This window comes from Streptomyces sp. NPDC047917 (genome assembly GCF_043204345.1).
Taxonomy (GTDB): domain Bacteria; phylum Actinomycetota; class Actinomycetes; order Streptomycetales; family Streptomycetaceae; genus Streptomyces; species Streptomyces sanglieri.
Window position 1 is genome coordinate 1 of record NZ_JBIDCA010000015.1, and the last position, 56,534, is coordinate 56,534.

General features: G+C 71.2%; 53 protein-coding genes (1 of these 53 running past the window's edge). 28 read left to right on the top strand and 25 right to left on the bottom strand.

Going from position 1 to position 56,534, the window contains the following annotated elements:
- On the top strand, positions 1–108 hold a 108-nt coding region (locus ACGF8B_RS32605), incomplete at its 5' end, for a biotin/lipoyl-containing protein (protein ID WP_392745929.1).
- A gap of 144 nt (positions 109–252) precedes the next feature.
- Entirely contained in the window at positions 253–852 is a 600-nt protein-coding gene (locus tag ACGF8B_RS32610; protein ID WP_392745693.1) for a TetR/AcrR family transcriptional regulator, read from the top strand.
- Between the two features lie 169 nt (positions 853–1,021).
- On the opposite strand, the gene ACGF8B_RS32615 is transcribed toward ACGF8B_RS32610, so the two are convergent.
- Both ACGF8B_RS32615 and ACGF8B_RS32620 read right to left on the bottom strand, forming a co-directional pair.
- Complete coding sequence (locus ACGF8B_RS32615; protein WP_392745931.1) at positions 1,022–1,957, bottom strand: DeoR/GlpR family DNA-binding transcription regulator; 936 nt, start codon at positions 1,955–1,957, stop codon at positions 1,022–1,024.
- Positions 1,958–2,180: 223 nt separating this feature from the next.
- Positions 2,181–3,620, bottom strand: coding sequence for an NAD(P)H-quinone dehydrogenase (locus ACGF8B_RS32620; RefSeq protein ID WP_392745695.1), 1,440 nt, complete (start codon positions 3,618–3,620; stop codon positions 2,181–2,183).
- Between the two features lie 249 nt (positions 3,621–3,869).
- Between ACGF8B_RS32620 and ACGF8B_RS32625 the strand changes: the two genes are divergently transcribed.
- The 3 genes from ACGF8B_RS32625 (at position 3,870) to ACGF8B_RS32635 (ending at position 6,947) form a co-directional block, all read left to right on the top strand.
- The gene (locus ACGF8B_RS32625) at positions 3,870–4,307 is read left to right on the top strand and encodes a gamma-glutamylcyclotransferase (protein ID WP_072486709.1); all 438 of its coding nucleotides are present in this window, start codon (positions 3,870–3,872) and stop codon (positions 4,305–4,307) included.
- Positions 4,308–4,409: 102 nt separating this feature from the next.
- Positions 4,410–5,234 (top strand): purine-nucleoside phosphorylase, encoded by an 825-nt coding sequence (locus tag ACGF8B_RS32630; protein ID WP_342286210.1) that lies wholly within the window; start codon positions 4,410–4,412, stop codon positions 5,232–5,234.
- A 72-nt stretch (positions 5,235–5,306) separates the two neighbouring features.
- On the top strand, positions 5,307–6,947 hold the full coding sequence (locus ACGF8B_RS32635; RefSeq protein WP_392745697.1) for a phospho-sugar mutase: 1,641 nt from the start codon (positions 5,307–5,309) through the stop codon (positions 6,945–6,947).
- A 535-nt stretch (positions 6,948–7,482) separates the two neighbouring features.
- Here ACGF8B_RS32635 and ACGF8B_RS32640 read toward each other — a convergent pair.
- Positions 7,483–8,133: a PH domain-containing protein gene (locus tag ACGF8B_RS32640; RefSeq protein ID WP_392745699.1), complete on the bottom strand. Its 651-nt coding sequence runs from the start codon at positions 8,131–8,133 to the stop codon at positions 7,483–7,485.
- Between the two features lie 124 nt (positions 8,134–8,257).
- Here ACGF8B_RS32640 and deoC point away from each other — a divergent pair, with 124 nt between their 5' ends.
- Genes deoC through ACGF8B_RS32655 form a run of 3 tightly spaced genes read left to right on the top strand, consistent with a single transcriptional unit; the run spans position 8,258 to position 11,560 of the window.
- The gene (gene deoC / locus ACGF8B_RS32645; RefSeq protein WP_392745932.1) at positions 8,258–9,220 is read left to right on the top strand and encodes a deoxyribose-phosphate aldolase; all 963 of its coding nucleotides are present in this window, start codon (positions 8,258–8,260) and stop codon (positions 9,218–9,220) included.
- Positions 9,221–9,225: 5 nt separating this feature from the next.
- Positions 9,226–10,665 carry an aldehyde dehydrogenase family protein gene (locus ACGF8B_RS32650; RefSeq protein WP_392745700.1) on the top strand — a complete coding sequence of 480 codons (1,440 nt, stop codon included), beginning with the start codon at positions 9,226–9,228 and terminating at the stop codon, positions 10,663–10,665.
- Complete coding sequence (locus ACGF8B_RS32655) at positions 10,655–11,560, top strand: aldehyde dehydrogenase family protein (protein ID WP_392745702.1); 906 nt, start codon at positions 10,655–10,657, stop codon at positions 11,558–11,560. Before ACGF8B_RS32650 ends, ACGF8B_RS32655 begins: the two co-directional genes overlap by 11 nt.
- A 68-nt stretch (positions 11,561–11,628) precedes the next feature.
- Here the strand turns inward: ACGF8B_RS32655 and ACGF8B_RS32660 are convergent, their stop codons facing one another.
- Positions 11,629–12,048: a hypothetical protein gene (locus ACGF8B_RS32660; protein ID WP_392745703.1), complete on the bottom strand. Its 420-nt coding sequence runs from the start codon at positions 12,046–12,048 to the stop codon at positions 11,629–11,631.
- Between the two features lie 63 nt (positions 12,049–12,111).
- Here ACGF8B_RS32660 and ACGF8B_RS32665 point away from each other — a divergent pair, with 63 nt between their 5' ends.
- A complete protein-coding gene (locus ACGF8B_RS32665) occupies positions 12,112–12,819 on the top strand; it encodes a uridine kinase (protein ID WP_392745705.1) in 708 nt (235 codons plus the stop codon).
- Between the two features lie 132 nt (positions 12,820–12,951).
- Here ACGF8B_RS32665 and ACGF8B_RS32670 read toward each other — a convergent pair whose 3' ends face one another.
- A complete protein-coding gene (locus ACGF8B_RS32670; RefSeq protein WP_392745706.1) occupies positions 12,952–13,752 on the bottom strand; it encodes a SigE family RNA polymerase sigma factor in 801 nt (266 codons plus the stop codon).
- 192 nt (positions 13,753–13,944) lie between these two features.
- On the opposite strand from ACGF8B_RS32670, the gene afsQ1 reads away from it, so the two are divergent.
- The 5 genes from afsQ1 (at position 13,945) to ACGF8B_RS32695 (ending at position 17,766) form a co-directional block, all read left to right on the top strand.
- A complete protein-coding gene (gene afsQ1, locus ACGF8B_RS32675; protein WP_388583446.1) occupies positions 13,945–14,622 on the top strand; it encodes a two-component system response regulator AfsQ1 in 678 nt (225 codons plus the stop codon).
- A complete protein-coding gene (locus ACGF8B_RS32680) occupies positions 14,619–16,157 on the top strand; it encodes a HAMP domain-containing sensor histidine kinase (RefSeq protein WP_342286498.1) in 1,539 nt (512 codons plus the stop codon). Before afsQ1 ends, ACGF8B_RS32680 begins: the two co-directional genes overlap by 4 nt.
- Positions 16,157–16,774 (top strand): GerMN domain-containing protein, encoded by a 618-nt coding sequence (locus ACGF8B_RS32685; protein ID WP_392745708.1) that lies wholly within the window; start codon positions 16,157–16,159, stop codon positions 16,772–16,774. Before ACGF8B_RS32680 ends, ACGF8B_RS32685 begins: the two co-directional genes overlap by 1 nt.
- A 139-nt stretch (positions 16,775–16,913) precedes the next feature.
- Positions 16,914–17,462: a VanZ family protein gene (locus tag ACGF8B_RS32690; protein WP_392745710.1), complete on the top strand. Its 549-nt coding sequence runs from the start codon at positions 16,914–16,916 to the stop codon at positions 17,460–17,462.
- 94 nt (positions 17,463–17,556) lie between these two features.
- Positions 17,557–17,766: a PspC domain-containing protein gene (locus ACGF8B_RS32695; protein ID WP_392745711.1), complete on the top strand. Its 210-nt coding sequence runs from the start codon at positions 17,557–17,559 to the stop codon at positions 17,764–17,766.
- A gap of 71 nt (positions 17,767–17,837) precedes the next feature.
- Here the strand turns inward: ACGF8B_RS32695 and ACGF8B_RS32700 are convergent, their stop codons facing one another.
- Both ACGF8B_RS32700 and ACGF8B_RS32705 read right to left on the bottom strand, forming a co-directional pair.
- On the bottom strand, positions 17,838–18,155 hold the full coding sequence (locus ACGF8B_RS32700; protein WP_259928207.1) for a hypothetical protein: 318 nt from the start codon (positions 18,153–18,155) through the stop codon (positions 17,838–17,840).
- A 134-nt stretch (positions 18,156–18,289) separates the two neighbouring features.
- Positions 18,290–19,441 (bottom strand): adenosine deaminase, encoded by a 1,152-nt coding sequence (locus ACGF8B_RS32705; RefSeq protein ID WP_392745713.1) that lies wholly within the window; start codon positions 19,439–19,441, stop codon positions 18,290–18,292.
- 103 nt (positions 19,442–19,544) lie between these two features.
- On the opposite strand from ACGF8B_RS32705, the gene ACGF8B_RS32710 reads away from it, so the two are divergent.
- The 4 genes from ACGF8B_RS32710 (at position 19,545) to ACGF8B_RS32725 (ending at position 23,469) form a co-directional block, all read left to right on the top strand.
- Entirely contained in the window at positions 19,545–20,351 is an 807-nt protein-coding gene (locus tag ACGF8B_RS32710) for an alpha/beta hydrolase (RefSeq protein WP_392745715.1), read from the top strand.
- A 950-nt stretch (positions 20,352–21,301) separates the two neighbouring features.
- A complete protein-coding gene (locus ACGF8B_RS32715; RefSeq protein WP_392745716.1) occupies positions 21,302–21,940 on the top strand; it encodes an HAD family hydrolase in 639 nt (212 codons plus the stop codon).
- Between the two features lie 44 nt (positions 21,941–21,984).
- Positions 21,985–23,169: a helix-turn-helix domain-containing protein gene (locus ACGF8B_RS32720; RefSeq protein ID WP_392745717.1), complete on the top strand. Its 1,185-nt coding sequence runs from the start codon at positions 21,985–21,987 to the stop codon at positions 23,167–23,169.
- An 84-nt stretch (positions 23,170–23,253) separates the two neighbouring features.
- A complete protein-coding gene (locus ACGF8B_RS32725) occupies positions 23,254–23,469 on the top strand; it encodes a hypothetical protein (protein ID WP_392745719.1) in 216 nt (71 codons plus the stop codon).
- 338 nt (positions 23,470–23,807) lie between these two features.
- On the opposite strand, the gene ACGF8B_RS32730 is transcribed toward ACGF8B_RS32725, so the two are convergent.
- The gene (locus ACGF8B_RS32730) at positions 23,808–24,761 is read right to left on the bottom strand and encodes a LysR family transcriptional regulator (RefSeq protein WP_392745721.1); all 954 of its coding nucleotides are present in this window, start codon (positions 24,759–24,761) and stop codon (positions 23,808–23,810) included.
- A 62-nt stretch (positions 24,762–24,823) separates the two neighbouring features.
- Between ACGF8B_RS32730 and ACGF8B_RS32735 the strand changes: the two genes are divergently transcribed.
- The 4 genes from ACGF8B_RS32735 (at position 24,824) to ACGF8B_RS32750 (ending at position 28,259) form a co-directional block, all read left to right on the top strand.
- Positions 24,824–26,167: an MFS transporter gene (locus ACGF8B_RS32735; protein ID WP_392745722.1), complete on the top strand. Its 1,344-nt coding sequence runs from the start codon at positions 24,824–24,826 to the stop codon at positions 26,165–26,167.
- 85 nt (positions 26,168–26,252) lie between these two features.
- Positions 26,253–26,969, top strand: coding sequence for a L,D-transpeptidase family protein (locus ACGF8B_RS32740; RefSeq protein ID WP_266913041.1), 717 nt, complete (start codon positions 26,253–26,255; stop codon positions 26,967–26,969).
- 106 nt (positions 26,970–27,075) lie between these two features.
- Positions 27,076–28,083, top strand: a complete 1,008-nt coding sequence (locus tag ACGF8B_RS32745; protein WP_392745724.1) for a sigma-70 family RNA polymerase sigma factor — start codon at positions 27,076–27,078, stop codon at positions 28,081–28,083.
- Complete coding sequence (locus ACGF8B_RS32750) at positions 28,080–28,259, top strand: hypothetical protein (protein ID WP_392745725.1); 180 nt, start codon at positions 28,080–28,082, stop codon at positions 28,257–28,259. Before ACGF8B_RS32745 ends, ACGF8B_RS32750 begins: the two co-directional genes overlap by 4 nt.
- Before the next feature lie 33 nt (positions 28,260–28,292).
- Here the strand turns inward: ACGF8B_RS32750 and ACGF8B_RS32755 are convergent, their stop codons facing one another.
- Positions 28,293–28,715: an STAS domain-containing protein gene (locus ACGF8B_RS32755; protein ID WP_392745727.1), complete on the bottom strand. Its 423-nt coding sequence runs from the start codon at positions 28,713–28,715 to the stop codon at positions 28,293–28,295.
- Positions 28,716–29,015: 300 nt separating this feature from the next.
- On the opposite strand from ACGF8B_RS32755, the gene ACGF8B_RS32760 reads away from it, so the two are divergent.
- Positions 29,016–32,303, top strand: coding sequence for a S8 family serine peptidase (locus ACGF8B_RS32760; RefSeq protein ID WP_392745933.1), 3,288 nt, complete (start codon positions 29,016–29,018; stop codon positions 32,301–32,303).
- Between the two features lie 89 nt (positions 32,304–32,392).
- Here ACGF8B_RS32760 and ACGF8B_RS32765 read toward each other — a convergent pair whose 3' ends face one another.
- From ACGF8B_RS32765 to ACGF8B_RS32800, 8 genes are all read right to left on the bottom strand, one after another.
- A complete protein-coding gene (locus ACGF8B_RS32765) occupies positions 32,393–32,983 on the bottom strand; it encodes a Uma2 family endonuclease (RefSeq protein ID WP_392745729.1) in 591 nt (196 codons plus the stop codon).
- Between the two features lie 111 nt (positions 32,984–33,094).
- Positions 33,095–34,372, bottom strand: coding sequence for a thymidine phosphorylase (locus tag ACGF8B_RS32770; RefSeq protein ID WP_392745730.1), 1,278 nt, complete (start codon positions 34,370–34,372; stop codon positions 33,095–33,097).
- 112 nt (positions 34,373–34,484) lie between these two features.
- The gene (locus ACGF8B_RS32775; RefSeq protein ID WP_392745731.1) at positions 34,485–34,883 is read right to left on the bottom strand and encodes a cytidine deaminase; all 399 of its coding nucleotides are present in this window, start codon (positions 34,881–34,883) and stop codon (positions 34,485–34,487) included.
- On the bottom strand, positions 34,880–36,169 hold the full coding sequence (locus ACGF8B_RS32780; protein WP_392745733.1) for an ABC transporter permease: 1,290 nt from the start codon (positions 36,167–36,169) through the stop codon (positions 34,880–34,882). Before ACGF8B_RS32780 ends, ACGF8B_RS32775 begins: the two co-directional genes overlap by 4 nt.
- Entirely contained in the window at positions 36,166–37,284 is a 1,119-nt protein-coding gene (locus tag ACGF8B_RS32785; protein ID WP_392745734.1) for an ABC transporter permease, read from the bottom strand. The genes ACGF8B_RS32780 and ACGF8B_RS32785 overlap by 4 nt, the downstream gene beginning before the upstream one ends.
- The gene (locus tag ACGF8B_RS32790) at positions 37,281–38,873 is read right to left on the bottom strand and encodes an ABC transporter ATP-binding protein (RefSeq protein WP_392745735.1); all 1,593 of its coding nucleotides are present in this window, start codon (positions 38,871–38,873) and stop codon (positions 37,281–37,283) included. Before ACGF8B_RS32790 ends, ACGF8B_RS32785 begins: the two co-directional genes overlap by 4 nt.
- 248 nt (positions 38,874–39,121) lie before the next feature.
- The gene (locus ACGF8B_RS32795) at positions 39,122–40,162 is read right to left on the bottom strand and encodes a BMP family protein (protein ID WP_384761340.1); all 1,041 of its coding nucleotides are present in this window, start codon (positions 40,160–40,162) and stop codon (positions 39,122–39,124) included.
- A gap of 138 nt (positions 40,163–40,300) precedes the next feature.
- A complete protein-coding gene (locus ACGF8B_RS32800; RefSeq protein ID WP_392745935.1) occupies positions 40,301–41,530 on the bottom strand; it encodes an amidohydrolase in 1,230 nt (409 codons plus the stop codon).
- Between the two features lie 535 nt (positions 41,531–42,065).
- On the opposite strand from ACGF8B_RS32800, the gene ACGF8B_RS32805 reads away from it, so the two are divergent.
- Entirely contained in the window at positions 42,066–43,040 is a 975-nt protein-coding gene (locus ACGF8B_RS32805; protein ID WP_392745736.1) for an ArsR/SmtB family transcription factor, read from the top strand.
- Between the two features lie 160 nt (positions 43,041–43,200).
- Positions 43,201–43,578, top strand: a complete 378-nt coding sequence (locus ACGF8B_RS32810; protein ID WP_392745737.1) for a peptidase inhibitor family I36 protein — start codon at positions 43,201–43,203, stop codon at positions 43,576–43,578.
- 122 nt (positions 43,579–43,700) lie between these two features.
- Here the strand turns inward: ACGF8B_RS32810 and ACGF8B_RS32815 are convergent, their stop codons facing one another.
- The gene (locus tag ACGF8B_RS32815; RefSeq protein ID WP_392745738.1) at positions 43,701–44,342 is read right to left on the bottom strand and encodes a hypothetical protein; all 642 of its coding nucleotides are present in this window, start codon (positions 44,340–44,342) and stop codon (positions 43,701–43,703) included.
- Positions 44,343–44,789: 447 nt separating this feature from the next.
- Between ACGF8B_RS32815 and ACGF8B_RS32820 the strand changes: the two genes are divergently transcribed.
- A complete protein-coding gene (locus ACGF8B_RS32820; RefSeq protein WP_392745739.1) occupies positions 44,790–45,020 on the top strand; it encodes a type II toxin-antitoxin system Phd/YefM family antitoxin in 231 nt (76 codons plus the stop codon).
- Between the two features lie 547 nt (positions 45,021–45,567).
- On the opposite strand, the gene ACGF8B_RS32825 is transcribed toward ACGF8B_RS32820, so the two are convergent.
- The 5 genes from ACGF8B_RS32825 to ACGF8B_RS32845 form a co-directional block, all read right to left on the bottom strand.
- The gene (locus ACGF8B_RS32825; protein ID WP_392745740.1) at positions 45,568–46,248 is read right to left on the bottom strand and encodes a LamG domain-containing protein; all 681 of its coding nucleotides are present in this window, start codon (positions 46,246–46,248) and stop codon (positions 45,568–45,570) included.
- A 488-nt stretch (positions 46,249–46,736) separates the two neighbouring features.
- Entirely contained in the window at positions 46,737–47,792 is a 1,056-nt protein-coding gene (locus tag ACGF8B_RS32830) for a hypothetical protein (RefSeq protein WP_392745741.1), read from the bottom strand.
- Between the two features lie 11 nt (positions 47,793–47,803).
- Entirely contained in the window at positions 47,804–48,739 is a 936-nt protein-coding gene (locus tag ACGF8B_RS32835; RefSeq protein WP_392745742.1) for an N-acetylneuraminate synthase family protein, read from the bottom strand.
- A gap of 52 nt (positions 48,740–48,791) precedes the next feature.
- Entirely contained in the window at positions 48,792–50,024 is a 1,233-nt protein-coding gene (locus tag ACGF8B_RS32840; RefSeq protein ID WP_392745743.1) for a cytidylyltransferase domain-containing protein, read from the bottom strand.
- A gap of 20 nt (positions 50,025–50,044) precedes the next feature.
- Positions 50,045–51,394, bottom strand: coding sequence for a DUF6716 putative glycosyltransferase (locus ACGF8B_RS32845; RefSeq protein ID WP_342285549.1), 1,350 nt, complete (start codon positions 51,392–51,394; stop codon positions 50,045–50,047).
- A gap of 209 nt (positions 51,395–51,603) precedes the next feature.
- Between ACGF8B_RS32845 and ACGF8B_RS32850 the strand changes: the two genes are divergently transcribed.
- Positions 51,604–52,593, top strand: a complete 990-nt coding sequence (locus ACGF8B_RS32850; protein WP_392745744.1) for a glycosyltransferase family 2 protein — start codon at positions 51,604–51,606, stop codon at positions 52,591–52,593.
- Positions 52,590–53,975 carry a polysialyltransferase family glycosyltransferase gene (locus ACGF8B_RS32855; protein WP_392745745.1) on the top strand — a complete coding sequence of 462 codons (1,386 nt, stop codon included), beginning with the start codon at positions 52,590–52,592 and terminating at the stop codon, positions 53,973–53,975. The genes ACGF8B_RS32850 and ACGF8B_RS32855 overlap by 4 nt, the downstream gene beginning before the upstream one ends.
- A 142-nt stretch (positions 53,976–54,117) precedes the next feature.
- On the opposite strand, the gene ACGF8B_RS32860 is transcribed toward ACGF8B_RS32855, so the two are convergent.
- Together ACGF8B_RS32860 and ACGF8B_RS32865 are read right to left on the bottom strand one after the other, a co-directional pair.
- Positions 54,118–56,475: a glycosyltransferase gene (locus ACGF8B_RS32860; RefSeq protein ID WP_392745746.1), complete on the bottom strand. Its 2,358-nt coding sequence runs from the start codon at positions 56,473–56,475 to the stop codon at positions 54,118–54,120.
- Positions 56,472–56,534 carry the 3' end of a hypothetical protein gene (locus ACGF8B_RS32865; protein WP_392745747.1) on the bottom strand. 1,455 nt of this gene lie beyond the right edge of the window, so 63 of the gene's 1,518 nt are visible here — the last part of the coding sequence; the start codon falls outside the window, past its right edge; its stop codon occupies positions 56,472–56,474. The genes ACGF8B_RS32860 and ACGF8B_RS32865 overlap by 4 nt, the downstream gene beginning before the upstream one ends.

The following is a 56,534-nucleotide window of genomic DNA, read 5'->3' on the forward strand; positions in this document are numbered from 1 at the left end:
ATGGAACAACCCCTCAACGCGCACCGCTCCGGCACCGTCAAGGGCCTCGCCGCCGAGGTCGGCAGCTCGGTCTCCTCCGGCGCCGTCATCTGCGAGATCAAGGACTGATCGACGCGGTATCCGGGCCTCGGGGGCCCCGCGGAGCCTCACGGCTTCCCGCGGGGCCCCTTCGCCGTACGCGGCGGTCCCGGCGCACCCGGGTGGCGTGCGATGGCATCCTGGACCCCGAGGCGGAAGAAGGGAGGCTGCGCGATGGCGACCAGTACGGCACAGACGCCGCCCCGGCCCATGCGTGCCGACGCGCGCCGGAATTACGACCGGTTGCTGGGCGAGGCCCGGACCGCCTTCGCGGAGCACGGCACCGATGCGTCCCTGGAGGACATCGCGCGGTGCGCGGGCGTGGGGATCGGCACGCTGTACCGGCACTTCCCGAACCGGCACGCGCTGATGAACGCGGTCTTCCAGGAGGCCCTGACGTCTCTGATCACCCGTTCCCGGGAGCTCGCACAGGCGCGGCAGCCGTGTGCGGGGCTGGTGGAGTGGCTGGGTGCGATCATCGCCCACGCGGGTGAGTACCGGGGGCTGGCCCAGGCACTCATGTCGACGTCACGGGACGAGACTTCGGCCCTCTCGCAGTGCAATGTGCCGTTGCGCGAGGCGGGGGCGGTGCTGCTGGTGCGGGCGCAGGAGAGCGGGGCGGTGCGGCCGGACGTGTCGATCGGCGACCTGCTGCAGCTGACGAACGCGATCGCGCTGGCAGCCGAACAGTCGCCGGACGACCCGGAGTTGGCGGGGCGGCTGCTGATGCTGACCTTGCAGGGACTCAAGGGGGCGCGTGCGGAGGAGGGTTGAGCGGGGAGCGGGACGGTGCGCGTTCGCCTGCCGCGCGGGGCTGTTCCCCCGCCCGCCCCTCACCGCAACCGGGGCTCCGCCCCTCACCGCAGCCGGGACTCCGCCCGGACCCCGCGCCCGAAACACCGGCAGGCCGGAATTCCGTCCCGCCGACGTGAGGACCCGCTTCCTACCGGCGCCGCAGGTCCGCCACCCGCGCCCGGTCCCCCTGCTCCGCCACCACCGCCGCGCTCCGCAGCTGCTGCGGGCCCGGTCCCCCGGGCCCGCTCCCGGGCGTACGGCGCTGGCCGGGCAGCGGCATGTCACGGCGGCCCTGCTGCCGGCCGTGCGGCAGGCTCTCGGTCGTCGTGGTGCCGCTTCCCGAGCCGGCCACCGCGATCTGTACCCCCTGGTCCGCGAGGGCCTGCAGTTCGGTGGCGGCGCGGTCGTCGTGGCCTGGAGGCTCGTCCGTCACCAGTCGGGTGATGAGGTCGGTCGGTACCGTCTGGAACATGGTGTCGGAGCCGAGCTTGGTGTGGTCGGCCAGGACCACCACCTCGGCGGCCGCCTGCACCAGCGCCCGGTCCACGCTCGCGGAGAGCATGTTGGACGTGGACAGGCCGCGCTCCGCGGTGAGCCCGCTCCCGGAGAGGAACGCGCGAGAGACCCGCAGCCCCTGAAGGGACTGCTCGGCGCCGCTGCCCACCAGGGCGTAGTTGGAACCGCGCAGGGTGCCGCCGGTCATCACCACCTCCACCCGGTTGGCATGGGCCAACGCCTGGGCGACCAGCAGGGAGTTGGTGACGACGGTCAGGCCGGGGACCCGCGCGAGCCGGCGGGCCAGCTCCTGCGTGGTCGTACCGGCACCGACGACGATGGCCTCGCCCTCCTCCACGAGACCGGCGGCCAGGTCGGCGATGGCCGTCTTCTCCGCGGTGGCGAGATGGGATTTCTGCGGAATGCCGGAGTCCCGTGTGAAACCGCCCGGCAGTACCGCACCGCCGTGCCGGCGGTCGAGGAGTCCTTCTGCCTCCAGTGCCCGCACGTCCCGCCGTACGGTCACTTCGGAGGTCTGGACGACGCGGGCGAGCTCACGGAGCGATACCGCCCCGTTGGCACGCACCATTTCGAGGATCAACTGACGACGTTCTGCAGCGAACACGAAACTGACAGTAACGTGACCGCCCGAGTGTTTTCAGCGGTTTGCGCCGAATAACGGAAGTTGTACATACAAGGGGCCGCCAAGTGGTATAGGCGGCCCCGTTGTTGTTCCGTACTGATCGAGTGGCCGTCGCCGGACCGCCCGAGTTGCCGGGAGTTGCCGGGGATTTGCCGGGTTCCCGGGGCGGTTACGCCTCGCCCGCGCGCTTACGGGTGTGCAACTGCCGGGCCACTTCGGCGATCGAACCCGACAGGGACGGATACACCGTGAAGGCGTTTGCGATCTGTTCCACCGTCAAATTGTTGTCGACCGCGATCGAGATGGGGTGAATGAGTTCGCTCGCGCGCGGCGCGACGACACAGCCGCCGACCACGATGCCGGTGCCGGGACGGCAGAAAATCTTGACGAAGCCGTCGCGGATGCCCTGCATCTTGGCGCGCGGGTTGCGCAGCAGCGGCAGCTTGACCACCCGGGCGTCGATCTTGCCCGCGTCGACGTCGGCCTGGGTGTAGCCGACGGTGGCGATCTCGGGGTCGGTGAAGACGTTCGACGAGACCGTCTTCAGGTCCAGCGGGGCCACCGCGTCGCCGAGGAAGTGGTACATCGCGATCCGGCCCTGCATGGCGGCGACCGAGGCGAGGGCGAAGATCCCGGTGACGTCACCGGCCGCGTACACGCCGGGCGCGCTGGTGCGCGAGACCTTGTCGGTCCAGATGTGGCCGGACTCCTTGAGCCGGACGCCGGCCTCCTCCAGGCCCATGCCCGCGCTGTTCGGGATCGCGCCGACCGCCATGAGGCAGTGCGAACCGGAGATGACCCGGCCGTCGGCGAGGGTGACCTCGACCCGGTCGCCGACGCGCTTGGCGGCCGCGGCGCGGGAGCGGGCCATGACGTTCATGCCCCGGCGCCGGAAGACGTCCTCCAGCACGGCGGCCGCGTCCGGGTCCTCGCCCGGCAGCACCCGGTCACGGGACGAGACGAGGGTGACCCGCGAGCCGAGCGCCTGGTAGGCGCCCGCGAACTCGGCGCCCGTCACGCCGGAGCCGACCACGATGAGCTCCTCGGGGAGCTCGTCGAGGTCGTAGACCTGGGTCCAGTTCAGGATCCGCTCGCCGTCGGGCAGCGCGTCCGGGATCTCCCGGGGGTGGCCACCGGTGGCGATCAGCACGGCGTCGGCGACGAGCGTCTCCTCGGTGCCGTCGGCTGCGGTCACGACGACCTTGCGGGAGCCGTCGGCGGCCTGGAGGCCGTCCAGCCGGCCGCGGCCGCGCATCACGCGGGCGCCGGCCCGGGTGACGGAGGCGGTGATGTCGTGGGACTGGGCGAGCGCCAGGCGCTTCACCCGTCGGTTGACCTTGCCGAGGTCGACGCCGACGACGCGGGCGGCCTGCTCCACGTGCGGGGTGTCGTCCGCGACGATGATGCCCAGCTCCTGGTACGAGGAGTCGAAGGTGGTCATCACCTCCGCCGTCGCGATCAGGGTCTTCGAGGGCACACAGTCGGTGAGCACGGACGCGCCGCCGAGGCCGTCGCAGTCGACGACGGTCACCTCCGCACCGAGCTGGGCGCCCACCAACGCCGCCTCGTAGCCGCCGGGTCCGCCGCCGATGATCACGATCCGGGTCACGAAAAGTCCGCCTCGCGTATGTCATCCCGCGGCCGTCTGCTGCCCCGGCCGGGGGTCCGGGGGAACGCCCCGGGGGAATGCAGTACGTACTTCATTGTCCCGCACGCGCCAAGGTGCTTCGCCCCGGGGCCCTCCATACGTGCGCCGGGGCGTGCGCGCCGGGGCCCGGGAGCGGGAAGCGGAACCTCGCGAGTGGTCTTCCGCACCGGAATCGACGTTCCCCCCGTCACCTCCCGTACCCTCGAACCCATGTCGCTCTACGCCGCGTACGCCGGCAACCTCGACGCGCGGCTGATGACGCGCCGCGCACCGCATTCCCCGCTGCGCGGCACCGGCTGGCTCAACGGCTGGCGGCTGACCTTCGGCGGGGAGCAGATGGGCTGGGAAGGCGCGCTGGCCACGGTGGTGGAGGCGCCCCGTTCCCAGGTCTTCGTGGCGCTGTACGACCTGGCGCCGATGGACGAGGACTCGATGGACCGGTGGGAGGGTGTCGGCCTCGACATCTACCGGCGGATGCGGGTGCGGGTGCACACCCTGGACGGCGAGGAGCCGGCCTGGATGTACGTGCTGAACGGCTACGAGGGCGGGCTGCCGTCCGCCCGCTACCTGGGCGAGATCGCCGACGCCGCGGAGTCCGCGGGTGCGCCGCACGACTATGTGATGGAACTTCGCAAGCGTCCCTGCTGACCGGCCCGACCAGCGCTTTTGTGTGAAAGTACGAGCAATCGCGTACAGACTCTGCGCATAGGCATCTACGCGCGTAGGGAATCACCGGCTACCCTCATCCGCGTGAACGCATCAGTTATTCCGGACAACATCCAGGGCGACCCGTACACGGCCGCCGCCGACGCCGCCGCCCGCCTGCGCGAGCTGACCGGTGCCGAGACCCACGACGTCGCGCTCGTGATGGGTTCCGGCTGGGCGCCCGCGGGCGATGCGCTCGGCGCTCCGGAGGCCGAGTTCCCGGTGACCGAGCTGCCCGGCTTCCCGGCGCCCGCGGTACAGGGGCACGGCGGGACGATCCGCTCGTACCGGATCGGTGAGAAGCGGGTCCTGGTCTTCCTGGGCCGCACCCACTTCTACGAGGGCCGGGGCGTCGCCGCCGTCGCGCACGGGGTCCGTACCGCCGTCGCGGCCGGCTGCCGGACCGTCGTCCTGACCAACGGCTGCGGCGGTCTGCGCGAGGGCATGCGCCCCGGTCAGCCGGTGCTGATCAGCGACCACATCAACCTGACGGCGGCGTCCCCGATCATCGGCGCCAACTTCGTCGACCTGACCGACCTGTACTCGCCGCGGCTGCGCGCGCTGTGCAAGGAGGTCGACGAGACCCTCGAAGAGGGCGTGTACGTGCAGTTCCCCGGCCCGCACTACGAGACGCCGGCCGAGATCAACATGGTCCGCGTGATGGGCGGCGACCTGGTCGGCATGTCCACCGTGCTGGAGGCCATCGCCGCCCGCGAGGCGGGCGCCGAGGTGCTGGGCATCTCGCTGGTCACCAACCTCGCGGCCGGGCTGAGCGGGGAGCCGCTCAACCACGAAGAGGTGCTCCAGGCGGGCCGGGACTCCGCCACGCGCATGGGCGCGCTGCTGGCCCGGGTCCTCGAACGCATCTGACCGGTCGCGGCCGTTCCCCGGGGCCGCACCCCACCCACGAAGACACCCCGGACAGCCGGAAAGGCGGACACCGTGCAGCAGGACCTCATCGCGCAGGCCAGGGCATGGCTCGCGGAGGACCCCGATCCCGAGACCCGCGACGAGCTCGCCGGGCTCATCGAGGCCGCGGATCTCGACGAGCTCGCCGCACGGTTCGCCGGCACGCTGCAGTTCGGCACCGCCGGGCTCCGCGGTGAGCTGGGCGCCGGGCCGATGCGGATGAACCGCTCCGTCGTCATCCGCGCCGCGGCCGGCCTCGCCGCCTACCTCAAGGCCCAGGGGCAGGGCGGCGGGCTCGTCGTCATCGGGTACGACGCCCGGTACAGGTCCGCCGACTTCGCCCGCGACACCGCGGCCGTGATGACCGGAGCGGGCCTGCGGGCGGCGGTGCTCCCCCGCCCGCTCCCCACCCCCGTGCTGGCGTACGCCATAAGGCACCTGGGCGCCGTCGCGGGCGTCGAGGTGACCGCCAGCCACAACCCGCCGCGCGACAACGGCTACAAGGTCTACCTCGGCGACGGCTCGCAGATCGTGCCCCCGGCGGACGGCGAGATCGCCGACGCGATCGCCGGCGTCGGCCCGCTCGACGGCGTGGCCCGCCCCGACGACGGCTGGGAGACCCTCGGCGAAGAGGTCCTCGCGGCCTATCTGGCCCGTACGGACACCGTGCTCGCCGCCGGGTCGCCGCGTACCGCCCGGGTCGTGTACACGGCGATGCACGGGGTCGGTACGTCGGTGCTGACCGCCGCGTTCGACCGGGCCGGGTTCCCCGCGCCGGTGCTCGTCGCGGAGCAGGCCGAGCCGGACCCGGCGTTCCCCACCGTCGCGTTCCCCAATCCGGAGGAGCCCGGCGCGATGGACCTCGCCTTCGCGACCGCGCGCCGCACGGACCCCGACATCGTCATCGCCAACGACCCGGACGCCGACCGCTGTGCCGTCGCCGTCCCGGACCCGGCCGCCGAGGGCGGCTGGCGGATGCTGCGCGGCGACGAGGTCGGGGCGCTGCTCGCCGCCCATCTGGTGGACCGGGGCGTGAGCGGGATCTTCGCCGAGTCGATCGTGTCGTCCTCGCTGCTCGGCCGGATCGCCGCGAAGGCGGGGCTCGGTCACGAGGAGACCCTGACCGGCTTCAAGTGGATCGCCCGGGTGGACGGGCTGCGGTACGGGTACGAGGAGGCGCTCGGCTACTGCGTCGACCCCGACGGCGTACGCGACAAGGACGGCATCACGGCCGCGCTGCTCGTCGCCGAGCTGGCCTCGGTGCTCAAGGAGCGGGGGCGTACGCTGCTCGATCTCCTCGACGACCTCGCGCTCGCGCACGGGCTGCACGCCACCGATCAGCTGTCGGTGCGGGTGAAGGACCTGTCGGTCATCTCCGACGCCATGGCGCGGCTGCGCGAGCGGCCTCCGGCCGTGCTCGCGGGCCTCGACGTGACCTCGGCCGAGGACCTGGCGCGGGGAACGGACCTGCTGCCGCCCACCGACGGGCTCCGCTACCACCTGCGGGGCGCCCGGGTGATCGTCCGCCCGAGCGGCACCGAGCCGAAGCTCAAGTGCTACCTGGAGGTCGTGGTGCCGGTCGCCTCGGCCGACGGGCTGCCGGCGGCCCGCGCCGAGGGCGCCCGGCTGCTCGACGGGATCAAGCGCGATCTGGCGGCCGCCGCCGGGATCTGACCCCGGTCCGGCGGCCGAGGGGGCCGGCCACGGCGGCATCCGCCCGAGCAGCATGGCCTGTTGTCCGGACGGCTCGCGCCGCCGGCCGCAAGGGCGGACGGCGCGTCGGGCCGCACCGGCCCCCGGACTCGAACAACGACGCCACGCCCCGGCGGGTCGGCGCGGCCGCCCGCGTCCGGGACTCCTGCGGGCGATGGGTCGGTCCTGGCCGGTTGCCCGCGCGCGGCCGGCCCGCGTCCGGGACTCCTTCGGCCGACGGGTCGGTCCTGGCCGGCCCACCCACGCGCGGCCGCCCGCGTCCAGGACTCCTGCGGGCGGCCCGAGGACCACGGCCGCGGCGGCCACGAACAGCCACGGACGGCTACGGACGGCTACGGGCGCCGGACCTTCGGCGGGACGTCCACGACGGGCGTCGGGACGTCCACGACGAGCGCGGCGCGACCGCCGCCGGGGGCCGCGCCGGCGTCGAGCAGGCCCCGGACACGGGTGAAGCCCGCACCGGCGAACGCGGTGAGGGCTTCACCCGTGTACGGCCTCAGCCGGTCGCGAGCAGCACCACCAGCAGCAGCGCGCCCACCACCGTCGGCGCGATCACCTCGAACGCCCAGCGCACCGACACCGACGACTCCGCGGACTCCCCGGCGGCCGCGCCGCCCGTCTTCGCCCGCTCCGCCAGTTCGCGCAGGTCCGCCATGGTCTGGTCGGCCGTCGCCATCCGGGCCTTGGTGTCACGGACGTCGGCGTGCACGGACGTGCGGTCGTACGGGTCGTCCAGCGACCGCCGGGACTGCTGCCGGGCCGCCTTCTTCCGCTGCCGCAGCGACACCGGCACCGCCCAGAGCTGGTACTTGTCGCCGCCCTCGGTGAACAGCTCGCACGAATACCCGGCCCGCAGGTCCGAGACCTCGGTCCATGGCAGGCTGATCGTCCGGAACGGGTTGCGGATCCTGATGCGGTGGTCGTTGGCGAGCACGACCGGCCGCAGCGTGAACGCGACGACCATCGGCACCGCCGTGAGCATCCCGGCGAGCGCCAGCCAGGGCACCCGGCCCTCGCCCCGGAACGCTGCGTCCCCGCCGATCCAGCAGATGAGCAGGAGCAGCAGGACGCCCCCGACCATCCCGGCGGGCGAGCGGAAGGTCCGGTCGGCGTAGACCGGCTCGGCGGGTGGTGTGGGGCTCGTCATGGGCCCGATTCTGCCTGACGCCCCGGCGGGGTGCCGGGGCGGCCGCCCCGGTACCGCCTCCCGCGCGGAGAGGTGGTCCCCCTGTACAGGTCGCTACGCGCGTAGATATGCTCCCCTGGTGACCATGCCCACCACTGCTCCCGCATTCTCCGACGCGACCGCGTCCGACAGTGCGCTGCGCCGCTTCCTGTACGGGCTGCCCGGCGTCGACGCCGTCGGCCTCGAAGCGCGCGCCGCGTCCCTCGGAACCCGTTCGATCAAGACGACGGCCAAGGCGTACGCCATCGACCTGGCCATCTCGATGATCGACCTGACGACGCTGGAAGGCGCGGACACCCCGGGCAAGGTCCGGGCCCTCGCCGCCAAGGCCGTCAATCCCGACCCGACCGACCGCACGACCCCGCGCACCGCGGCGGTCTGCGTCTACCCCGACATGGCGGCGACCGCCGTCGCCGCGCTGGCCGGCTCCGGCGTGAAGGTGGCCTCCGTGGCGACGGCCTTCCCGGCCGGCCGCGCCGCGCTCGACGTGAAGCTCGCGGACGTCCGCGACGCCGTGGCCGCCGGGGCCGACGAGATCGACATGGTGATCGACCGGGGCGCCTTCCTCTCCGGCCGCTACCTGAAGGTGTACGAGGAGATCCTCGCCGTGAAGGCCGAGTGCGCGCGGGCCGACGGTCCCGACGCCCGGCTGAAGGTGATCTTCGAGACCGGCGAGCTGTCCACGTACGACAACATCCGCCGCGCCTCCTGGCTCGGCATGCTGGCGGGCGCCGACTTCATCAAGACCTCGACCGGCAAGGTCGGGACGAACGCCACGCCCGCCAACACGCTGCTGATGCTGGAGGCCGTACGCGACTTCCGCGCGCAGACCGGCGTACAGATCGGCGTGAAGCCGGCCGGCGGCATCCGCACCTCCAAGGACGCGATCAAGTTCCTGGTGCTGGTGAACGAGACGGCGGGCGAGGACTGGCTGGACAACCACTGGTTCCGGTTCGGCGCCTCCAGCCTGCTGAACGACCTGCTGATGCAGCGCCAGAAGCTCAGCACCGGCCGTTACTCCGGCCCCGATTACGTGACGGTGGACTGATCCCCATGGCATCTGCATTCGAGTACGCCCCCGCCCCCGAGTCGCGCGCGGTCGTCGACATCGCGCCCTCGTACGGGCTGTTCATCGACGGCGAGTTCACCGAGGCGGCCGACGGCAAGGTCTTCAAGACGGTCTCGCCGAGCACCGAGGAGGTGCTCTCCGAGGTCGCGCAGGCCGGTGCGGCCGACGTCGACCGGGCCGTGAAGGCGGCCCGCAAGGCGTTCGAGAAGTGGTCGGCGCTGCCCGGCTCCGAGCGCGCCAAGTACCTCTTCCGGATCGCCCGGATCATCCAGGAGCGCAGCCGCGAGCTCGCCGTCCTGGAGACCCTGGACAACGGCAAGCCGATCAGGGAGACGAGGGACGCCGATCTCCCCCTCGTCGCCGCGCACTTCTTCTACTACGCGGGCTGGGCCGACAAGCTGGACCACGCGGGCTACGGCCCGAACCCGGCCCCCCTCGGCGTCGCGGGCCAGGTCATCCCCTGGAACTTCCCGCTCCTGATGCTGGCCTGGAAGATCGCCCCGGCGCTCGCCACCGGCAACACGGTGGTCCTCAAGCCCGCCGAGACGACGCCGCTCTCCGCGCTGTTCTTCGCGGACATCTGCCGCCAGGCGGGCCTGCCCAGGGGTGTCGTGAACATCCTTCCCGGGTACGGGGACGCGGGCGCCGCCCTCGTCGAGCACGAGGACGTGAACAAGGTCGCGTTCACCGGCTCGACCGCGGTCGGCAAGGCCATCGCCCGCCAGGTCGCCGGCACCGGCAAGAAGGTCACCCTCGAACTGGGCGGCAAGGGCGCCAACATCGTCTTCGACGACGCCCCGATCGACCAGGCCGTCGAGGGCATCGTCACCGGCATCTTCTTCAACCAGGGCCAGGTCTGCTGCGCGGGCTCGCGCCTCCTGGTCCAGGAGTCGGTCCAGGACGAGCTGCTGGACGCGCTGAAGCGCCGGCTGACCACGCTCCGGCTGGGCGACCCGCTGGACAAGAACACCGACATCGGCGCGATCAACTCCGCGGAGCAGCTCGCCCGGATCACCGCGCTCACCGAGACGGGCGAGGCGGAGGGCGCCGAGCGCTGGAGCGCCCCCTGCGAACTCCCCTCCGCCGGATACTGGTTCGCGCCGACGCTGTTCACCAACGTCACCCAGGCACACACCATCGCCCGCGACGAGATCTTCGGCCCGGTGCTGTCGGTGCTGTCCTTCCGCACGCCCGACGAGGCGGTCGCCAAGGCCAACAACAGCCAGTACGGCCTCTCGGCCGGCATCTGGACGGAGAAGGGCTCCCGCATCCTCGCGGTGGCGAACAAGCTCCGGGCGGGCGTCGTCTGGGCCAACACGTTCAACAAGTTCGACCCGACCTCGCCCTTCGGCGGCTACAAGGAGTCGGGCTTCGGCCGCGAAGGCGGCCGTCACGGCCTGGAGGCGTACCTCGATGTCCGATAACCGTCTGAGCGTCTTCAAGACCTACAAGCTGTACGTCGGGGGCAAGTTCCCCCGCTCCGAGAGCGGCCGGGTGTACGAGGTGACGGACTCGAAGGGCAAGTGGCTGGCGAACGCCCCCCAGTCCTCCCGCAAGGACGCGCGCGACGCGGTCGTGGCCGCCCGCAAGGCGTTCGGCGGCTGGTCGGGCGCCACGGCGTACAACCGCGGCCAGGTCCTCTACCGCGTCGCGGAGATGCTGGAGGGCCGCAAGGACCAGTTCGTACGGGAGGTGGCGGACGCGGAGGGCCTGTCGAAGTCCAAGGCGGCGGCCGTCGTGGACGCGGCGATCGACCGCTGGGTCTGGTACGCGGGCTGGACCGACAAGATCGGCCAGGTCGTGGGCGGGGCGAACCCGGTCGCGGGCCCGTTCTTCAACCTGTCCACCCCCGAACCGACCGGTGTCGTCACGGTCCTGGCCCCGCAGGAGTCGTCGTTCCTGGGCCTGGTCTCGGTGATCGCCCCGGTGATCGCGACCGGCAACACGGCCGTCGTCGTCGCCTCGGCGGGCTCCCCGCTCCCGGCCCTGTCCCTGGGCGAGGTGCTGGCCACCTCCGACCTGCCGGGCGGCGTGGTGAACATCCTGTCCGGCAGGACGGCGGAGATCGCGACGCCGCTCGCCTCCCACCAGGACGTCAACGCCATCGACCTCACGGGCGCCGACGCCGCACTGGCGAAGGAACTGGAGATCGCGGCGGCCGACAACCTGAAGCGCGTCCTGCGTCCACAGCCTGTGGACGCGGACGGCGCCGCTGACTGGACGGCCGATCCGGGCACCCGCCGCCTGACGGCCTTCCTGGAGACCAAGACGGTCTGGCACCCGACGGGCGCCCTCGGCGTCTCGGGCTCCTCGTACTGACCCGCTCCCCGCACACGGGAACGGCCTGTCCCTCCGGCACCCCGGAGGGACAGGCCGTTCCCGGCTGCTCAGCCGCCGTGCAGCGTCTGCGCCAGCGGCCCGACCACCGGCAGGTCCTTCAGTGCGCCACCGCTGGTCAGCGGGTCGGTGACGGCGGCCGTGGAGAGCGGCTTGAAGTCGGCGATCTGCGTGCCCACCGCGTTGTTCAGCGGGTCCGTGCCCGTGCCGGCCAGCGGGTCGAGCCGCAGATGCGTCACCGGGGCGATGCCGCCCCTGAGCGAGTGACCCAGCGACCCGGTCACCGCACCGCCGGCGGCGTCACCGGCCTCACCGAGTGCGGTGTCGGCACCTACGACCGGCACGTGGGGCAGCGGCGCGGCCTGGGCCGCCGCACCCCCCGCACCGAGCGCGGCACCCACCGCGGTGACGGTCAGACCTGCTCGCAGCAGTGCGCGGCGCCGGGACTTGGAAAGTGCATGACGTGCCATGGAATTCCCACCTGATCGAGACGATCGAGTAATCATCTGAGTGCGTAGAGTAGTTGAGGTGTGATGCTCGATACCAACAGGGGCACCGGGGGATCCCCTGTGCGGGTCAATGCCTCACACTCGTGTCCTGTGAATTCCCAACCGATCCCGACCCGCGTCGTACTGCTCGCGGGCCCTTCCGGCTCCGGCAAGTCCTCCCTGGCCGCCCGCACCGACCTGCCGGTGCTGCGCCTGGACGACTTCTACAAGGAGGGCGACGACCCCACGCTGCCGCTCGTTCCCGGCAGTACGGACATCGACTGGGACTCCGCACAGTCCTGGGACGCCGACGCCGCGGTCACCGCGATCATGGAGCTGTGCCGCACCGGGCGCACCCACGTCCCGGTCTACGACATCTCCACCAGTTCCCGGGTCGACCGGGAGGCCCTGCACATCGAGCGCACACCGCTGTTCGTGGCCGAGGGGATCTTCGCGGCGGACATAGTCGAGCGCTGCCAGGAACTCGGCGTCCTGGCCGACGCGCTCTGCCTGCGCGGCCGCCCGACCACGACGTTCCGCCGCCGCCTGCTCCGGGACCTGCGCGAGGGCCGCAAGTCGGTGCCGTTCCTGCTGCGGCGCGGCTGGCGGCTGATGCGCGCGGAACGCCGGATCGTGGCCCGCCAGACGGCCCTGGGCGCCCACCCCTGCGGCAAGGAGGAGGCCCTGGGCCGCCTGGCCGCCGCGGCGGCGGGACGCTGCCGGCGGGCTGCCGCCGCACGCGGTTCGGCGTAGCGGCCCTCCCCGTACGCACGCGAACGGGGCCGGACAGGACCCCCCGGCCCGTCCGACCCCGCAGCACTTCCCCCGTACTCCGCCGCCTCCCCCGAAGCAGCGGCCCCGTTCTCCCCCGTGTTCCCCCTCGCCTCAGGCCACCAGCTCGCCGAAGGACTCCTCCTCGTCACGGCCGAAGCTGAGGACCTCGTCCTCGCGCAGCCGGCGGAGCGACCGCCAGATGCTGGACTTCACCGTGCCGACACTGATGTCGAGGATCGCCGCGATCTCCGGGTCGGTGCGGCCCTCGTAGTAACGCAGGACCAGCATCGTGCGCTGGAGTTCCGGCAGCCGCGCCAGCGCCTGCCAGAGCACGGCGCGCAGCTCCGTGCCGCGCATCGCGTCCGTGTCGCCCGCCGTCTCCGGCAGCTCCTCGGTCGGGTACTCGTTGAGCTTGCGCCTGCGCCAGGCGCTGATGTGCAGGTTCGTCATGGTGCGGCGCAGATAGCCGCCGACCGCCGCCTTGTCGCTGATCCGGTCCCATGCCCGGTACGTCGAGAAGAGGGCGCTCTGCAGCAGGTCCTCGGCCTCGAACCGGTCGCCGGTCAGGTGGTAGGCGGTTGCGTACAGGGAGGCGCGGCGCTCCCGGACGTAGGCCGTGAACGCCGCTTCGGCGTCCTCGGTCTTCGCCGGGGCCTTCCGCTCCCCTGTGACCTCCCCGTACGCGCTGCCCCCGTTGTTTCCCCCGTTGCCCCCCACAGGCACGTCAACGACCGTCATGTACGACGGGTGCTGACGACCGGCGCCACGAACGCACCCCCGACCTCCCCCGAGGTCTCGGCTGCGCTCGGCCAGGGAAGTACTCCCTCCGACGCCGGACTTCTCGGTACTCCGGCCGACGTCGTGGAGACGCGTGACAACTGCGCTTGCGGTGGTGCTGTGAGTTGCGTTCATCTCGCGCCCCCCATCGGTGGAGTCCGTCCGTTCCTTGTGCCAATGAGCTTGCCGGGGCAGTTTCATGACGCTGTCCGCCGACTGTCACAGGCCTGTCACAGGGCCTGCCGGGCGTGCTCCTGAGGCGCGCGGGATGTATGAGTCGACCCCAACTGTCGAACTGGGGCACCACCATGGGTCAGAATGACCAGCGTGCCTTTCCTGTTGCTGATCGAGGACGACGACGCCATCCGCACGGCCCTCGAACTCTCGCTGTCACGCCAGGGCCACCGTGTGGCCACCGCGGCGACGGGAGAGGACGGCCTGAAACTGCTGCGTGAGCAGCGGCCGGACCTGGTCGTGCTGGATGTGATGCTGCCCGGGATCGACGGCTTCGAGGTGTGCCGGCGCATCCGGCGCACCGACCAGCTGCCGATCATTCTGCTGACCGCGCGAAGCGACGACATCGACGTCGTGGTCGGGCTTGAGTCCGGCGCCGACGACTACGTGGTGAAACCCGTGCAGGGCCGGGTGCTCGACGCCCGTATCCGCGCGGTGCTGCGCCGGGGCGAGCGCGAGTCCACCGACTCCGCCTCGTTCGGGAGCGTGGTGATCGACCGTTCCGCCATGACCGTCACCAAGAACGGGGAGGATCTGCAGCTCACGCCGACCGAGCTGCGCCTCCTGCTGGAGCTGAGCCGCCGGCCGGGCCAGGCCCTGTCGCGCCAGCAGCTGCTCCGGCTGGTCTGGGAGCACGACTACCTCGGTGACTCCCGGCTGGTGGACGCGTGTGTGCAGCGGCTGCGGGCCAAGGTGGAGGACGTGCCGTCGTCGCCGACGCTGATCCGTACCGTCCGGGGTGTGGGCTACCGACTGGACTCGCCTCAGTGAGCGATGCCGTCAAACGGAGCCTGCTCGCCGGACTCCGCTGGACCAGTCTGCGGCTGCGGCTCGTCGTGGTGTTCGCGCTGGTGGCGCTGACCGCGGCGGTGTCCGCGTCGGGGATCGCGTACTGGCTGAACCGCGAGGCCGTGCTGACCCGTACCCAGGACTCCGCGCTCGGGGACTTCCGCCAGGAGATGCAGAGCCGGGCGGCCTCGCTGCCGCTCCACCCCACCAGGGACGATCTGCAGAACGCCGCGGTGCAGATGGCGAGCAGTTCGCCGGGCTACAGCGTGCTGCTGGTCGACGAGCGCGACACCGGCAAGCCGATCGTCGGCAACTCGGACCTGGACACCTTCACCCTCGACAACGTGCCGCTGTCGCTGCAGAAGGCGGTCAACAAGAGGCAGCCGGTGGAGGCGGGCAACAAGTACGAGTACCACCTGTTCTGGCAGCGGACCAGCATCCGCGGCACGCCGTACCTGGTGGGCGGTACGAAGATCATCGGCGGCGGCCCGACCGGCTACATGCTGAAGTCGCTCGACCAGGAACGGCAGGACCTCAACTCCCTGGCCTGGTCCCTGGGCATCGCCACCGGGCTCGCGCTGATCGGTTCGGCGCTGCTCGCGCAGGCCGCCGCGACGACCGTGCTGCGGCCCGTGCAGCGGCTCGGCGACGCCGCCCGCAAGCTGGGCGAGGGCAAGCTCGACACCCGGCTCGTGGTGTCCGGCACGGACGAACTGGCCGATCTCTCCCGTACGTTCAACCGGACGGCGAGTTCGCTGGAGAAGCGGGTCGCGGACATGAGCGCGCGGGACGAGGCGAGCCGGCGGTTCGTCGCCGACATGTCGCACGAACTGCGCACCCCGCTCACCGCGCTGACCGCCGTCACCGAGGTACTGGAGGACGAGGCGGACAGCCTCGACCCGATGATCGCGCCCGCGGTGCGTCTGGTGGTGAGCGAGACCCGGCGCCTCAACGACCTGGTGGAGAACCTGATGGAGGTCACCCGCTTCGACGCGGGGACGGCCCGGCTCGTCCTCGACACCGTGGACGTCGCCGACCAGGTCACCGCCTGCATCGACGTCCGCGCCTGGCTGGACGCGGTGGATCTGGACGCCGAGCGCGGCATGATGGTCCGCCTGGACCCGCGCCGGCTCGATGTGATCCTGGCGAATCTGATCGGCAACGCGCTCAAGCACGGCGGTTCGCCGGTACGGGTCACGGTGCGGACCGAGGGCGACCAGCTGGTCATCGAGGTCCGGGACCACGGCCCCGGTATCCCCGAGGACGTGCTGCCCCATGTCTTCGACCGGTTCTACAAGGCCAGCGCCTCACGCCCGCGTTCCGAGGGCAGCGGTCTCGGTCTTTCGATCGCCATGGAGAACGCGCACATCCACGGCGGTGACATCACGGCCGCGAACTCGCCGGACGGCGACGGCGCGGTGTTCGTGCTGCGGCTGCCGCGCGACGCCGAGCAGCTCACCCGTTCCGGCGGTGGGCACGATGCCGGGGACCGGGACGAGGAGGGCGACGCGACGTGATGGGCAGCGACAACCGCCGGGCGCGCCGTACGGCCGTGGCACTGGCCGGGGCCGTGGTCACGGCCGTGCTGGCCGCGGGCTGCGGGATCAGGTCCACCACGGTGCCGGTGGACGCCGGTGCCGCCCCGTCCCAGGTGCCGTGCACGATGTCGGCGGAGAACGTCACGACACAGGCCGCCCGGGGCATCCCCGTACAGATCTATCTGGTCTGCTCCTCGCAGCTGGTCACGGTGGACCGCACGGTGCAGATCGACGAGAACGGCACCGACCGGGTCCGGGTCGCGCAGGCGCTCCTGAACGAGCTGCTGCTGAAGCCGCCCGCCGCGGAGCGGCAGGCCGGGTACTCCACGACCGTGCCGAAGACCCTGCGGGTCGGCGGGGCCCGCAGCGGCGACCGGGCGGGCACGCTGCGGCTCAGCGAGCAGCCGGAGGACCTGCGGTCCGAGGCGCTGGCGCAGATCGTCTGCACGTACGCGGAGAGCGACTCGCTCGCCCCGGAGGGCACGGTGGTACTGGGCGGGCCCGGGAACTACCCGCCGCACGGGTACCTGTGCACCTCGGAGATGAAGGCGCGACCCAAGGCGGTACCGACGCCGGCGGTCGGTGCGGGGATCTGAACTGCCCGGTGAGCGGCTCGGCGGCGGACAGTGCGGAGGCTGGTGACACCGAACGCCCCGGTGAGCGGCCGGCGGCGCCGGAGAAGTCGGATTTCGGGGCGGCGGAACCGATCCTGCCGTTCGTCGCGTCTTGGGTGGCGTGCGTCAAGGTTCGGACGGTACAGCCGTCATCCGCTTCCGCGCGGCCGGGGTCTCTCTGCTCCTCGCGCATCTGCTGCTTGTCGGGTGGCTGACCCTGCGCCCGCTCGATGTGCCGTGGATGGGCGCCTCGAATCTCCGTCCCTTCGCCGGTATAAGAGCGGATCTGTCCCTCGGCCCGGTCGAGGCGGCCCGCCGGATCGGTGAGGGGCTGCTGCTGCTCGCCCCGCTGGGCGTGCTGCTGCCGATGGCCGGGGGCCGGCTCTCCGTCTCCCCGTGGGCCTCGCTGGCCCGGACCGTCGCGGCGGGTGCGCTGATCTCGACGAGCATCGAACTGGCCCAGACCGGCGTGCCCGGTCAGGTCGTCGATGTCGATTCGCTGCTGCTCAACACGACCGGTGTGGCCATCGCCCATCTGCTCGTGGTGCCGATGTGCCGGGCGCGGCTGCGCCGCCGGAAGCAGGAGCGGGTCGGGGTCGCCCCCCACCCGAGGGACGAGGCGGTCCAGGGTTCGACCCCGACGATTCCCAGGGTCGGGATCGCACCGTAGAGCGACGCTTTGCCCCCCTTCGCCGGGCCACCATGGAGACATCGGGAGCACGACGGAGCTGCTCCCTCAGCAACGGTTCGCGAAGGAGCCCACCATGGCCGCACTTGCCCGCCCCCGTGACGGACGCATGATCGGCGGAGTGTGCGCAGCGCTGGCACGGCGCTTCGGCACCTCCGCGGGGACCATGCGCGTCATCTTCCTGGTCTCCTGCCTGCTGCCGGGGCCGCAGTGCCTGCTCTACCTGGCGCTGTGGCTGCTGTTCCCGTCCGAGAACGAGAAGACGTCGTCGGCCACCGCCTGGTGACCCCGGTACGCACACGCCTGTGGGGCGGACACCCGGTCCGGGTGTCCGCCCCACAGGCGTGTGTACGGGAATCAGCCGCCGAGCGGGAGACCGTTGGTCGACAGGCCGCTGGTCTTCAGGCCGCCCGCGGGCATGCCGCCGAGCAGGCCCTTGACCGGGGTGGTGGCCTGGCCGACGAGCTTCTGCTGGTCGGTGCCGAGCAGCTTGGTGGCCGTCTCCTGTACCGGCAGGCTCTGGGTCGCCGTTCCCAGTGCCGCGCTCGCGACCGGCAGAGCGGTGGTCGCGGCGTCGGTCGGCAGCACCGCGGCGGAGGCGGTGCCCGCGGCGGCGGCGGCGAAGGCGGCACCGAGAGCGGCGACGCCGAGAGTCCTGACAGCAGACTGCTTCATGTGAAATTCATCCTTGGGGAGAGGGACGTGGGGGCTCCGAAAAGTAGCCAGCCCGACCCCCTTCCCGCAAACACGCCGACACACAGAAAACGGCCGGGAATTCGGCGTCCCGGCCGTTTTCCGCGAAGCCGGGATCAGCCCACGGAAGTGGAAGAAACGCTGGTCGCAGCGGTCTGCTCGAAGAGCCACTCCGACTTCAGCTCGGCGTACCCGGGCTTGATCACATCGTTGATCATCGCCAGACGCTCATCAAAAGGAATGAATGCCGACTTCATCGCATTGACGGTGAACCACTGCATGTCGTCGAGCGTGTATCCGAATGTCTCGGTCAGCTTCTCGAATTCGCGGCTCATGCTCGTACCGCTCATCAGCCGGTTGTCCGTGTTCACGGTGGCCCGGAAATGCAGCTTCCGCAGCAGCCCGATGGGGTGCTCGGCGTACGAGGCGGCGGCGCCGGTCTGGAGGTTGGAGGTCGGGCACAGCTCCAGCGGGATGCGCTTGTCCCGTACGTAGGAGGCGAGGCGGCCGAGCTTCACGCCGTCGTCGGTGACCTCGATGTCGTCGATGATGCGGACCCCGTGCCCGAGCCGGTCGGCACCGCACCACTGGAGCGCCTGCCAGATCGACGGCAGGCCGAAGGCCTCGCCCGCGTGGATGGTGAAGTGGTTGTTCTCGCGCTTGAGGTACTCGAAGGCGTCGAGGTGCCGGGTGGGCGGGAAGCCCGCCTCCGCGCCCGCGATGTCGAAGCCGGCCACGCCCTGGTCACGGTAGCGGTTGGCGAGTTCGGCGATCTCCAGGGAGCGGGCCGCGTGCCGCATCGCGGTGAGGAGGGCGCCCACGCGGATGCGGTTCCCGTCCCGGCGGGCCCGCGACTCGCCCTCGCGGAAGCCCTCGTTGACCGCCTCGACGACCTCTTCGAGGGTCAGTCCGGCTTCCAGGTGCTGCTCGGGGGCGTACCGCACCTCGGCGTAGACGACACCGTCCGCGGCCAGGTCCTCGGCGCATTCGGCGGCCACCCGGACCAGCGCCTCGCGGGTCTGCATGACGGCGCAGGTGTGGGCGAACGTCTCCAGGTAGCGCTCCAGCGAACCGGAGTCGGCCGCCTCGCGGAACCAGATGCCGAGCTTGTCGGGCTCGGTCTCGGGAAGTCCCTCGTATCCGCTCTCGCGGGCGAGGTCGACGATCGTTCCCGGGCGCAGGCCGCCGTCGAGATGGTCGTGGAGAAGCACCTTGGGGGCACGCCGGATCTGATCCTGGCCGGGCACATGAAGGGTCGGGCTCATCATTTGCGCACTCTAGCGCCTACGCGCGTAGATTGTCGCTTGCCGATGCGTAACAGTGACCGCGAATACGGGTGGAGTACACCTGTCCTTCTGACACTGTTCTGTCATGGCACAGCGCGCACTCCCCCTGCCCGCCGCAAGGCTGGGACGGGCCGTCAGGACGGCCGGAGCTCCAACCGCGGTCAGCGGCGTCGTACTGCTGCTCCCGGACGGCGAGCCCGACTCGCACCGTCGCCCGTCCCCCCTCTCGTACGCATTCCAGCTGCCACTGGCCCGCGCCCTGGCCCGCGCCGGCCAGGAGGACGGGCTCGCCGCGCATGTGGTGCGCTACCGCTGCCGGGGCTGGAACGCCACCGACGCCCACCCGGCGGCAGACGCCGAATGGGCGGTGGAGGAGGTCGTACGGCGATACGGCGACGTCCCCGTCTGCCTGGCCGGTCACGGCATGGGCGGCCGCGCCGCACTCCGGGCCGGCGGCCACGCCGCGGTCGACTCCGTACTGGCGATGGCCCCCTGGCTGCCCGAGACCGGGGCTTCCGGGGCGTCCGGCGCGGATGGGCCCGACGGAGCGGATGGGGCCGACGGACCGGAGCCGGTGAAGCACCTGCTAGGCCGTCAGGTGCTGCTCGTCCACGGCACCAACGACGCCCGCGCCGACCCGGAGCTGTCCTTCCGGCTGGCCGAGCGGGCCAAGAAGACCAACCGCGACACCTGCCGCTTCGAGGTCCACTCGGACGGCCACGCACTGCGCCAGCACCGGGCCGAGGTGACGGCCCTGGCCGCGGACTTCGTGTGCGGTTCGCTGTTCGGCCGGGCGTACGCCCGCCCGGTCGCCGACGCACTGGCGGCCCCGCCGCCGCTGGGGCTGCGGATGCCGCTGGCGGCGGGGTTCGGGAAGTCGCTGCGGGGGTGACCGGGCGGTTGAGGGCGGCGGGCCGCTTGGGGGCGGGGCAGCGGGGAGCTATGAAAGTTTTGCCGGGTATGCCGGATTCAATGAAAGTGAAGAAAAACAGCACCTTCTCCCGATAAAGTCGCAGGTCACGAACTGTGGTCCCCGCGCGTGCGGGGGTGGTCCACACGGCCGAACCGACTACCCCCGCCTCTCCGCGTGGTCCCCGCGCGTGCGGGGGTGGTCCCAGGCCGCCGGCCATCAGCCACAGGTCGACCATGTGGTCCCCGCGCGTGCGGGGGTGGTCCCTTCGGTGCGGGAGCCGCAGTAACAGCGGCCGGGTGGTCCCCGCGCGTGCGGGGGTGGCCCCCGGCAGCGAAGTAGCAGAACCCCGGCCGTCGCGTGGTCCCCGCGCGTGCGGGGGTGGTCCCCCCGGGGCGGGACCATCTTGCCGAGGCCAGGGGTGGTCCCCGCGCGTGCGGGGATGGTCCCTCGGCAACGCTCTTGAAGATCTCGGGCCGCTCGTGGTCCCCGCGCGTGCGGGGATGGTCCCGCACTGCCTGAACTCGCCGCGACCCTGATTCGGTGGTCCCCGCGCGTGCGGGGGTGGTCCCGACGAGGCCGTCGAACAGCCGGTGGAAGGTGTGTGGTCCCCGCGCGTGCGGGGGTGGTCCCACCGCGTGGCCGTGTGCCCAGCGCCGGCGTCGGTGGTCCCCGCGCGTGCGGGGATGGACCCGCGGTCGTTCTCTACTCCGCCCGACGCGGGAAGTGGTCCCCGCGCGTGCGGGGATGGTCCCCATGTTGAGACAGGCTGTGTCTGTGGCGTCATGTGGTCCCCGCGCGTGCGGGCAGTCCCTGCCGGGGCCGCAGCAGTGCGTGGGGTGTCCCTGCCCGGCTTCGGCCGGGTGGTGCGGGCCGGTTTCCGGTTGCCCGGCAGCGTCCACGCCTCCAACTGCCGCCCGTAGGCTCGCCGGGTGAAGACAATCGTGTTCGACATCGGTGAGACCCTCGTTCGGGACGACCGCTACTGGGAGTCCTGGGCGAACTGGCTGGGCGTCCCCGGACACACCTTGTCCGCGCTCGTCGGCGCCGTCACCGCCCAGGGCCTCGACAACGCGGAAGCCCTGCGACTCCTGAAGCCGGGCATCGACATCGCGGCGGAGTACGCCGCCCGCGAGGCCGCCGGGCTCGGCGAGCGCCTTGATGAGTCCGACCTGTACGCAGACGTGCGGGCCGCGCTCACCGCGCTGCGGGAGCGGGGAGTCCGAGTTGTCATTGCAGGCAACCAGACGACGCGCGCCGGAGAGCTGCTCCGGGGCATGGATCTGCCGGCCGACTTCATCGCGACATCCGGGGAATGGGGCTGCGCGAAACCTTCCGATGAGTTCTTCGCGCGCGTTCTCGACGCCTCCCGTGCCCCGGCACGGGACACTGTCTACGTCGGTGACCATCCGATGAACGACACATTCCCGGCAGCGCGGGCCGGGCTTCGTACGGCACACCTTCGCCGCGGCCCCTGGGGGCACCTGTGGGCGGACGATCCCCAGGTGCAGGAGACCGCGGACTGGGTGATCGGGTCCCTCATGGACCTGATCCCCGTGGTCGACGAGTGACCGGTTCCGTACCCGTTCCGTCACCGTGCGGGTACATTCGGGGAATGTCCGCCGACTCCCCGCGCGAGGTCGGTGCGCGCATCTCCGCATGCCGACGTGCGCGGCGCCTCACCCAGACCCGGCTCGCTTCCGCATCGCACGTCTCCTACGCCATGATCCGCGCCGTCGAGCGCGGCGCGCGGCAACCGAGCGACGAGGTGCTCGAAGCGATCGCCGCCGTGCTCGTGATCGACGCCTCGCAACTGCGCACGGGGCACGTCGGAACCGAGCGCCGGGTCCACAGGGCTCTCCCGGAGCTCTCCGCAGTGATCACCGGGTACGAGATTCCGCAAGGCCCCCCGAGGCGGACAGCGAGCGAACTCACAGAAGCGGTCGGCACAGTGGTGGACTGGCGGCTCGGCGCCCAGTACGGGCGGATCGCGGAGGCGGTGCCGGGTCTCCTCCGCGACGCCATCCGCCATGCCCACACCGCATGCGGCGCCGAACAGCAGGCCGCCACCCGGATACTGGCCGCCGCAGCCCGTGCCGCCGACGCGATCGCCTTCAAGTACGGGGCGCACGACCTCTCCGCACGGCTGATCGATCTGATGCGGTGGGCAGCGGACCGTACCGGGGATCCCCTCGTCCAGGCCGCCACGGCGTACGTACGAACGGAAGTCTTCCTCGCGGCCCGAGCGCATGCCGTCGGACTCGCGGAGCTGGAGCAAGCGATCGATGCTGCTCCCCCACCGTTGTCCCGCCCGACGGCAGCGGCCCGCGGCGCACTCCATATGCGTGCCGCCGTCGTCGCCGGACGATGTGAGGACTCGGACACCGCGGACATCCACTTGAAGCACGCTCGGCGGCTCGGCGATCAAGTCGCGCGCGAGGTTGTCTGCCTGGGCACCGCGTTCGGCCCGGATTCGGTCCGCGTCCACGAACTGTCCGTCGCCGTCAGCCTCGGCCGGGATCACGTCGACCGTGCCCTGCGCGTCGCGACGGAATGGAAGCCGGCCGCCTCTCTGCCCGCAGAACGACGCAGCGGTTTCTACATCGAACTGGCCCGAGCACAGGAATGGGCCGGCCTGCGGGCCGACGCGTTCGAAAGCCTCAAGGCGGCCCGCGCGGCGGCTCCTCAGCACACCCGCGAGCATCCGTGGGCCCGCGAGGTCATGCATGGTCTGCGACGCTTCCGCCGCGCCGACGCCGAGAGCCTGTCGCACTTCGCGCACTGGGTCGGTGCAGTCTGACCGGCTGCTACAAGCAGTAGCGGTTGCGCCTCTTCGCGAGGCCCATGCTCTGTCTGTCCGCAACACGCAGGCAGAGGAGAGCTCGTGACCACCCCTGTGCCCACTGCTGAGACCGATCTGCCAGATCCCGCGACGTTGTCCGGCGCGCAGCAGCGCGGCGTGCACTGCGTCTGGTGTTCCGTCGCACTGGCCAACGGCACGGCACATGATCTCGGCCCCCGTCACGTCGATGCCCACGGCACCTCGGCCCTGTGGTTTCCCCGCTGCTGCCCCTCCTGCCGGAAAGGCCAAGAACAGTGATCACCCTGACGAAACCGCAGCCGGCCGATGCCGCATACCGCCTGCTCCTGGGCCACACCACAGCCTGCGCCACCTGCCGCGCCGGCGCGGCCTGCGCACCGGCAGCCCGGTTGCGCCGTGCCTGGCGGGAGGCCCGCTCGTGAGCGTCTGTGTCGACTGCGGCCGCGTCATCCTCGGCGAGGCCGTGACCGGCGCGCCCGGCGACTCGATGTCCGGCGCCCGCCCCGACCTCCGCGCCCACCCACCACGCTCACCGGAGTGCCGGCCGCGCGAGCGGTCGCGGGCGGTGCTGCGCCGCAAGCTCGACGCGTCGGAGGGCCGCGGCGAAGGGAGCCCGGTCAGTCCGGCAGCAGGTGGCCCCGGCGGGAGAGCAGGAAGCGTTTGAAGGCGGCGACCGGTGGGGTGTCGGGGTGGCCGTCCAGCCAGGCGACGCCGATCTCGCGGGCCGCCCTGGGGGCCGTGACCGTCAGTTCCACGACGCCGGGGCGGGCCACCGCGGGCGGTGGGAGCAGGGCCACGCCGAGGCCGGCCGCGACCAGGCCGCGCAGGGTCTCCGCCTCCTCGCCCTCGAAGGCGACCCTGGGTGTGAAGCCCGCCTCGGCGCACAGGTCGTCGGTGATCCGCCGCAGGCCGTAGCCCGGTTCGAGGGTGACGAACTTTTCGTCGGCGGCCTCCGCGAGGCGGATGCGGCGGCGGGTGGCGAGGCGGTGGTCCTCGGGGACGACGAGGCGCAGGCGCTGTTCGTCCAGGCGGCGGGCGACGAGGTCGGGGGCGTCGGGGACCGGTGAGGTGAGGCAGAGGTCGAGGCCGCCGGCCCGGAGGCGTTCGATCATCGCCTCGCCGTAGTTCTGCACGAGCTGGAAGCGGACCCGGGGATGGTCGGCGCGGAAGGCGCGCAGCAGGGCGGGGACGGTTTCCGAGCCCATGGTGTGGAGGAAGCCGAAGGCGACCTTGCCGGTGGCCGGGTCGGCGTCGGCCTGTACCGATTCGGCGGCCTTCTCGACCTCGGCGAGGGCCCGCTCGGCTGAGCCCAGGAAGGTGCGGCCCGCCGGGGTGAGCGAGACGGTACGGCCCTTGCGGGCGAACAGCGCGACACCCAGGTCCTGTTCGAGCCTGACCATCGCCCGCGACAGCGTCGACTGCGGTACGCCGAGCTCCTGCGCGGCACGCGTGACGTGCTCGTGGCGGGCCACCGCCTCGAAGTGGGCCAGTCGCGGCGCCAGCACGGCGCGAATGTCTTCTTCGTAACTACTGGGTGACAGCCGGGGCTGTGAGCTGCGTTCATGCGCCATGGGATTGATTATCGCGACTTCGTGCATTGGACGCATGAAACCGGAGAGCCTACGTTCGAAGCATGCCTCCTGCCAGTACCGGGGCGTCCACGCTCGCCGTGGCCGCCTCGTCCCAGCCGTCCCCCGTCGCCGCCCCCACCGCCCCGGCCGCCGCTGCTCCTGAGCGGCTCGAACCGGGCCGCCCCGGCTACCGCCGGATGAGCTTCGCGCTCTTCGCCGCGGGTGTCGCGACGTTCGCACTTCTCTACTCCACCCAGGCCCTGCTGCCCGCCGTCTCCGCCTCCTTCGGCGCCACGGCCGGGCAGGCGAGCTGGACGGTGTCCGCCGCGACGGGCGCACTGGCGCTGTGCGTGCTGCCGATGAGCGCGCTGTCCGAGCGGTTCGGGCGGCGGCAGATGATGACCGCCTCGCTGGTGGTCGCGGTGATGGTCGGGCTGCTCGTCCCGTTCGCGCCCTCGCTCGGCTGGCTGATCGCACTGCGCGCCGTCCAGGGCGCCGCGCTCGCCGGTCTGCCCGCCTCCGCGATGGCGTACCTGGCCGAGGAGGTGCGGCCGAAGGCGCTGGTCGCGGCGATCGGACTGTTCGTGGCCGGCAACAGCATCGGTGGCATGAGCGGCCGCATCCTCACCGGCTGGATCGCCCAGCTCTGGGGCTGGCGCGCGGCGCTCGGCGCGGTCGGCCTGCTGGCCGTGGCCTGTGCGGTGGTCTTCCACCTCATGATCCCCCGGGCACGGAACTTCACCCCGGGGACGCTCAACCCGAAGGCCCTCGCGAAGACCGTCGGCGGGCACCTCGCCGATCCGCTGCTGCGCAGGCTGTACGCGATCGGCGCGCTGTTCATGACGGTGTTCGGCGCGGTCTACACGGTGATCGGCTACCGGCTCGTCGAGGCGCCGTTCAACCTCCCGCAGGGCGTCGTCGGTTCGATCTTCCTCGTCTATCTGGTCGGTACGGTCTCCTCCGCGGCGGCGGGGAAGCTCGTCGCCCGGCTGGGGCGCCGGGGCGCGCTGTACCTCGCCGTCTCCACCACGGCCGCCGGTCTGCTGCTCTCGCTGGCCGACCAGCTGGCCGCCGTACTCCTCGGTCTGGTCCTGATCACGGCGGGCTTCTTCGCCGGGCACGCGGTCGCCTCCTCGTCCGTGAGCCGTACCGCGACGAAGGGCCGCGCCCAGGCGTCGGCGCTCTACCAGTCCGCGTACTACCTGGGCTCCAGCGCGGGCGGCACGCTGGGCGCGGTCGCCTTCCACGCCGGGGGCTGGGCCGGCACCGTCTCGCTGGGACTGCTCGCGGTCCTCGGCGTCGTCTCGATCACGCTGTACGGGACGCGGGCCGCCCGCGCCGAGCGGCGCCGGCAGGTGCCGGTGGTGTCCGTACAGCACCGGGGCATGGCCTCCGTACAGAACTGAGACATACGGCGCACAACCATCCACTCCCCGACGCGCGTCTAGCAGGCGGAAACACCTCAGGGCGCGCGAAGGGGAGTTGGCGTACATGAGAGTCGCGGGGAACATACGGGGAGCACGGCTGCGGCGCGGGCTCGCGATGTCGGTCGCGGGGCTGACCGCGGTACCGGCGCTGGTGCTGGCCACCGGCGGGTCGGCGCAGGCGGCGTCCTGCACGACGTCCACCGGGCCGTACCAGAAGCAGGTCGAGAAGTATCTGAAGCGGCCGGTGGACGGCAAGCAGTCGGCTGCCGACTGCAAGGCGATCAGGTCGTTCCAGAGCACCTACGGGGTCACCCCCACCATCGGGTACGCGGGTCCGGTCACCTGGCGCACGATGAAGACGCTCACCGCCCAGAAGGCGGCCGGCAAGAACCCGAACAAGGACAAGAAGTGCCCCACCAACAAGGGGCGCATCGCGTGCGTGGACCTGACCCGGCAGCTGAGCTGGATCCAGGACGGCAGCAAGCTGAAGTTCGGGCCCGTGCCGGTGCGGACCGGGCGGGACAAGTACGAGACCCGCACCGGGGCGAAGAAGATCTACTGGCGGCACATCAACCACGTCTCGTCGATCTACCACGTGTCGATGCCGTACTCCCAGTTCTTCGACGGGGGCCAGGCGTTCCACGCGGTGGGCGTGAAGATGTGGAACCCGCCGGGGTCGCACGGCTGCGTCAACATGCGTACCGCCGACGCCAAGTCGTACTGGAATCTGCTGAAGAACGGCGACGACGTGTACGTGTACGGGCGCAAGCCCGGAACGTGACCGGAATCCGGGCGGCTTGGGCACTTCCCGCCCCCGTTGTCAGTGGCCTGCGGTAGCTTCCGGAGTGCCGAAGTGAGCGGTGTCACAGCGCAACAGGGGTGGAGCGATGGGTGATCTGACAGCGACGACGGACATCGACAGCCGTCTGGAGGGACACCGGGTCGAGCTGACCGGTTACTGCTACCGGATGCTCGGCTCGGCCTTCGAGGCGGAGGACGCGGTACAGGACACGCTGGTGCGTGCCTGGCGCAACTTCGACAAGTTCGAGGGCCGTTCCTCGCTGCGTTCCTGGTTGTACCGCATCGCCACCAACGTCTGCCTGGACATGCTGAACGCGGGCAACAAGCGGGCCCGTCCGGTCGACCTGACGGGCCCGACCCCGCTCGCCCAGGCGGCGCTCAACCCCCTGCCGGAGAACACCTGGCTGGAGCCGATGCCGGACGGCCGCATCCTGCCGACGGTGGCCGACCCGGCGGAGGCCGCCGTGGCGCGGGAGTCGGTGCGCCTGGCGTTCGTCGCCGCGCTCCAGCATCTGCCGCCCAAGCAGCGCGCCGTGCTGATCCTGCGCGAGGTACTGGCCTGGAAGGCGAGCGAGGTCGCCGAGCTGCTCGACACCTCGGTCGCCTCGGTCAACAGCGCCCTCCAGCGGGCCCGGGCCACCCTCACCGAGCACGAGGGCAGGCCCGCCGACGCCGCGAATCCGCTCGACGAGGAGCAGCGCAAGCTTCTTGAGCGGTACGTGGCGGCCTTCGAGGGCTACGACATGGCGGCGCTGACCGCGCTGCTCCATGAGGACGCCGTGATGACCATGCCGCCGTTCGACCTCTGGCTCCAGGGGCACGACGACATCACCGGCTTCATGCTCTCCATCGGCGCGGGCTGCGCGGGCTCCCGCCTGGTGGCCACGTCGGCGAACGGCACCCCGGCGTTCGCGCACTACAAGCCGAATCCGGACGGGCCCGGGTTCGTGCCGTGGGCGGTGCAGGTCATCGACATCTCGGACGGGGTCATAACCGGGATGCACTGCTTCCTGGACACGCCGCGCTGGTTCCCGCTCTTCGGCCTGCCGGACCGTCTCGACGACGATTCGACGGTGGACGAATCGGCGGTGTGAGACCGGACGTGAGGCGCGGCGTACGGAACGGGCTGGTGGCCGGCTGGGTGGTACTGGCGGCCGGTGGCTGGGTGCTCAGCCAGTGGATGGGCGAGCCCTCCGCCACCGACGGTCCGGCGCCCGGGGCGGCCCGGCCCACCGGTCCCGGTGGAGAGCCGGGGCGAAGCGGGCCGTGAGGCTCGGGGGCTTCCCCCGGTCTGCGCCTTCGGTCACCCCGGGGCCGGGCCCGGCCGCCGTTCCGGCACCGGCGCGGTACCGGCCCCGCCCTCTACGTCCTCCCCCGTCCCGTACCCCAGGTCCACCACATCGGCCAGCCCCACCAGATCCAGCAGGCTCCGCAGCTCGGGTGGCACATTGCGCAGCCGCAGTCTCCGGCCGCCCGCCCGGCGTGCGACGAGCCCCAGCCGCGCCACCGCCTCGACCAGGGCCAGGTCCGCGCGTACGACCCCGCCCACGTCGCAGTCCACCCCGGCGCCCGGGTCACGGGCGGTGCCGTCGGGGCCGTACAGCAGCGTCTCCAGCTCGGCGCAGAGTCCCGGTACCACGTCCCTGGTGACGCGGCCGGTGACGACGAGAACGATCGGGGTCATGGCTTCCACATCAGGGAGACCGGTCCGGCGGCCGAAACTCATCGCTGCCCGGTTCCGCGCTTCCCCCGGAGGCCGCAGGACACCGGCACCCCGTGCGGTTCCGGACGGCCCGGACCGATGACCTTGCGTCAACTCCCGTTATTTGTGCGGCTCCTGTGAACCCGGTCATTCGATTCCCCCTCTAGGTACATGAACCGGCCGGTGCGGCGTCCCCGCCGCACCGACTGACCAGCGGTCCTTCGAGGGCCGCCCGATTCTCCAGGGGGAGAGTTGCGCAAACACGTGAGAAACGCGTGTGTTTCGACCGTCGCCGCGGCAGCCGCCGTGGCACTCGCGGCCGGGATGACCACCCCGGCCGTCGCACAGCCCGACACCGCCCAGCCGTCCGGCACCGGGGCCAGGACCCAGTGGCCCCCGGCCCAGAACCGGCTGACGCTGATCACCGGTGACCTGGTCACCATGGACGCCAAGGGCCGGGTGACGGGTTTCCGGGCCGCCGAGGGCCGCGAGCACATACCCGTGCAGCGCCAGATACACGACGGCCACACCCTGCTCGTCCCCGCCGACGCGAGCCGGCTGATCAACTCGGGGAAGCTGGACCGCCGGCTGTTCGACGTCACCGAGCTGAACCGTGCGGAGAACCGCCGGGCCCAGAAGTCGGGCCTGAAGCTGATCGTCTCCTACCGGGGCGCGCAGGCCGGCGCCGCGAAGGCCGAGGTCCGCGAGGCCGGTTCCACCCGGGTCGCCCGGACCCTGAAGACGCTGAACGCCGAGTCGGTGATCACCCCGCAGCGCGACGCCCGGGACATCTGGCAGGCGCTCACCAGCAAGGCGGCGCACAGCGCCCAGCGCACCACCGCCGCCGGGATCGACCGGGTCTGGCTGGACGGCGTGCGCCGGGCGAGCCTCGACAAGAGCGTCCCGCAGATCGGTACCCCGGCCGCCTGGAAGGCCGGCTACACCGGCAAGGGCGTCAAGATCGCCGTCCTGGACACCGGTGTGGACGCCACCCACCCCGACCTCAAGGGCCAGATCCTCGGCAGCAAGAACTTCACCGCCTCGCCCGACGTCAAGGACCGGGTCGGTCACGGCACCCATGTCTCGTCGATCGCGGCCGGCACCGGAGCCAAGTCGGGCGGCAAGTTCAAGGGCGTGGCCCCGGACGCCAAGCTGCTGGAAGGCAAGGTGCTCGACGACGACGGTTTCGGCGACGACTCCGGCATCCTGGCCGGCATGGAGTGGGCGGTCGCGCAGGGTGCCGACATCGTCAACCTGAGCCTCGGCGGCAGCGACACCCCCGAGGTGGACCCGCTCGAAGCGGCGGTCAACAAGCTGTCGGCCGACAAGGGCGTCCTGTTCGCCATCGCGGCGGGCAACGAGGGCCCCGGCTCCGGCACCGTCGGCTCCCCCGGCAGCGCGGACGCCGCGCTGACCGTCGGCGCCGTCGACGACAAGGACGAGCTGGCCGAATTCTCCAGCCGTGGCCCGCGCATCGGCGACAGCGCGATCAAGCCCGATGTCACCGCCCCCGGCGTGGACATCACGGCGGCGGCCGCCCCCGGTTCCGCCATCGACCAGGAGGTCGGCCAGAACCCGCCGGGCTACCTGACGATCTCCGGTACGTCGATGGCGACCCCGCACGTCGCGGGCGCCGCGGCGCTCCTCAAGCAGCAGCACCCCGAGTGGAAGTACGCCGAGCTCAAGGGGGCGCTGGCGGCCTCGACCAAGCCGGGCGCGTACACCCCGTTCGAGCAGGGCACGGGACGGATCGCGGTGGACCGGGCGATCGCGCAGACCGTCGTCGCCGAGCCGGTCTCGGTGGGCTTCGGGCTGCAGCAGTGGCCGCACACCGACGACACCCCGGTCACCAAGAAGGTGACGTACCGCAACCTGGGCACGACCGATGTCACCCTCGACCTCGCGGTCACGGCCACCGGCCCGAAGGGCAAGCCCGCCCCGGCCGGTTTCTTCACCCTCGGGGCCGACAAGGTGACCGTCCCGGCGGGCGGCACCGCGCAAGTACCGCTGACCGTGAACACCAGGCTCGGTGGCACGGCCGACGGCATCTACTCCGCGTACGTCGTCGGGACCGGCGGCGGCCAGAGCGTCCGCACGGCGGCCGCGGTCGACCGCGAGATCGAGTCGTACGACCTCACCGTCAAGACCATCGGACGGGACGGCAAGCCGGCCGAGTTCGTCGATTCCAACCTCTACGGGCTCACGGGCTCGGCGGTCGGCCAGTGGCTCTCGCCGACGAGCACCGGCGGCACGGCGAAGGTCCGCGTCCCCGCCGGCGGTTACACGCTCAACACGGGCGTCACCGTCGACCCCGAGGACTACGCCAAGGGCACCGACTGGCTGTCCCGGCCGAAGCTGGACATCGACAAGAACCTCAGCCTGACGCTGGACGCGCGCAAGGCGAAGCCGGTGAAGTTCACCCTGCCCGCCGCCGGCACAACACCCCTGATGGCCACGACCGAGCTCCAGTACGCCTCCGAGGACAACCCCTACGGGTACGGCTGGCTCCTCGACTCGTACAAGAACTTCCGCACCGCGCACTTCGGCCCGAAGGTCACCGACGGCTCGCTCTCCCAGAACTGGGTCGGCAGCTGGATCAAGGGCACCTCGACCCGGTACGACATCGCGACCGGCGGTCCGGTGACCGGGGCGGCCACCGGCTACGAGCGGAAGTACACCACCGGCCAGCTGGCCAAGGTCAGCCTCTCCCTCGGCTCGCCCGCCAAGGGCAAGACCGGTGAGGTCGCCCCGTCGGGCATGCTGCCCGGCGCGGACGGCGGCTGGTCGGCCTGGTCCCCGCACAAGATCCCCGGCGCTGTCACCGCCTATGTCTCCACCGCCGACAAGGTGCGGTGGAGCTTCGACTTCAGCCAGGACGGCCCGGTCGACGAGGACGGCTACCCGGTGACCGAGGCGCTGTACTCCATCGCCCCGCAGTCCCTGAAGGCCGGCAAGTCCTACACGAAGAAGGTCAACACCGCGGTGTTCGGCCCCGCGGTCACCTCCCGTCTCGGTGTCCTGCGCGACGGTGACAACATCGTCGGCGTGCTGCCGCTGGTGGCCGACGGACGCGGCAACACCGGTGACTCCGCGTACAGTTCGGTCAAGACCGTCCTGTACCGCAACGGCAAGAAGCTCGTGCAGAACGAGGACCCGCTGTCGGGCGCGGTCCCGATGGCCGTGCCGTCCGGCGCCGCCGACTACCGGCTGACGACCTCGGTGCGGCGCAGCACCAAGCTCTCCCCGGTCTCCACCCGGATCGACGCGAGCTGGACCTTCCGCTCCAAGCACACCACCGCCCCGGCCATGCTCCCGGTCTCCACGGTGCGGTTCACGCCCAACGTCACCCTCGACAGCAGGGTCACGGCCGGCCGGACCGCCTCCGTGCCCGTGACCGTGCAGGGTGCCGCCGCCGGCAAGAACCTCAAGTCGCTGACGGTGTACGTCAGTTACGACGCCGGCAAGACCTGGAAGAAGTCCGCGGTCAAGGCGGGCAAGCTCTCCGTGAAGAACCCGGCCAAGGGGAAGTCCATCTCCTACCGGGCGAACGTCACGGACAAGCAGGGCAACAAGTCGTCGGTGTCGATCTACAACGCGTACTTCGGCAAGTGAACGGCACGTCGGTGAGCCGGTAGGCGCACCGACCGCGTGACAGCGGCCCGCCGGGGAGGTTCCCTCCGTCCCGGCGGGCCGCTCCCGTCTCAACTCACCGGAAACACCCCGGTGTCCAGGACCAGCCCGAACGGCTCGGGCAGCGTCAGCTTCTCCCCGTACTCGACCGTGTCCAGCACCCGGTAGGTGCCGCCGTCGGATTCCCCGTAGAGCGTGGCGGTGGGGCGGCCCGAGTGCCACGGGTCGAGCAGCAGGAACAGCTCGACTCCGGCCTTCGCGTAGCCGTGCACCTTGCCGATGCGGTCGTGGTTGGCGTTGGCCTGCGAGGTGATCTCGACGACGAGCCGGGCCTCTTCGGCCGGGATGCGGTTGCCCGGTCCGGTCGCCACCGCACGGGGCACGACGACGAGATCGGGGATGTAGAGCCCGGCCCGCCCCGGTACGGAGACGCCGAGGGTCCGGTAGATCCCCCAGTCCTCCGGGATCACGGTGTAGAGCCTGCGCTGCAACAGCGCGGCAGTGGTGTTGTGGTCCTTGGACGGCGGTGGCTCCACGGTGCCGATCCCCTCGATGATCTCCACCTTGCAGCCCTCGGGCGCGTCCGTCTCCTCCCAGATCCGGACGAGGTCGTCCCACTCCTGGCCGTGGCCGGGGGCGGGGTCGACGGTGAGTGCGCTCATGGCGGTCTCCTCGTATCGGTGCGTCACCTCGGTGCGTCACCGAGTCCAGCATGCCGAACGGGACCGGCGGCGGTCCGCCGGTCCCGTTCACCCGTACGAGAAAACCGCAGGTCAGGCGATACGTTCCCGCACCACGGGGGTGGCGGTGAACGACGTGCCCGCCGGGGCGATGTCGTAGGCGTCGGGCAGGGCCTTCAGGGCGTAGTCGAACTTCTCGGGGGTGTCGGTGTGCAGCGTCAGTAGGGGCTGGCCGGCCGTGACCGTGTCGCCCGGCTTGGCGTGCAGTTCGACGCCCGCGCCGGCCTGGACCGGGTCCTCCTTGCGGGCCCGGCCCGCGCCGAGGCGCCAGGCGGCGACGCCGATGTCGTAGGCGTCCAGGCGGGTCAGTACGCCGCTGGAGGGGGCCGTGACCACGTGCTGTTCGCGGGCGACCGGGAGCGGGGCGTCCACGTCGCCGCCCTGGGCGGAGATCATCCGGCGCCAGACGTCCATCGCGGAGCCGTCGGCGAGGGCCTTCTCCGGGTCGGCGTCCTTGAGACCGGCCGCGTCCAGCATCTCGCGGGCCAGGGCGAGGGTGAGGTCGACGACGTCCCTGGGGCCGCCGCCGGCCAGCACCTCGACCGATTCACGGACCTCCAGGGCGTTGCCCGCGGTGAGGCCGAGCGGGGTGGCCATGTCGGTGAGCAGGGCGACCGTGCGCACTCCGCTGTCGGTGCCCAGCGCGACCATGGTGGAGGCCAGCTCGCGGGCGTCCTCGATGGTCTTCATGAAGGCGCCGGAGCCGACCTTGACGTCCAGGACGAGCGCGCCGGTGCCCTCGGCGATCTTCTTGGACATGATGGAGCTGGCGATCAGCGGGATCGCCTCGACGGTGCCGGTGACGTCGCGCAGCGCGTACAGCTTCTTGTCGGCGGGGGCGAGCCCGTCACCGGCGGCACAGATCACGGCGCCGGTGGTGTCCAGGACGCTGAGCATCTCCTCGTTGGAGATGTGTGCCCGCCAGCCGGGGATGGACTCCAGCTTGTCGAGGGTGCCGCCGGTGTGGCCGAGGCCCCGGCCGCTGAGCTGCGGCACGGCGGCGCCGCAGGCGGCGACCAGCGGGGCGAGCGGCAGGGTGATCTTGTCGCCGACGCCGCCGGTGGAGTGCTTGTCGGTGGTGGGGCGGGAGAGCGACGCGAAGTCCATCCGCTCGCCGGAGGCGATCATCGCGGCGGTCCAGCGGGCGATCTCCGTGCGGTTCATGCCGTTCAGCAGGATCGCCATGGCCAGCGCGGACATCTGCTCGTCGGCGACCTCGCCGCGGGTGTACGCGTCGATGACCCAGTCGATCTGCTCGGGGGTCAGCTCGCCTCGGTCCCGCTTGGTGCGGATGACGGAGATGGCGTCCATGTCCTGGAATTCCTTCCGGCCGGTGCGTACGCAGGAGTCCCGAATGACTCTACGCGCATAGAGGGTGGAAACGGGGGTGGCCCTCCCGACGTGCGGGAGGGCCACCGGAGTTCTACTTCAGATGGTTCGGGCCGAATGCCTGCGGCAGCATCTCGTCGAGCGTGCGCAGCCCGTCCGGCGTCTCCAGGACGAGCTCGGGGCCGCCGAACTCGTACAGCAGCTGCCGGCACCTGCCGCACGGCACCAGGATCTCGCCCGCCCCGTCCACGCAGGTGAAGTGGGTCAGCCGGCCGCCGCCGGTGGCGTGGAGCTGGGAGACCAGGCCGCACTCGGCGCACAGCCCGATGCCGTACGAGGCGTTCTCGACGTTGCAGCCGGAGACCGTACGGCCGTCGTCCACCAGCGCCGCGGCGCCGACCGGATAGTGCGAGTACGGAACATACGCGCGGGTCATCATGGACCGTGCGGCGCTCCGCAGCGCCGCCCAGTCGACCTCCGCGGCGGCCGTCACTTGCCCTGGCCCTTCCGGTAGCGCATGCCGTCCGCCTTGGGCATCCGCAGCCGCTGGGCGGAGAGCGAGAGGACGAGCAGCGTGACGATGTACGGGGTGGCGCTCACGAACTCGGTGGGCACGGTGTCCGTACCGAGGTACCAGACCAGCACCGCCGCGGCGATGACCGCGCTGATCCCGCCCTGGACGAAGCTCTTGCGGTAGAGCTTCCAGGCCGCGAGCACGGCCAGCACGACCACGAGCAGCAGGAGCAGCGCGTGGACCGACTCGCCGCCGTTGCGCAGCTGGAGCGCGTCGGCGAAGCCGAACAGTCCGGCGCCCATGGCGAGCCCGCCGGGCCGCCAGTTGCCGAAGATCATCGCGGCGAGACCGATGTAACCGCGGCCGCCGGTCTGGCCCTCGTTGTAGATGTGCGAGGTGACCAGCGAGAGGAAGGCGCCGCCGAGGCCGGCCATGCCGCCGGAGACGATCACCGCGATGTACTTGTACGTGTAGACGTTCACGCCGAGCGATTCGGCGGCGACCGGGTTCTCGCCGCAGGAGCGCAGCCGCAGCCCGAACGAGGTCTTCCAGAGCACGAAGAACGTGAGGACGAACAGGACGATGGCCAGGATCGTCAGCAGCGACACGTTGGTGACCAGGCCGCCGAGGACGCCGGCCAGGTCGGAGACGAAGAACCAGTGGTGCTTCTCGATGGAGTGCAGCCAGTCGGAGAGGCCCGGGATCGTCACCGTGGTGATGTCGTCGGCCGGCGGGGACTGCTTCGGGCTGCCGCCCTTGGCCGCCGCCTCGCCCGAGTTGAACCAGAGCTTGGCGAAGTAGGTGGTGAAGCCGAGCGCCAGGATGTTGATGGCGATGCCGGAGATGATGTGGTCGACGCCGAAGGTGACGGTCGCGACCGCGTGCAGCAGCCCGCCGAGCATGCCGCCGACGACCCCGGCCAGTACGCCGAGCCACGGGTTGGTCTGCCAGCCGGCCCAGGCGCCGAAGAAGGTGCCCAGGATCATCATGCCTTCGAGGCCGATGTTGACCACACCGGCCCGCTCGGCCCAGAGGCCGCCGAGACCGGCGAGGCCGATCGGCACGGCCATCGCGAGGGCCGCGCTGATCTGGCCGGCGGAGGTGACGTCCTGGGCGCCGGTGATGGCACGCACGGCGGACAGCGCGAGCAGCACGCCCGCGATGATCAGCAGGACGACGGGGAAGGAGAGGCGGGTGCGGCCGCCCTTGCCGCCGGCGACCTCGGGGGCCGCGGGGGGCGGGGTGGAAGTCGCCGTGGCGCTCACGCCGACACCTCCTGCTGGTCGTTGTTACGGGCGGCGGCCTGTGCGGCGAGTTCCGCGCCGACCTTGCTCTGCTGGCGCTTGAGTCCGTAGCGGCGGACGACTTCGTAGGCGATGACGACGCACAGGACGATGACGCCCTGGATCACGCCGACGATCTCCTTGTCGTAGCCCTCGAATTCGAGCTTGCCGGTGCCTCGCTCCAGGAAGCCCCAGAGCAGGGCGCCGAGCGCGATGCCGACGGGGTGGTTGCGGCCGAGGAGGGCGATGGCGATGCCGGTGAAACCGATGCCGACCGGGAAGTCGCCGCTGTACTCGTAGCTGTCGTTGAGGAGGGTCGGCATGCCGATCAGACCGGCCACGGCGCCGGAGATGAGCATCGAGGTGATGACCATCTTCTTGACGTCGACGCCGCTGGCCTCGGCCGCGGAGCCGGACTGTCCGACGGTGCGCAGGTCGAAGCCGAAGCGGGTGCGCGAGAGCGTGAACCAGTAGGCGACGCCCGCGACGATCGCGACCACGATGAAGCCCCAGACGGGCGACGGGGTGGTCGGGAACTCGAAGAAGTGCGAGGACTCCGGGATCGGCTTGGTGGAGATCTTCGTGCCGGCCTCGTCGAGGTGGCCGAGCCGTCCCTGCTGGAGCAGATAGCCGATGATCGCGGTCGCGATGGCGTTCAGCATGATCGTCGAGACGACCTCGCTGACGCCGCGGGTGACCTTGAGGACACCGGCGATGCCGGCCCACATCGCGCCGACGATCATCGCGGTGAGGATGATCAGCGGGATCTGCAGGGCGCCGGGCAGCGTCAGCGCGCCGCCGACCGCGGCGGCGAAGAAGGCGGCGAGGCGGTACTGGCCGTCGACGCCGATGTTGAAGAGGTTCATCCGGAAGCCGACGGCCACCGCGAGACCCGCGAGGTAGTACGTCGTCGCCTTGTTGAGGATGTAGACCTGGCTGTCCGACTTCATCCCGTAGTCGAACATGATGCCGAAGGCGCTGAACGGCTCCTTGCCGGTGGCGGCCAGCACGAGTGCGGTCACCAGGAAGGCGACCACGATCGCGAGTACGGGGGCCGCGATCCCCAGGAGCAGCCGCTCCTTGTCGATCTTCTTCATCGGTCCTCTCCCCCGTTCCGGGGGTCGGTGTCGGTGCTGCCGGCACTCGCGGTGCCTTCGGCACCCGAGTCGTCCGGGGCTTCCAGGTGGCCGGAGGCCGCGCCCGTCATCGCCGAGCCGAGCTCCTCCGGGGTGATGGTCGCCGGGTCGGCGTCCGCGACCAGCCGGCCGCGGTACATGACGCGCAGGGTGTCGGAGAGCCCGATCAGCTCGTCCAGGTCGGCGGAGATCAGCAGCACCGCGAGACCCTCGCGGCGCGCCTCGCGGATCTGGTCCCAGATCTGCGCCTGCGCGCCGACGTCCACGCCCCGGGTCGGGTGCGCGGCGATCAGCAGCTTCGGGTCGTGGCTCATCTCGCGGCCGACGATCAGCTTCTGCTGGTTGCCGCCGGAGAGCGAGGCGGCGGTGACGTCGATGCCGGGGGTGCGCACGTCGTACTCGCGCACGATCCGCTCGGTGTCGGTGCGCGCGCCCTTGAGGTCGAGGAACGCGCCCTTGCTGTTGGGGCGTTCGGTGACGTGGCCGAGGATGCGGTTCTCCCAGAGCGGGGCCTCCAGCAGCAGCCCGTGCCGGTGGCGGTCCTCGGGGATGACCCCCATGCCGTCCTCACGGCGCTTGCGGGTCGGCGTGCGGGAGATGTCGGCGCCGTCCAGGGTGAGCACCCCGGCGTCGAGCTGGCGCATGCCCATGATGGCGTCGACCAGTTCGGACTGGCCGTTGCCCTCGACACCCGCGATACCGAGGACCTCGCCCTTGTGGATGGTGAAGCCGATGCCGTCGAGGACCGAACGCACCACGCCGTCCGGGTCGGTGGCGCTCAGCCGCAGCCCGTCGACGGTCAGCATCGGTACGTCGGTGACGGTCGACTCGCGGGTCTCCGGCGACGGGAGCTCGCTGCCGACCATCAGCTCGGCGAGCTGCTTGGTGGTGGTGTGCTCCGGGTCGGCGGTGCCCACCGTCGTACCGCGCCGGATGACGGTGATCTCGTCGGCGACCGACAGGACCTCGCCCAGCTTGTGCGAGATGAAGATGACGGTCAGGCCCTCGGCCTTGAGCTCGCGCAGGTTGTCGAAGAGCGCGTCGACCTCCTGCGGCACCAGGACGGCGGTCGGCTCGTCGAGGATCAGGGTGCGGGCGCCGCGGTAGAGGACCTTGAGGATCTCCACGCGCTGCCGGTCGGCGACGCCGAGGTCCTCGACCATGGCGTCCGGGCGGACCCCGAGACCGTACGAGTCGGAGATCTCCTTGATCTTCGCGCGGGCCCGGTCGCCGATGCCGTACAGCTTCTCGGAGCCGAGGACGACGTTCTCCAGGACGGTGAGGTAGTCGGCGAGCATGAAGTGCTGGTGCACCATGCCGATACCGCGCGCGATGGCGTCACCGGGGTTGTGGAACGAGACCTGCTCGCCGTCCACCGCGATGGTGCCCTCGTCCGGCTTCTGCATGCCGTAAAGGATCTTCATCAGAGTGGACTTGCCGGCGCCGTTCTCGCCGACGAGGGCGTGGACGGTGCCGCGGCGCACGGTGATGTCGATGTCGTGGTTGGCCACGACCCCGGGGAACCGCTTGGTGATGCCGCGGAGCTCCACGGCATGGGGACTGCTGGACGCGTTGATGGCGCACTCTCCTTGGCAGGAGCGGAGGGCGGAGGCGGTGGGAGCGTGAAAGGTATCGCGCCCGGCGGACGCTACGCGCGTAGCGCCACCGAATCGTTGGCCACCTGATGACAGGTGGCTGACCGTGTGCGTACGGCTACGGCACGTCGGCCGGCCCGGTACGTGAAATCGGGGCCCGAGTGAAGCCGAAGCGGCTCACCCGGGCCCCGATCGACGGTGGATCAGGTCGTGGTCTTGACCTTGATGGTGCCGTCGGCGATCTTCTTCTTCGCCTCGTCGAGCTTGGCCTGGATGTCCTTGATGTGGTCACCCGTGGTGGTCAGGCTGACGCCGTCCTTGGCCAGGGTGTACGTCTGCGTACCGGTCAGCGCCTTGCCGTCCTTGACGGACTTGACCAGGTCGTAGACACCGCCGTCGACGTTCTTCACGACCGAGGTCATGATCGTGTCCTTGTACTTCGACAGCGACGGGTCGAGGGCCTGGTCGGAGTCGACGCCGATGGACCAGGCGCCCTTCTTGCCCGCGACGGCCTCGATCGAACCGGCACCCGAACCGCCGGCGGCGGCGAAGATGACGTCGGCGCCCTTGTCGAGCATGCCCTTGGCGGCGTACGAGCCCTTGTCGGGGCTGCCGAAGCCGGACAGGTCCGAACCGGTGGACAGGTACTGGATCTGCACCTTGGCCTTCGGGTTCGTCTCCATGACGCCCTGCTGGAAGCCCGCGGCGAACTTCTTGATCAGCGGGAGGTCCACACCGCCGATGAAGCCGACCTGGCCGTCCTTCGACTTCAGCGCGGCGGCGACACCGGCGAGGTAGGAGCCCTGCTCCTCGGTGAAGACGATGCTGTCGACGTTCTTCGCGGTGGCGACCGAGTCGACCAGGCCGAAGTTCACCTTCGGGTACTTGGCGGCGATCTTGTCGACCGCGTCCTTGTACGCGAAACCGACCGCGACGACCGGGTTGTAGCCACCCTCGGCGAGCGACTCCAGGCGCTGCTCACGGTCGGCGGGGGTCTCACCGGTCTTGGCGGTGAGCTCCTTGGTCTCGGCACCGAACTCGGACTTGGCCTTGTCCAGACCACGCGCGGCGGAGTCGTTGAACGAGTTGTCGCCACGGCCGCCCACGTCGTAGGCCATGCCGATCTTCATCTTGCCCTTGTCGGAGCCGGAGCTCTCGGTGGACGACTCACCACACGCGGTGGCGGTGAACGCGAGGGCCGCAGTGACGGTACACGCAGCGGTGATCTTGGATACCCGGCGCAAGGGAAGGCTCCTTCAAACCTGACCGAAGCGCCTCTTCCGGCGCTGGTTTCGCGGCGATCGTAACGCGCGTAGATGTCAGATAAAGCCCTGTACGGAAGCCGTTATCGGATCGTCGCGAACCAGAGGTGACGTGTCCGGTCACGGATGGTTGCGGTCGAGCAACGCGGAGGCAGTGAACAGCTCCACGGCGACCGCGATCGCCTCCTCGTCGGCGTCGAAATCACCCCGATGCAGGTCGAGCCGGGCGGTGTCGCCCGGCGTACGGACCCCGAGCCGCGCCATGGCGCCGGGGACGTGTTCCAGGTACCAGGAGAAGTCCTCGCCGCCCAGGCTCTGTTCGGTGTCCTCGATCGCATACGAACCGCGGCGCGCGGTCATCGCCGTGGCGAGCAGATCGATCACCGCGGCGTCGTTGACGACCGGCGGGACGCCCCGTACGTAGTCGATCACCGTCTTGGCTCCGTACAGCCCGGCCACCTCGTCGATCGCGGCGTGCACCAGGTCGGGGGCGTCCCGCCAGGCGGCCAGATCCAGACAGCGGACGGTGCCCGACAGCTCGGCGTGCTGCGGGATCACATTGCAGGCGTGCCCGGACTCCAGCCGCCCCCAGGTGACGGCGAGGCCGGAACGGGCGTCGACCCGGCGGGCCAGCAGCGCGGGCACGTCGGTGGCGACCTTGGCGGCGGCGGTGACCAGGTCGGTGGTCAGGTGCGGGCGTGCGGTGTGGCCGCCAGGGCCGTCCAGGCTGACCTCCAGCCGGTCGCAGGCCGAGGTGATCGCCCCGACCCGCAGTCCGATCCGCCCCACGTCCACCTTCGGGTCGCAGTGCACCCCGATGATCCGCCCGACGCCCTCCAGCGCCCCGGACAGGATCGTGTCGGGCGCCCCGCCGGGCAGCACCTCCTCGGCCGGCTGGAAGATCAGCCGGACGGGGTTCGGGAGCAGCCCCTGCCGGTCGAGCCCGGCGAGCACCAGCCCGGCGCCGAGCACCGAGGCGGTGTGGATGTCGTGCCCGCAGGCGTGCGCCCGGTCGGGGACGGTGGAGCGGTACGGGACGCCGGCCTTGGTGTCCGGGATGGGCAGGGCGTCGATGTCCGCGCGCAGGGCGAGCATGGGCCGACTGGAGTCGTCGCGCGTGCCCACGTCGCAGATGAGCCCGGTTCCGGTGGCGAGCACCCGGGGTTCGAGACCGGCCTTCTCCAGCCGGGCCTTGATGGCCGCGGTGGTACGGAACTCCTGGTTGCCCAGCTCGGGGTGCATGTGCAGGTCGCGCCGGAACGCGATCAGCTCGGCACGCAGGGCCTCGGGCAGGGTGCCGGGGAGCGGTTCGTCGTGGGGCGTCGGCTCGGCGTCGGACTCGCGGGACATCAACTGGTTCACCTGGTGAAGGGTAAGGCCCTTCCCCCTTCAACTGACCATGAAACAAGAAAAGTTCAGCCACATAGACGAACAAAAGATGGTGTGACGGCGAGTGGCCCGTCAGGGGGATGGGTAAACTCCGCCGCCGTTTCGGGGCGTATGCCCGGACGGGATGCGGGCGCTTCCGGGCGCCCACCCGGACGGGATGCGGGCGCTTCCGGGCGCCCACCCGGACGGGATGCGGGGTGGCACCCGGGACGACACACCGGCCGGAACAGCACCGGCGAGATCGGCGGAAAACCACCCTTCCCCCGCCACCCCGCCTCGCAGTCGACCGGGCGGGCGGCGCCCCACCTGGGACGAAGCCGCCGCCCCGCGACCACAGGGACATGTCGGAACAGTCAGGATTCAGCCACTCCAGGACTCGCCCGGCACTCATCGCCTTTACCCTCCTTTGACTCGGCGAGGGGTGGTGGGGATCTTTTTTGTGCGGCCGCCTCGCCAGGGGGGAGAGGACCCGGCCCGCATCTCGGGGGACGCCAGAATGCTGCGTATTCACTTCACCACCGAAGACCTGGCCCGCATCCGGATCGCGAGGACACCCGATCCGCTGTGGGAGACCGCCTTCAGCCTCCACCGGCTCCAGAGCACTCGGGGCCGCTGGGCCTTCGCCGAGTGGCACCGTGCCGCCCGGCTGAAACTGATCGGTACACCGCTCGGCACCGCCGTCCGCAAGAGCCTGCTCCAAGTCCTGCCCCGGGCAAGCTACTTCCCGGATTTTCTCACTCCGCCGGAGGCCGAGGAGGGACTGGACGCCGGCTGCGCGGCGATCCTCGACACACCGCCGGACCGGGTCCGGCTGGAGGTGGAGACCCTGGACCGGATCGTCGGGGCTCCCGCCTGGGCGGCCCGGCTGACGGAACGGCAGCCGCGGGAGGAGCTGGTGAGCACCCTGCGCGCGTACCACGCGGCGGTGATCGCCCCGCACCACGACCGGATCCGGGCGAGGATCGACGGCGAGCGGGCGGTCCTGGGCCGGGCCGTCCTGAACGACGGTCTGAACGGCCTGCTGTCCGGTCTGAAGCCGGGCATGCACTGGCGGCCCCCGGTGCTGGAGGTCGACTACGCGGACGACCGCGACGTGTACCTGAACGGGCGCGGACTGCGTCTGGTCCCCTCGTACTTCTGCTGGCACCGGGCGGTCACCTTCGCCGATCCGGAGCTCGGGCCGGTCCTGCTGTACCCGCTGCACCGCACCAGGGCCCCCGGCTCCGAACTCCCCCGCGACGTCTCGCTCGGCGCGCTGCTCGGCCGGACCCGCGCCGCCGCCCTGCGCACCGTCGCCCTCGGCGCCACCACCTCGGAGCTGGCCCGCGCCCTGGGCGTCTCCCCGGCCACCGCCACCCACCACGCCTCCGTACTGCGCGACGCGGGGCTGATCAGCAGCAGGCGGTACGCGAACACGGTCCTGCACACGGTGACCCCGGCCGGAGCGGCGTTGCTGCGACCGCCCCGCTGAGCCTGCGGCCACCCGCTGAGCTGCCTCTTTGGAGCAGCGTCGAATGTCCTGTCGCAGCCGCGTACGGCTGCGCCATCGTGGTCGCACGACGACGGGCTGCCCGCCCGGGGGGAATGCCGGGGCGAGGGCGCGGCCCGGACGAAGGGGGCAACACATGCGCATGACCAGGAAGTTGGCGGCGGTCGCCGGCGGCATCGCACTGACAGGTGGCCTGCTGGCCGGGGGCGCGGGCGCTGCCGGCGCGGCGGAGGCCGCGCCGACCGCGGCGTCGGACTGCCCGTCGGGCTGGTACTGCGTCTGGTCCGGGGAGAACTACACCGGCAGGATGCAGAAGGTCGAGGGGAACAACGCGGACCTGACCGGGTTCTCCGTCTTCCAGGGCTTCAAGTCCCGGTACCAGCACGGCAAGAACTGTGACTTCAAGTGGTACTCGGAGAAGAACTACAAGGGCAGCAGCGGCGTCATCAAGCGGGGCGCCAAGCTGACCGGGTCCAGCACCCACTTCATCAAGTCCAACAAGTGGGTCAACTGCGTCTGACCCGCTGATCCGCTGATCCGCTGACCCACCGCTCCTGCCGCCCGCACACCGAGGCCCCCTCCGCGACCGGTTCGCGGCGGGGGTCCTCGTGCTCCGTCAGCCAGGCAGCCCCCCGCGCACCATCAGCCCGGCAGCCCCCGGCGCACCGGCAGCAGAGCCGCCCCGAGGCACAGGGCTCCGACCGGCAGCAGATCCAGGTTCACCGCCATCACCACCGTCCCCGCCAGCACCAGTACAGGCGCCCAGGCCCGGACCAGGTCACGGCGGAGGAAGGCGAGCAGGGTGACCAGGGCCAGCAGCCCGAGCCAGAACAGCATCGGCACCACCGTGTAGACCAACGGCATCACCCCGGGCACGCCCTGCACCCGGTCGAACATCTCGCTCATGGCCTGCTTGTCCGCCGCGGCGAACCCGGCCGCCAGATCGATCACCGCCTGTACCAGCACCGCCGCCGCACCGAGCAGCCCGGTCCAGGCGGCCACCGCGGCAGCCGTCCTGCCACCGCCACGCTCCCCGGCGAGCCCCCGCAGCCCCAGGAACACCGGCACGAAGGCAAGCACCCCGGCCAGGAACAGCAGATGCGCCACCGACCACCACACCCCGGGCCCGTAGTCCCCCACACCCCGCCCGACCAGCCGCACCACCCCGTACCCGGCCATCAGGGCGGGCCCCACGAGGAGTGCCGTTCCCAACGTCGCCCCGGCCACCCCATCCGTACCGGCCGTACCGGCCTGTCGCTCCGTCGCCATCCGCCTCGTCGTCATGCGTCGATGCTCGTGCCAGCGGACTCTTCCCGCTACCAGGGCTCACCCCCAACGAACCCTGTATTCAAGCCACTTGCACATCAGGGTGATCCTTGATGCCGAGGGAACTTCCGACCTGCATCAAGTGGAGCTCAACGCCGAAGCCCCCGGCCGGCACCCCGTTGAGACACCCCGCGTGCGCTCCGGACCACTGGTGGGTCGGCAGGTGCTCCATCGCCATTTCCACAGTGATGCGGTCCGACGCACCGGCCGTTTCACCGCCGTTCCTCGACCGGCAGAAGGCCGCGATGCCTGGGCAGCTCGGCGGACCGAGGCAGGAGGCCAGGCTGCGAGGCGCGGAAATCGCCAGCACGCCGTGACGGCGCCGTCACGGCGCTCCCCGGCCCCACGGGGTAGACATGGTGCAGTGGTCCGGTCCACCTTCTGACCCGTCCCTGCGAGGGAGCCATGGAAGCAGTTCGTCAGTACAACGTCCACGAGGCGAAGACCCACCTCTCGCGCATCCTGGAGCAGGTGGCCACAGGAGAGGAGAGGGTGATCTTCAGATCTGGAGATCCAGTGGCGGAGATCATGCCACTCCGCACCCGGGCGAAGCGGACCGAACGCGGTTCGCTCCAGGAGCGGATCCACATCAGGAAGAACTTCGACGACCTGCCGGACGACTTCGGGATGCTCTGATGGCATCGTTGCTCGGCGCGCGTGTCGTCATGAGGCCGCCCGACCACTCCGCCGAAGTCACCGACGGGATCACGAGAGTGATCGTGCTCCCTGGTCACGGCCTCACAGCTTGTGCGGCCCTGGCCGAGCAGAGACAGGAAGCCAGGGCGCGAAACGACTACTCGGCCGCGACGGACGCGAACGTGGCAATCCGTGACCACCCGCACAGGGCCAGGGAGTACCGACGATGAGTCGGCCAACAGGCGTTGATGCCTTCTGGCAGTGCAAGGCACCCATCGGCAACCAGCGATCGAGGATGCGATTCATGCCCGAGACGCCCGCCCGTTCGGCCAGTCCCTCCCGCGCGAACCTCCGCCTGCGGCGCAGCAGGGCCATGCGGTCGCCGATGCCGGATGCCTCGTGGACCACAGGGCCAGTCACCCCCGGCAGGTCCGGCCAACCACCCTGCGCCCGCTTTTGAACCACTGTGCCACCTCGCATGCGCCGTGTTCAACAGCGATGGCGCCGACCGGCTTGTTGCCCGGTCGGCGCCATCGATCGGGCACCATCAACTGCCGGGCGGAACCTCGGTCGGAAGGTCGAACCAGCTGTTGGCGAGAGTGGCGACCTGGCTACCGGTCAACGCTCCTTGGAAGGCCCAGACGTCGTCGATCGTTCCGGCGAAGTACTCGCCCGCGGAGTCCGACACCGCACGCCCCACCTGCATGGGTCCATCGGCCTTGAACGTCAGCACATTGTCCGCCCAGGAAACCTGGTCCCGGCAGGTGATGTCGTCCGGCCGGCCGTCTCCGTCGTCGTCGGCGCACCTGATTTCCTGGAGTATGCCGTTGACGTAGAGCCGGGCCTCCTTGGCGAAGCTGTCATAGACCACCGCCAGGTGGTTCCAGTCGCGGACATCGAAGAACTCTGTATTGCTGACCTTCTTGGCCACAGCCCCCGCACTGTCCTCGTCGGACAGTGTCAACTCCCAGCTTCCATAACCCTCAGAGCCAGTGGGATCCGGCTGGAAGCGCAGGTCGAAGGCGCTGCGGGTGGTCCCCGCAGCGTTGATCACGGTCATCGGATGATCCGGCACCTCGGACGCCCGAGCCCACGCCACAACCGTGAAACTCGCACCTGTGTCGATCGGCGCGGCCGGGAGCTCGGCATACGAATCGGCGCCGTTCAGCTGAAGACCGCTGACACCGATCGTCCCCGGCCCGAGCCGCGCTCCCCCGTGCAGGCTCATCGGCGGGGACTGCTCCGCGGCGTCCGGAGTGCTCGCCGGCGTACCGGCGGTCAACTCCTCGAACTGCCAGCGCCCCTTGAGTACCGGGCCCTGCTGGAACAGCCGCGGCAGGCCAGTCGTGAGCCTCGGACCGGAGGACTTCGACGGAGTCTTGTGCGGACTCCACCGAGCGATGGACCTCTTGCCCGTCCCGGCGTCATTGCCGACAGGTCCCGCCACCGCTGTCGCTTGCGGTGTCGCCACCCCCACCGCGACAAGGCTCAACGCGACAGCCAGAACTCCGCTGCCACCCCGACGGCGCAGACGCCTCCACACAATCCCCACCCCGACCCCAAGGAGATGAAGATTCCCCGGAGGGGGAACCCTTCCAGGACTTTATGTAGCGACCATGCGCACAGCGAGTGGGATGTTCCGCACCCATTCCACAAAAACGGGGCATGCGGTATGTGACGTGGCTCACCGCATGGGGCTGCCCGTGCACGTACCGGTTACGCCTCCGTCACCGCCGTAGCCCGCCAGGGCGCCAGGCGCTGGACGTCGCGGGCGGTCTCCGTGACGCCGCTCAGGAAGCCCTGGGCGCGGGGGGAGGCCGTGTCGCGGAGCCATTCCGGGGCGATGTCGCAGACCGCGACCTTCACCTCGGTGCCGGCCAGGGCCAGGGGGAGGGTGTGGACGACCGTGGAGGGGAAGCTGAGGACCGTGCGGCCGATGGGGCCGCGGCGGGCGATGAGTTCCAGGGGGAGGTCGGGGCGGACGATCTCCAGGCCGGTGGCGGCCTCCAGGGCGTGGAGCTTCTCGGTGGACTCGCGGCGGTGGGCGAAGTAGCGGGTCGCGCCGTGGGTGCGGGACAGGGACGCCACGGCCTCCAGGTACTGGTCCCGGTCGACCACGCCCGTCTCGACCAGCGACGTGCCGACCAGGTCGGCGCCCTTGGTGAGCAGCGGCGGGCCGAACCGGGCGCGGGTCCAGGCGAAGGTGTTGGGGGTGACTCTCACACCGGGCGGAGCCTCGACCGGCATGGCCGTGAAGACCTCGACCGTACGGGTGGCGGACGGGGTGAATCGGCTGCGGGCGCGGGCCGTGACCGGGGCCAGGACCAGTTCGCGGGGGCCCGAGCTGCCCTTGCGGTGCCAGCGCACCAGGCGTTCGCCGCGCGCGAGCTGGGCGACGAACTCCATGGTGGCCGTGCCGTCGTCGACCACGGTGAGGCGGCCGGCGCGGACCATGGTGAGCAGGAGTTGTACGTACCGGGAGAACGGGTCGCCGATGACGATGTGCTGCGCCCTGCGGACGAGTCCGGACAGGTCGCGCAGGCTCTTCAGGGGCGCGCCCGCACCACCGCGCGCCTCCTGCCAGCGGACGGTGATGCCCTCGTCGCGGGCCAGCTCCGCCATCCGGCGCAGCTGGCCGCGCGACATCGGGTCGACCGGGGGGAGGACGACGACCGTGATGTCCGTGAGGACCCGGTCGTCGCCTCCCTCTGCGTAGGCCCACTCCAGGACGTTCAGGAGCTGGACCGGGCTCTCGACGAAGGCGAGGTTCACCGGTCGGCCCGTCAGACCGCGACCGGCTCGGCGGCCGGAGCCGCCTCGGTGCCCTCGGCGACGACGCCCGCGACCCGGCGGAGCTTCTTCATCGGGCCGAGCTCGGACTCGTACACCTTCTTGACGCCGTCGCCGAGCGAGGCCTCGATGATGCGGATGTCGCGGACCAGGCGGGTCAGGCCCTGCGGCTCGACGGAGGCGGCCTGGTCGGAGCCCCACATGGCGCGGTCCAGGGTGATGTGGCGCTCGACGAACGCGGCGCCGAGGGCGACGGCGGCCAGCGTGGTCTGGAGGCCGGTCTCGTGGCCGCTGTAGCCGATCGGGACGTTGGGGTACTCCTGCTGGAGGGTGTTGATGACCCGCAGGTTCAGCTCCTCGGCCTTGGCCGGGTAGGTCGAAGTGGCGTGGCAGAGCAGGATGTTGTCCGAGCCGAGGACCTCGACCGCGTGGCGGATCTGGCGCGGGGTCGACATGCCGGTGGAGAGGATGACCGTGCGGCCGGTGGCGCGCAGCGCGCGCAGCAGCTCGTCGTCGGTGAGCGAGGCGGAGGCGACCTTGTGGGCGGGGACGTCGAACTTCTCCAGGAAGGCGACGGCCTCGGTGTCCCACGGGGAGGCGAACCAGTCGATGCCGCGCTTGGCGCAGTGCTCGGAGATGGCCTGGTACTCGGCCTCGCCGAACTCGACGCGGTGGCGGTAGTCGATGTAGGTCATCCGGCCCCAGGGGGTGTCGCGCTCGATGTCCCACTGGTCGCGCGGGGTGCAGATCTCCGGGGTGCGCTTCTGGAACTTGACGGCGTCGCAGCCGGCTTCGGCGGCCACGTCGATCAGGGCGAGGGCGTTTTCGAGGTCGCCGTTGTGGTTGATGCCGATCTCGCCGGTGACGTAGACGGGGTTGCCGGGGCCGGCGGTGCGGGTGCCGAGGGTGCGCAGACGGGAGGTGTTCATGAGATGTGTTTCCTTAGCTCGGATGACTTGGTGGGCTTGGGGGGCCCGGGGACTACTCGGGGGACTGGGCAGTGGGAGTCGTGAGGGTGGGGCCGAGCAGCCAGGCCGCGATCTCGCGGATGGCGCCGAAGCCGCCGGGGGTGGTCGTGACGGCGCGTGCGGCCGCCCGTACCGAGTCGTGGGCGCTCGCGACGGCGACGGGCCAGCCGGCGAGTGCGAAGCACGGCAGGTCGTTGACGTCGTTGCCGACGTAGAGGACACGTTCGGGAGCGATGGACTGTTCGTCGCACCACTGCTTGAGCGCCAGGTCCTTGCGGTCGATGCCGTGCAGGACCGGGATGCGCAGCTTGTGGGCGCGGGCGGCGACGACCGGGTTCTGCTCGCTGGAGAGGATCAGCAGCGGCAGTCCCGTTCTACGCAGGGCGGCGATGCCGAGTCCGTCGCCGCGGTGGACGGCGACGATCTCGCGTCCGTCGGCGTCGATGAGGACCCGGTCGTCGGTCTGCGTGCCGTCGAAGTCGAGGACGACCGCGTCGATGTCTTCGAGGGTGGGCAGCGGCGAGGGGTCGAGCAGCGGTGCCATGGCGCGGGCTCGGGCCAGGTCGTGCGGGTCGTCGACCTCCAGGACGCGTGCGGCGTCGGTGCGCACCAGGGCGGTGTGGCCGAAGAAGCGGTGGCGGTGGGTGCGGAAGCCCGCCACGTCCATGGCGTACGCGGTGCCGGTTTCGAGGAGGTCCTCGGGGCGGTCCTGGCGCATCTGCCGTACGGACTTGTCGTGGTTGACGCCGTAGTTGTCCTCCTCGACGGCGCTGCCGTCGCGCCAGAGGAAGCCGTGGAAGGGGGCGACCGTGACGGCCGTGTCGGCGCCGTCGCGGGCGACCGCGGCGGCGACGCCGTCGATGTCCTCCCGGAGCACGAAGGGGCTGGTGCACTGGACCAGCAGCACCACGTCGGCGGTCCGCTCGCGCATCGCCTCGTAGGCGTCCAGGGCGTGCAGCACCGCGTCCTCGCTGCTGGACCTGTCGCCGGCGATGGCCGCGGGGCGCTGGACGATGTGCAGCCGTTCGCCGGCGCCGAGGGTGTCGCCCGCGGCGCGGGCCGCGTCCGCGATCGCCGCGTCGTCGGTCGTCACGACGACGTCGGTGACCTCGCGGGACGCCAGGCAGGCGCGTACGGCGCGGGCGATCAGCGGTACGCCGCCGACCTGGGCGAGGTTCTTGGCCGGGACGCCCTTGGATCCGCCGCGGGCGGGGATCACGGCGAGCACGGTGGGGGTCGGGGTCATCTCTGCTCCTGAAGTGGTGTTCACAGCTCGCCCATCCGTCGGATCACCGGGGCGACCCGCTGGACGCCCTGCCGGTACGCGCCACGCGCCGCTTCCCGCACCGCCTCACGGACCGCGCCGCGCACTCCCCCGGTCTCGCGGGGCCGCTCGGCGCCCGGCAGCGGGTGGCCGTCGGGGGCGAGGTGGTGGCGGGCGAGGATGCCGGGGAGGTAGCCGGGGGCGGTGGCGGGTGTGTAGTACGGGGCGAGGTCGGGCAGCCGGGCCGCGGCGAGCAGCGCGTCGACGCGGGCCCGGGCGTGGTCGTAGGCGGTGGCGTACGTGCCGTCGGCGGCGACGCCCTGGCCGGCCAGCCACTGGGGGCCGGGCTCCGGGCGGAACCCGCCGTCCAGGTGGTCCCAGGAGGTGAGCAGGCCGGAGCCGATGAAGTGGTGGTTGCCCAGCGCCTCGCGGACGCCGAGGTCGGTGAGGACCGCGGTCGGGATGCGGCGGTGCAGGGACTCCAGGGCGGCGGTCGAGGAGACCGTGACCAGCAGGTCGGTGCGGTCCAGGACCTCGCCCATGTGCCCGTACACCAGACGGAAGTTGGGCGGAAGTCCACCGGGCAGCTTCTCGGCGAGCCGCTGGTACGGGAGTTCCTCGATGTGGGTGGTGTGCTCGCCGGGCTTGGAGCGCAGCTTCAGCAGCACCTCGCGGTCCGGGTGCAGCCTGGCGTGCTCGACGAGCCTGCGCAGCAGGTACATGCGGTCGTCGCGGGAGGCCGGTACGGAGGGCTGGGCGGCGAAGACGACGGTGTCGCGGCCCTCCTGCGGGCGGTGCGGCTCGCCGCCGAGGAACGGCAGCGCGGCCTCGGTGACGGCCGAGGCGTCGGCGCCCACTCCCTCGTACACCGCACGGAAACGCTCCGCGTCGTGGCGGGAGTTGGCGAGGACGATGTCCGCGCCGTGCCGCAGCAGCAGCCCGTCGGCGAGCTTCTCGTAGACGACGCCGACATAGCCGGTGACGACGACGGGCCTGGCGGGCAGCCGCAGTGCGGCCAGTCCGTGCAGCATCGCCTGGACGGCTCCGCCAACGAGCGCGAGGACGACCACGTCGTACCCCTCGTCCCGCACGGTGTGCAGGAACTCGACGGCCGTCACCTCGCGGACCCGGCCGGCCTCGATACCGACGTCGCCGACCTCGGCGAGCTGGCGCGGGGTCGGGGTGGCCCGGCCGCGCAGCAGCAGTCCGCTGATCTCGACGTGCTGCGCCGACGTTCCGGACGCGCCGGCGGTGAGGCGGCGCGCGGTGAGCGCGCCCCATTTCCACCGGGTGTCGGAGTCGGCGAGTACGGCTACCCGGAGGGTGGTCGTCTTTTCGGTACGTGGGGGCACGTCCCAGAACTTAGGAAGGCATTCCGATTCGCGGCCCAACGTGACGGCAACAGCTGGTTAACAGCCCGCCGACGCTTGGCGAATCGCCTTCACAAAGGGGACGCAATCACCCAGGATTCGACCCGGTTCATCATTCCGACATTCGCCGTTCACCCGCCGTCCCTCCCGGCGCCAAGGCAAATGACGGGCTCACGCCTAGCGTGAGACGGGTGGTTAAGCTCTCGGTCATCGTGCCGTTCTACAACGTGCAGACATACGCCCCCGACACCTTGAGAAGTCTGCGGGCCAACGCTCGCGAGGACTTCGAATTCATCCTCGTCGACGACTGTTCGACCGACGGGACCGCGGACATACTGCGCCGCGCCGAGGACGAGATTGAGGGGGTGGTCGTACGCAGACACAAGCAGAACGGCGGACTGGCCACCGCCCGCAACACCGGCCTGGACGCCGCGCGCGGCGAGTACCTCGCGTTCCTGGACGGCGACGACTGGCTCGCCCCCGGGTACTTCGCCGAAGTCCTGTCCCGTACCGAGGCGTTGGGCTGCGACTTCGTCCGTACCGACCATGTCCAGGTCGAGGGCCGCAACCGCGGCGTGCACCGCGTCCCGCACGGCAGGCGGGGCGAGGTGATGGATCCGCGGGACGCGATCCTGCCCGCCGAGCGGTCCACCTCGGTGGACTATCCGTACGCATGGGCGGGGCTGTACCACCGCCGGCTGCTGGACCGCGGGCTGCTGCATTTCACGGACGGTCTGCGCACCGCGGAGGACCGGCCGTGGATCTGGCGGCTGCATCGCGAGGCCGATTCTTTCGCGGTGCTGGGGCTTCTCGGAATCTTCTACCGGCGCGGGGTCGCTTCTTCGCTGACGCAGATCGGTGACGTACGTCAGCTCGATTTCATTCGCTCGTTCGACCAGGTCGTTCGGGAAACCGCGGAAGATCGTGACGCGCAGGTTCTGCTGCCGAAAGCGGTCCGCACCTATTGCGCGATCATTTCTCACCACATGAGCTCGATCGAAAGGTTCGAACCCGCCGTGGCCCGCACCCTGAAGTCCATGAGTGGAGCCGCACTCAGACGAATGCCGCAGCAGGTGCTCGACGAGGCCCTCGACTCGATGGACGTGCAGCGCGCCACCCTGCTGCGCCGGCTGCGCCGCCGCCCGGCCGCCGTCGGTGCCAAGGAGGTGTCGGCAGCGTGAGCACCGCCCCGTCCCGCACCACGCAGATCTTCTTCGCCTCCACGCTCTACGGCGCCGCGACGCTGGCCGCCGCGCTCGACGCGGGCTGCTTCGCGGGCGCCGACCGCCGCATCCTGCTCGTCTCGAACAACGCGGCCGTGCCGGAGACGACGGCCGCCCTCGACGCGATGCCCGGTTTCGACGCGCTGCGCGGCCGTTTCGACGACGTGGTGTCGTGGAACGCGACGATCGCCCCGTTCCACCCGGGCGGCTGGGCGCCGCGCCCCGACGACGTACCGCTGTGGGAGCGGCACCTGCGGCTGGCCTGGGAGCTCGGCGACGACGACATCGAGCTGGCCGTCGAGTCGATCCAGGTCAACCCCGCGCTGGCCGTCGCGCAGATCTTCACCGGGGCCCCGGTCGACGTGTACGCGGACGGGCTGATGAGCTACGGGCCCACCCGCAACAAGATCGACCCGCTGGTCGGTACCCGGGTGCGCCGGCTGCTCCACCTCGACCTGGTGCCGGGGCTGAAGCCGCTGCTGCTCACGGAGTTCGGGGTGGCGCCGCAGATCGTGCCGGGCGAGGCGTTCCTCAAGGTGCTCGGCGAGCTGGCGGACTCGCCGGGGGCGCAGGACGGGATTCCGGCCGTGGAGGCGCCCGCGCTGCTGCTGGGCCAGTACCTCTCGGCGCTCGGGCTGATCAGCGCTGCCGAGGAGGAGGAGCTGCATCTGCGGATGATGCGGGGCGCGGTCGCGCTCGGCCACACCCGTCTCGTCTTCAAGCCGCATCCCACGGCCCCGGCGCAGTGGTCGAGGGCGATGGGCGAGGAGGCCGGGAAGCTGGGCGCGGAGCTGACGGTGCTGGACGACGGGGTGCTCACGGCGCCGGTCCTCGCCGAGGTGCTCTACCAGCGGATGCGGCCGGCACTGGTGGTCGGCTGTTTCTCCACGGCGCTGTTCACCGCCTCGGTGTTCTACGGGCTGCCGGTGGCCCGGGTCGGCACCGGGATGCTGCTGGACCGGCTCGCCCCGTACGAGAACAGCAACCGCGTCCCGGTCACGCTGGTGGACGCGCTGCTGCCGGAGGTCACGGACCGGGCGGCCGTCGAGCGGGCGGGGACGGCCGAGGGCGCGGCGGCGGTGGACGCGGCGGATCTGACCGGGCTGGTCACCGCGGTCGGCTTCGCGATGCAGCCGAGGATCTACCCGGGGCTGCGGCCGGCCGCCGAGCGGTATCTGGCCGCCCATCTGGACGCCACGACCTGGCGGTACTTCAAGCGGAAGCGGCTGACCTCGCTGGCGCTGCCGGGCGCGGTGCCGGCGCAGCTGGCGTTCCTGCCGCGCAACGCGGTGGTGCGCCGGGTGGCGCGCTCGGTGCGGCGCCGGGTGGTGCGGCAGTAGACGCCGGGAGCGGGGCGGCGAAGTGGGGCGGGGCGCCGGAGCGGATGCCCCGCCCCACTGCCGTACGGGCCGGGGCGGGACGGGACGACGGCCGGACGGTGGCGGGCGCGCCCCGCCCCGCCCGCCACCGCCGTACGACCGGTCAGACCGGCACGCCGCCCTGGATCACCCGCAGGTCCGCCGCGTTGGCCTCGGTGACCTTCCAGAGTTCCTGCTGCCGGCCGTGCACATCGGCGACGCTCGCCGCGTGGTCGTCGAGCAGTCCGGCGGCCCGTTCGGCGAGGCGGGCCCCGAGGTGCCGGTCGTGGACCGAGATGCCCCACTGGGGGCGGTCGATGTCGGCGAGGAAGTACGCCATCTTCGGGTGCGAGATCAGGCTGATGATCGGCGTACCGCAGCCGAACGGGATCATCCCCGCGTGCCCGCGCATCCCGATGACCAGCCTGGTCCGGGCGTAGGTGTCCCGGATCGCGTCGTTGTCGAAGTCGTACATCGGGATCACCGGCAGCGCGATGCCGTGCTCGCGCCGCAGGTCGAAGGCGATCCGCTCGTCGTCCAGCGAGTGGGCGACGCACTGGACCTCGGCCCGGGTGCCGAGCTCGCGCACCGCGGTCGCCATCTCGGCCAGGAAGTGCCCGTAGTCGTGCCCGAAGCGGAGCCCCGAGCGGTCGTACGCGGCGTTGACCAGCACGGTGTCCTCACGCCGTACCGGGTCCGCCCAGCCGTCCACCAGCTGTCTGGTGACCGTCGTCGGGCAGGGCTGGAAGCGCACCTTGTCGTGGAGCGAGGCGGGCAGCAGTGCGCGGACCTTCTCGATGGAGCCGTGGTTGCGCAGCCCGAAGAACGAGGCCCGTTCCACGAGACGGCGCAGGCTGGACAGGAACCGCTCCCGTCCGTGCCCGTACGCCTGGCCGTCGAAGGCGTTGAAGCCGACCGCGTAGACCATGACGGGTACGTCGATCCGGTCGAGCAGTTCGTCCGGGACGTTCCACTGCCAGCCGCTGTTGCCGTTGGGCGCGGTGTCCGGGATGAACAGGCCGCCGCCGCCGATGACCAGGCCACGGCGTTCGTTGACCCGTTCCAGCGCGGCCTCGTCGAAGAGCCGGTGGGCGTGGATGGAGTGCCACCGCCGCGGGCCGGTGTCCCGGCCGAAGGCCAGCCGTACGCTCTGGGGCAGCAGCTTGTCCCCGGCGTTGCCCTGGCGCTCCATGTAGAAGGCGACATGGGCGAGCTGGCCGGCGGCGGGGCCCTCCGCGGGCGGGGTCAGGTCGGTGGTGCGCTTGTGCATCAGCCGGTTGGCCCGGTGGGTGGGGTCGACCGCGAGGCCCTTGAGTGCGTACTCGGCCGCCGCGTCGTCGTCGCCGTGGATCCAGGCGATCTGGGCGAGGCGGGCGAAGGCGGTGGGGGCCCGGTTGGGCGACGCGGTGGCGAGCAGCAGCCTGGCGCGGGCCTCCTCGTAGCGGGAGACGCTCATCAGGGCGTGGCCGAGCACCTCGTGGGGCCAGGACTCGTCGACGGGGATCCGGACCCGGCCCAGCAGATCGGCCGCCTCCTGGTACTCGCCCGCCGCGATGTGGGAGGCGGCGACCTTGCGGGCGTCCTCCGGAGAACCGGTGCGCCCCACGTGCGGGGTGCCGTAGTGGACCAGCAGGTCGTGGTGCTTGGCACCGGGCAGCGCCAGGTACGCGGCGTGGAACTCGGCGTCGGACAGCTCGAATTCGTGCCAGCGGTCCTCGGCCTCGCGATACCCGGCCTCGCCGCCCTGCCAGGGCTTGTGCCGCCCGGTGAAGTGCAGGATCGCGGTGGAGTCGGGGACCGGGAGATCGCCGCTGAGGCGTCGCTTGACGAAGTTGTAGCGGGCGTCGAGCTGGACGAAGTCACCGTCGAGCACGGCGTTGAGGATGCCCTGGTCGTGCTTGTCGAGCTCGTACGTGCCGGCCCGCCCGACCTCGTCGAGCCGCGCGCAGAACGCGTCGCTCAGATACTCGCGCTGGATGACCAGCAGTCCGCTGTTGAGCTTGTGCTGCCCGTAGAAGAACTGCGGTACGGCGGCCAGTCCCTCGCGCAGTCCGAGCAGTTCGCCGAGACCGCCGAGGACCACCATGTCGGTGTCCAGGGTGATCACCGTGTCGTAGTCGCGGACCCGGAAGACGTCGAGGATGAAGTAGGCCTTGCGCACCAGGTAGTTGTCCTGGTCGCCCTTGGCGTACGCGTCGTAGTGCCCGGCGTCGACGCGGCGGAAGTCGACGCGCGGGTGCAGGGCCCGGATCTGTGCGACGGAGGCGGGACGCAGTCCGTCGTGCAGGACGAGGAAGTCCTCGCAGACGTCCGGGTTGGACAGGGCCAGGCTGCGCAGCAGGGCGAGGAAGCCGGGCAGGTAGTTCTCGTCGACGAAGCTCGCGAAGGCGACCCGGCGCTTGCCGGTGAGCGGGTTCGCGGGCGCGGGAGTGGGCGCAGGCGCGGCGGGCGGCGCGGAAGAGGGCGTGGCGGTCGTCGTCATCGCAGTCGGATCCTCATGTCGGTGACGCTCCGGGCGCGTTCCATGACCCACGCCTTTTC

Coding starts and splice junctions, on each gene's coding strand:
- ACGF8B_RS32650 (WP_392745700.1), top strand. CDS start 9,226: ATGGCATCTGCATTCGAGTACGCCCCCGCCCCCGAGTCGCGCGCGGTC.
- ACGF8B_RS32810 (WP_392745737.1), top strand. CDS start 43,201: ATGACCAGGAAGTTGGCGGCGGTCGCCGGCGGCATCGCACTGACAGGT.
- ACGF8B_RS32800 (WP_392745935.1), bottom strand. CDS start 41,530: ATGTCCCGCGAGTCCGACGCCGAGCCGACGCCCCACGACGAACCGCTC.
- ACGF8B_RS32745 (WP_392745724.1), top strand. CDS start 27,076: ATGGGTGATCTGACAGCGACGACGGACATCGACAGCCGTCTGGAGGGA.
- ACGF8B_RS32610 (WP_392745693.1), top strand. CDS start 253: ATGGCGACCAGTACGGCACAGACGCCGCCCCGGCCCATGCGTGCCGAC.
- ACGF8B_RS32705 (WP_392745713.1), bottom strand. CDS start 19,441: ATGATGAGCCCGACCCTTCATGTGCCCGGCCAGGATCAGATCCGGCGT.
- ACGF8B_RS32710 (WP_392745715.1), top strand. CDS start 19,545: ATGGCACAGCGCGCACTCCCCCTGCCCGCCGCAAGGCTGGGACGGGCC.
- ACGF8B_RS32670 (WP_392745706.1), bottom strand. CDS start 13,752: ATGAACGCAACTCACAGCACCACCGCAAGCGCAGTTGTCACGCGTCTC.
- ACGF8B_RS32835 (WP_392745742.1), bottom strand. CDS start 48,739: ATGAACACCTCCCGTCTGCGCACCCTCGGCACCCGCACCGCCGGCCCC.
- deoC (WP_392745932.1), top strand. CDS start 8,258: ATGCCCACCACTGCTCCCGCATTCTCCGACGCGACCGCGTCCGACAGT.
- ACGF8B_RS32625 (WP_072486709.1), top strand. CDS start 3,870: ATGTCGCTCTACGCCGCGTACGCCGGCAACCTCGACGCGCGGCTGATG.
- ACGF8B_RS32615 (WP_392745931.1), bottom strand. CDS start 1,957: ATGGTGCGTGCCAACGGGGCGGTATCGCTCCGTGAGCTCGCCCGCGTC.
- ACGF8B_RS32700 (WP_259928207.1), bottom strand. CDS start 18,155: ATGAAGCAGTCTGCTGTCAGGACTCTCGGCGTCGCCGCTCTCGGTGCC.
- ACGF8B_RS32660 (WP_392745703.1), bottom strand. CDS start 12,048: ATGGCACGTCATGCACTTTCCAAGTCCCGGCGCCGCGCACTGCTGCGA.
- ACGF8B_RS32770 (WP_392745730.1), bottom strand. CDS start 34,372: ATGGACGCCATCTCCGTCATCCGCACCAAGCGGGACCGAGGCGAGCTG.
- ACGF8B_RS32735 (WP_392745722.1), top strand. CDS start 24,824: ATGCCTCCTGCCAGTACCGGGGCGTCCACGCTCGCCGTGGCCGCCTCG.
- ACGF8B_RS32820 (WP_392745739.1), top strand. CDS start 44,790: ATGGAAGCAGTTCGTCAGTACAACGTCCACGAGGCGAAGACCCACCTC.
- ACGF8B_RS32840 (WP_392745743.1), bottom strand. CDS start 50,024: ATGACCCCGACCCCCACCGTGCTCGCCGTGATCCCCGCCCGCGGCGGA.
- ACGF8B_RS32720 (WP_392745717.1), top strand. CDS start 21,985: ATGTCCGCCGACTCCCCGCGCGAGGTCGGTGCGCGCATCTCCGCATGC.
- ACGF8B_RS32655 (WP_392745702.1), top strand. CDS start 10,655: ATGTCCGATAACCGTCTGAGCGTCTTCAAGACCTACAAGCTGTACGTC.
- ACGF8B_RS32740 (WP_266913041.1), top strand. CDS start 26,253: ATGAGAGTCGCGGGGAACATACGGGGAGCACGGCTGCGGCGCGGGCTC.
- ACGF8B_RS32860 (WP_392745746.1), bottom strand. CDS start 56,475: ATGACGACGACCGCCACGCCCTCTTCCGCGCCGCCCGCCGCGCCTGCG.
- ACGF8B_RS32640 (WP_392745699.1), bottom strand. CDS start 8,133: ATGACGAGCCCCACACCACCCGCCGAGCCGGTCTACGCCGACCGGACC.
- ACGF8B_RS32665 (WP_392745705.1), top strand. CDS start 12,112: ATGCTCGATACCAACAGGGGCACCGGGGGATCCCCTGTGCGGGTCAAT.
- ACGF8B_RS32695 (WP_392745711.1), top strand. CDS start 17,557: ATGGCCGCACTTGCCCGCCCCCGTGACGGACGCATGATCGGCGGAGTG.
- ACGF8B_RS32805 (WP_392745736.1), top strand. CDS start 42,066: ATGCTGCGTATTCACTTCACCACCGAAGACCTGGCCCGCATCCGGATC.
- ACGF8B_RS32755 (WP_392745727.1), bottom strand. CDS start 28,715: ATGAGTTTCGGCCGCCGGACCGGTCTCCCTGATGTGGAAGCCATGACC.
- ACGF8B_RS32815 (WP_392745738.1), bottom strand. CDS start 44,342: ATGACGACGAGGCGGATGGCGACGGAGCGACAGGCCGGTACGGCCGGT.
- ACGF8B_RS32785 (WP_392745734.1), bottom strand. CDS start 37,284: ATGAAGAAGATCGACAAGGAGCGGCTGCTCCTGGGGATCGCGGCCCCC.
- ACGF8B_RS32765 (WP_392745729.1), bottom strand. CDS start 32,983: ATGAGCGCACTCACCGTCGACCCCGCCCCCGGCCACGGCCAGGAGTGG.
- ACGF8B_RS32730 (WP_392745721.1), bottom strand. CDS start 24,761: ATGGCGCATGAACGCAGCTCACAGCCCCGGCTGTCACCCAGTAGTTAC.
- ACGF8B_RS32685 (WP_392745708.1), top strand. CDS start 16,157: ATGGGCAGCGACAACCGCCGGGCGCGCCGTACGGCCGTGGCACTGGCC.
- ACGF8B_RS32825 (WP_392745740.1), bottom strand. CDS start 46,248: ATGAGCCTGCACGGGGGAGCGCGGCTCGGGCCGGGGACGATCGGTGTC.
- ACGF8B_RS32760 (WP_392745933.1), top strand. CDS start 29,016: ATGACCACCCCGGCCGTCGCACAGCCCGACACCGCCCAGCCGTCCGGC.